This window comes from Frankia sp. Allo2 (assembly GCF_000733325.1).
Taxonomy (GTDB): domain Bacteria; phylum Actinomycetota; class Actinomycetes; order Frankiales; family Frankiaceae; genus Frankia; species Frankia casuarinae.
Map to the genome: position 1 here is coordinate 1 of NZ_JPHT01000027.1, position 57,671 is coordinate 57,671.

49 protein-coding genes and 6 pseudogenes (1 of these 55 running past the window's edge) are annotated in these 57,671 nt (G+C 68.7%); 31 read left to right on the plus strand and 24 right to left on the minus strand.

Annotated features, from left to right (window positions below):
• Positions 1-273: 273 nt before the first annotated feature.
• The 6 genes and pseudogenes from ALLO2_RS16685 to ALLO2_RS16705 all read left to right on the plus strand — a co-directional run.
• A pseudogene (locus tag ALLO2_RS16685) lies at positions 274-684 on the plus strand (MFS transporter); the annotation flags it as partial.
• Positions 685-785: 101 nt separating this feature from the next.
• A complete protein-coding gene (locus ALLO2_RS16690; RefSeq protein WP_035733306.1) occupies positions 786-2,219 on the plus strand; it encodes an HNH endonuclease signature motif containing protein in 1,434 nt (477 codons plus the stop codon).
• Between the two features lie 230 nt (positions 2,220-2,449).
• Positions 2,450-2,860, plus strand: coding sequence for a PaaI family thioesterase (locus tag ALLO2_RS16695; RefSeq protein ID WP_035733308.1), 411 nt, complete (start codon positions 2,450-2,452; stop codon positions 2,858-2,860).
• Positions 2,861-2,985: 125 nt separating this feature from the next.
• Positions 2,986-3,096 (plus strand): annotated as a pseudogene (locus ALLO2_RS27375) (TetR/AcrR family transcriptional regulator); the annotation flags it as partial.
• A gap of 184 nt (positions 3,097-3,280) precedes the next feature.
• Entirely contained in the window at positions 3,281-3,601 is a 321-nt protein-coding gene (locus tag ALLO2_RS27380; RefSeq protein ID WP_063579163.1) for a hypothetical protein, read from the plus strand.
• 258 nt (positions 3,602-3,859) lie between these two features.
• On the plus strand, positions 3,860-4,087 hold the full coding sequence (locus ALLO2_RS16705) for a hypothetical protein (RefSeq protein ID WP_023841463.1): 228 nt from the start codon (positions 3,860-3,862) through the stop codon (positions 4,085-4,087).
• A gap of 291 nt (positions 4,088-4,378) precedes the next feature.
• Here ALLO2_RS16705 and ALLO2_RS16710 read toward each other — a convergent pair whose 3' ends face one another.
• Positions 4,379-5,329, minus strand: a complete 951-nt coding sequence (locus ALLO2_RS16710) for a class I SAM-dependent methyltransferase (protein WP_035733350.1) — start codon at positions 5,327-5,329, stop codon at positions 4,379-4,381.
• 474 nt (positions 5,330-5,803) lie between these two features.
• Here ALLO2_RS16710 and ALLO2_RS16715 point away from each other — a divergent pair, with 474 nt between their 5' ends.
• The 6 genes from ALLO2_RS16715 (at position 5,804) to ALLO2_RS26525 (ending at position 10,862) form a co-directional block, all read left to right on the plus strand.
• Positions 5,804-6,175 (plus strand): hypothetical protein, encoded by a 372-nt coding sequence (locus ALLO2_RS16715; RefSeq protein WP_023841461.1) that lies wholly within the window; start codon positions 5,804-5,806, stop codon positions 6,173-6,175.
• A gap of 207 nt (positions 6,176-6,382) precedes the next feature.
• Complete coding sequence (locus ALLO2_RS16720; protein WP_369808173.1) at positions 6,383-6,925, plus strand: DUF1360 domain-containing protein; 543 nt, start codon at positions 6,383-6,385, stop codon at positions 6,923-6,925.
• A gap of 542 nt (positions 6,926-7,467) precedes the next feature.
• Positions 7,468-7,722 carry a hypothetical protein gene (locus ALLO2_RS16725; RefSeq protein WP_011436631.1) on the plus strand — a complete coding sequence of 85 codons (255 nt, stop codon included), beginning with the start codon at positions 7,468-7,470 and terminating at the stop codon, positions 7,720-7,722.
• A 297-nt stretch (positions 7,723-8,019) separates the two neighbouring features.
• Entirely contained in the window at positions 8,020-8,793 is a 774-nt protein-coding gene (uppS, locus tag ALLO2_RS16730; protein ID WP_023841459.1) for a polyprenyl diphosphate synthase, read from the plus strand.
• A 140-nt stretch (positions 8,794-8,933) separates the two neighbouring features.
• A protein-coding gene (locus ALLO2_RS16740; protein ID WP_157493439.1) for an IS3 family transposase occupies positions 8,934-10,114 on the plus strand; the annotation gives its coding sequence in 2 pieces (ribosomal slippage) (positions 8,934-9,198 and positions 9,198-10,114; 1,182 coding nt in all).
• A 175-nt stretch (positions 10,115-10,289) separates the two neighbouring features.
• A complete protein-coding gene (locus ALLO2_RS26525) occupies positions 10,290-10,862 on the plus strand; it encodes a hypothetical protein (protein WP_011436629.1) in 573 nt (190 codons plus the stop codon).
• Between the two features lie 257 nt (positions 10,863-11,119).
• Here the strand turns inward: ALLO2_RS26525 and ALLO2_RS16750 are convergent, their stop codons facing one another.
• Positions 11,120-12,388 (minus strand): lipase, encoded by a 1,269-nt coding sequence (locus tag ALLO2_RS16750; RefSeq protein ID WP_232235144.1) that lies wholly within the window; start codon positions 12,386-12,388, stop codon positions 11,120-11,122.
• 412 nt (positions 12,389-12,800) lie between these two features.
• Here ALLO2_RS16750 and ALLO2_RS16755 point away from each other — a divergent pair, with 412 nt between their 5' ends.
• Positions 12,801-13,031 (plus strand): hypothetical protein, encoded by a 231-nt coding sequence (locus ALLO2_RS16755; RefSeq protein WP_023841454.1) that lies wholly within the window; start codon positions 12,801-12,803, stop codon positions 13,029-13,031.
• Between the two features lie 1,871 nt (positions 13,032-14,902).
• On the opposite strand, the pseudogene ALLO2_RS16765 reads toward ALLO2_RS16755, so the two are convergent.
• Both ALLO2_RS16765 and ALLO2_RS25795 read right to left on the minus strand, forming a co-directional pair.
• Positions 14,903-15,901: pseudogene (locus ALLO2_RS16765) on the minus strand (molybdopterin dinucleotide binding domain-containing protein); the annotation flags it as partial.
• 68 nt (positions 15,902-15,969) lie between these two features.
• Positions 15,970-16,182, minus strand: a complete 213-nt coding sequence (locus ALLO2_RS25795) for a hypothetical protein (protein ID WP_157493442.1) — start codon at positions 16,180-16,182, stop codon at positions 15,970-15,972.
• A gap of 181 nt (positions 16,183-16,363) precedes the next feature.
• On the opposite strand from ALLO2_RS25795, the gene ALLO2_RS16775 reads away from it, so the two are divergent.
• A complete protein-coding gene (locus ALLO2_RS16775) occupies positions 16,364-16,930 on the plus strand; it encodes a YceI family protein (protein WP_023841451.1) in 567 nt (188 codons plus the stop codon).
• A 122-nt stretch (positions 16,931-17,052) separates the two neighbouring features.
• Here the strand turns inward: ALLO2_RS16775 and ALLO2_RS16780 are convergent, their stop codons facing one another.
• Complete coding sequence (locus ALLO2_RS16780; protein WP_035733319.1) at positions 17,053-17,409, minus strand: helix-turn-helix domain-containing protein; 357 nt, start codon at positions 17,407-17,409, stop codon at positions 17,053-17,055.
• Positions 17,410-17,803: 394 nt separating this feature from the next.
• Here ALLO2_RS16780 and ALLO2_RS16785 point away from each other — a divergent pair, with 394 nt between their 5' ends.
• The 3 genes from ALLO2_RS16785 (at position 17,804) to ALLO2_RS16795 (ending at position 22,306) form a co-directional block, all read left to right on the plus strand.
• Positions 17,804-19,381 (plus strand): N,N-dimethylformamidase beta subunit family domain-containing protein, encoded by a 1,578-nt coding sequence (locus ALLO2_RS16785; protein WP_232235146.1) that lies wholly within the window; start codon positions 17,804-17,806, stop codon positions 19,379-19,381.
• A gap of 218 nt (positions 19,382-19,599) precedes the next feature.
• Positions 19,600-20,190: a hypothetical protein gene (locus tag ALLO2_RS16790; protein WP_232235147.1), complete on the plus strand. Its 591-nt coding sequence runs from the start codon at positions 19,600-19,602 to the stop codon at positions 20,188-20,190.
• A 187-nt stretch (positions 20,191-20,377) separates the two neighbouring features.
• Positions 20,378-22,306 (plus strand): DUF2142 domain-containing protein, encoded by a 1,929-nt coding sequence (locus tag ALLO2_RS16795; RefSeq protein WP_232235148.1) that lies wholly within the window; start codon positions 20,378-20,380, stop codon positions 22,304-22,306.
• A 342-nt stretch (positions 22,307-22,648) separates the two neighbouring features.
• Here ALLO2_RS16795 and ALLO2_RS16800 read toward each other — a convergent pair whose 3' ends face one another.
• Complete coding sequence (locus tag ALLO2_RS16800) at positions 22,649-24,868, minus strand: NADP-dependent isocitrate dehydrogenase (RefSeq protein WP_035733324.1); 2,220 nt, start codon at positions 24,866-24,868, stop codon at positions 22,649-22,651.
• Positions 24,869-25,327: 459 nt separating this feature from the next.
• Complete coding sequence (locus tag ALLO2_RS16805; protein ID WP_035733326.1) at positions 25,328-25,744, minus strand: hypothetical protein; 417 nt, start codon at positions 25,742-25,744, stop codon at positions 25,328-25,330.
• A 336-nt stretch (positions 25,745-26,080) separates the two neighbouring features.
• Between ALLO2_RS16805 and ALLO2_RS16810 the strand changes: the two genes are divergently transcribed.
• A complete protein-coding gene (locus ALLO2_RS16810; protein WP_011436617.1) occupies positions 26,081-26,926 on the plus strand; it encodes an isocitrate lyase/phosphoenolpyruvate mutase family protein in 846 nt (281 codons plus the stop codon).
• A 512-nt stretch (positions 26,927-27,438) separates the two neighbouring features.
• Positions 27,439-28,698 carry an epoxide hydrolase family protein gene (locus tag ALLO2_RS16820; protein WP_035733329.1) on the plus strand — a complete coding sequence of 420 codons (1,260 nt, stop codon included), beginning with the start codon at positions 27,439-27,441 and terminating at the stop codon, positions 28,696-28,698.
• Between the two features lie 187 nt (positions 28,699-28,885).
• Here the strand turns inward: ALLO2_RS16820 and ALLO2_RS16825 are convergent, their stop codons facing one another.
• The 7 genes and pseudogenes from ALLO2_RS16825 to ALLO2_RS16850 all read right to left on the minus strand — a co-directional run bounded on the left by ALLO2_RS16825 (position 28,886) and on the right by ALLO2_RS16850 (position 34,292).
• Complete coding sequence (locus ALLO2_RS16825) at positions 28,886-29,098, minus strand: hypothetical protein (RefSeq protein ID WP_011436614.1); 213 nt, start codon at positions 29,096-29,098, stop codon at positions 28,886-28,888.
• Positions 29,099-29,266: 168 nt separating this feature from the next.
• Complete coding sequence (gene ltrA, locus ALLO2_RS16830; RefSeq protein ID WP_232235149.1) at positions 29,267-30,583, minus strand: group II intron reverse transcriptase/maturase; 1,317 nt, start codon at positions 30,581-30,583, stop codon at positions 29,267-29,269.
• Positions 30,584-31,257: 674 nt separating this feature from the next.
• Entirely contained in the window at positions 31,258-31,380 is a 123-nt protein-coding gene (locus ALLO2_RS27830; protein ID WP_255361210.1) for a hypothetical protein, read from the minus strand.
• Positions 31,381-31,411: 31 nt separating this feature from the next.
• A pseudogene (locus tag ALLO2_RS16835) lies at positions 31,412-32,886 on the minus strand (ISKra4 family transposase).
• A 143-nt stretch (positions 32,887-33,029) separates the two neighbouring features.
• Positions 33,030-33,494: a transposase gene (locus tag ALLO2_RS24720; RefSeq protein WP_083718609.1), complete on the minus strand. Its 465-nt coding sequence runs from the start codon at positions 33,492-33,494 to the stop codon at positions 33,030-33,032.
• A 155-nt stretch (positions 33,495-33,649) separates the two neighbouring features.
• Positions 33,650-33,991 carry a DUF86 domain-containing protein gene (locus tag ALLO2_RS16845; protein WP_011436609.1) on the minus strand — a complete coding sequence of 114 codons (342 nt, stop codon included), beginning with the start codon at positions 33,989-33,991 and terminating at the stop codon, positions 33,650-33,652.
• Positions 33,981-34,292, minus strand: coding sequence for a nucleotidyltransferase family protein (locus ALLO2_RS16850; protein WP_035733361.1), 312 nt, complete (start codon positions 34,290-34,292; stop codon positions 33,981-33,983). The genes ALLO2_RS16845 and ALLO2_RS16850 overlap by 11 nt, the downstream gene beginning before the upstream one ends.
• Before the next feature lie 397 nt (positions 34,293-34,689).
• Here ALLO2_RS16850 and pip point away from each other — a divergent pair, with 397 nt between their 5' ends.
• The 3 genes from pip (at position 34,690) to ALLO2_RS28325 (ending at position 36,304) form a co-directional block, all read left to right on the plus strand.
• Positions 34,690-35,655 (plus strand): prolyl aminopeptidase, encoded by a 966-nt coding sequence (gene pip, locus ALLO2_RS16855; protein WP_011436607.1) that lies wholly within the window; start codon positions 34,690-34,692, stop codon positions 35,653-35,655.
• A 76-nt stretch (positions 35,656-35,731) separates the two neighbouring features.
• A complete protein-coding gene (locus ALLO2_RS16860; protein WP_232235150.1) occupies positions 35,732-35,932 on the plus strand; it encodes a flavodoxin in 201 nt (66 codons plus the stop codon).
• A gap of 138 nt (positions 35,933-36,070) precedes the next feature.
• Positions 36,071-36,304 (plus strand): Rpn family recombination-promoting nuclease/putative transposase, encoded by a 234-nt coding sequence (locus ALLO2_RS28325; RefSeq protein WP_023842202.1) that lies wholly within the window; start codon positions 36,071-36,073, stop codon positions 36,302-36,304.
• Here the strand turns inward: ALLO2_RS28325 and ALLO2_RS16865 are convergent.
• Positions 36,230-37,804, minus strand: a complete 1,575-nt coding sequence (locus ALLO2_RS16865) for a sulfatase (RefSeq protein ID WP_084588470.1) — start codon at positions 37,802-37,804, stop codon at positions 36,230-36,232. The two genes, ALLO2_RS28325 and ALLO2_RS16865, sit on opposite strands and share 75 nt — an antisense overlap.
• Before the next feature lie 1,323 nt (positions 37,805-39,127).
• Positions 39,128-39,253, minus strand: coding sequence for a hypothetical protein (locus tag ALLO2_RS27835; RefSeq protein ID WP_255361211.1), 126 nt, complete (start codon positions 39,251-39,253; stop codon positions 39,128-39,130).
• Between the two features lie 203 nt (positions 39,254-39,456).
• Here ALLO2_RS27835 and ALLO2_RS23480 point away from each other — a divergent pair.
• Positions 39,457-39,981, plus strand: a pseudogene (locus ALLO2_RS23480) (MarR family winged helix-turn-helix transcriptional regulator).
• Between the two features lie 113 nt (positions 39,982-40,094).
• On the opposite strand, the gene ALLO2_RS26530 reads toward ALLO2_RS23480, so the two are convergent.
• Together ALLO2_RS26530 and ALLO2_RS16885 are read right to left on the minus strand one after the other, a co-directional pair.
• The gene (locus tag ALLO2_RS26530) at positions 40,095-40,397 is read right to left on the minus strand and encodes a hypothetical protein (protein WP_160172406.1); all 303 of its coding nucleotides are present in this window, start codon (positions 40,395-40,397) and stop codon (positions 40,095-40,097) included.
• Positions 40,398-40,560: 163 nt separating this feature from the next.
• The gene (locus ALLO2_RS16885) at positions 40,561-40,893 is read right to left on the minus strand and encodes a nucleotidyltransferase family protein (protein WP_232235151.1); all 333 of its coding nucleotides are present in this window, start codon (positions 40,891-40,893) and stop codon (positions 40,561-40,563) included.
• A gap of 861 nt (positions 40,894-41,754) precedes the next feature.
• Between ALLO2_RS16885 and ALLO2_RS16895 the strand changes: the two genes are divergently transcribed.
• A complete protein-coding gene (locus ALLO2_RS16895; protein WP_023841439.1) occupies positions 41,755-42,993 on the plus strand; it encodes an IS4 family transposase in 1,239 nt (412 codons plus the stop codon).
• A gap of 244 nt (positions 42,994-43,237) precedes the next feature.
• On the opposite strand, the gene ALLO2_RS16900 is transcribed toward ALLO2_RS16895, so the two are convergent.
• Positions 43,238-43,726 (minus strand): hypothetical protein, encoded by a 489-nt coding sequence (locus tag ALLO2_RS16900; RefSeq protein WP_011436599.1) that lies wholly within the window; start codon positions 43,724-43,726, stop codon positions 43,238-43,240.
• Between the two features lie 4 nt (positions 43,727-43,730).
• The gene (locus ALLO2_RS24725) at positions 43,731-44,651 is read right to left on the minus strand and encodes a ParA family protein (protein ID WP_011436598.1); all 921 of its coding nucleotides are present in this window, start codon (positions 44,649-44,651) and stop codon (positions 43,731-43,733) included.
• A gap of 435 nt (positions 44,652-45,086) precedes the next feature.
• On the opposite strand from ALLO2_RS24725, the gene ALLO2_RS16905 reads away from it, so the two are divergent.
• The 4 genes from ALLO2_RS16905 to ALLO2_RS16925 all read left to right on the plus strand — a co-directional run bounded on the left by ALLO2_RS16905 (position 45,087) and on the right by ALLO2_RS16925 (position 49,326).
• Entirely contained in the window at positions 45,087-46,211 is a 1,125-nt protein-coding gene (locus ALLO2_RS16905) for a DUF262 domain-containing protein (RefSeq protein WP_232235152.1), read from the plus strand.
• A 1-nt stretch (position 46,212) separates the two neighbouring features.
• A complete protein-coding gene (locus ALLO2_RS16910; RefSeq protein ID WP_011436596.1) occupies positions 46,213-46,725 on the plus strand; it encodes a HEPN domain-containing protein in 513 nt (170 codons plus the stop codon).
• 747 nt (positions 46,726-47,472) lie between these two features.
• Positions 47,473-48,054 carry a TetR/AcrR family transcriptional regulator gene (locus tag ALLO2_RS23485; protein ID WP_051868895.1) on the plus strand — a complete coding sequence of 194 codons (582 nt, stop codon included), beginning with the start codon at positions 47,473-47,475 and terminating at the stop codon, positions 48,052-48,054.
• 504 nt (positions 48,055-48,558) lie between these two features.
• Positions 48,559-49,326 (plus strand): hypothetical protein, encoded by a 768-nt coding sequence (locus tag ALLO2_RS16925; RefSeq protein WP_011436593.1) that lies wholly within the window; start codon positions 48,559-48,561, stop codon positions 49,324-49,326.
• 296 nt (positions 49,327-49,622) lie between these two features.
• Here the strand turns inward: ALLO2_RS16925 and ALLO2_RS28330 are convergent.
• The 3 genes and pseudogenes from ALLO2_RS28330 to ALLO2_RS16935 all read right to left on the minus strand — a co-directional run.
• A pseudogene (locus ALLO2_RS28330) lies at positions 49,623-49,774 on the minus strand (IS6 family transposase); the annotation flags it as partial.
• An 86-nt stretch (positions 49,775-49,860) separates the two neighbouring features.
• Positions 49,861-51,486: a chaperonin GroEL gene (gene groL / locus ALLO2_RS16930; protein ID WP_035733339.1), complete on the minus strand. Its 1,626-nt coding sequence runs from the start codon at positions 51,484-51,486 to the stop codon at positions 49,861-49,863.
• Positions 51,487-51,697: 211 nt separating this feature from the next.
• Positions 51,698-52,207, minus strand: coding sequence for an Hsp20/alpha crystallin family protein (locus ALLO2_RS16935; protein WP_011436591.1), 510 nt, complete (start codon positions 52,205-52,207; stop codon positions 51,698-51,700).
• A gap of 539 nt (positions 52,208-52,746) precedes the next feature.
• Between ALLO2_RS16935 and dnaK the strand changes: the two genes are divergently transcribed.
• The 3 genes from dnaK to ALLO2_RS16950 all read left to right on the plus strand — a co-directional run bounded on the left by dnaK (position 52,747) and on the right by ALLO2_RS16950 (position 56,399).
• Positions 52,747-54,687 (plus strand): molecular chaperone DnaK, encoded by a 1,941-nt coding sequence (gene dnaK, locus ALLO2_RS16940; protein WP_035733340.1) that lies wholly within the window; start codon positions 52,747-52,749, stop codon positions 54,685-54,687.
• A gap of 101 nt (positions 54,688-54,788) precedes the next feature.
• Positions 54,789-55,385 (plus strand): nucleotide exchange factor GrpE, encoded by a 597-nt coding sequence (locus ALLO2_RS16945; protein ID WP_369808174.1) that lies wholly within the window; start codon positions 54,789-54,791, stop codon positions 55,383-55,385.
• A 6-nt stretch (positions 55,386-55,391) separates the two neighbouring features.
• Positions 55,392-56,399 (plus strand): DnaJ C-terminal domain-containing protein, encoded by a 1,008-nt coding sequence (locus ALLO2_RS16950; protein ID WP_035733342.1) that lies wholly within the window; start codon positions 55,392-55,394, stop codon positions 56,397-56,399.
• A gap of 234 nt (positions 56,400-56,633) precedes the next feature.
• Here ALLO2_RS16950 and meaB read toward each other — a convergent pair whose 3' ends face one another.
• A protein-coding gene (gene meaB / locus ALLO2_RS16955; RefSeq protein WP_232235153.1) for a methylmalonyl Co-A mutase-associated GTPase MeaB crosses the window boundary here: on the minus strand, positions 56,634-57,671 show its 3' portion. 12 nt of this gene lie beyond the right edge of the window; only the last 1,038 of its 1,050 coding nucleotides appear in the window; the start codon falls outside the window, past its right edge; the stop codon is at positions 56,634-56,636.

Here is a 57,671-nt window from a genome sequence, read left to right on the forward strand (position 1 = left end):
GCCTTGCCGCTCAGAACCGAGCCGCCCTGGCGCGTAGCTATGCCACGTGGCGCCTGACCTGACCACGACCTGTATGGCCATGATGATCCCGTGATCTCGGGTTCGAGGTCAGTGCATCTGAGCCCCAGCCGGCGGGGTTGACTCCAAACCCTCCGTCGGCTGGCCCTTGGGACCCCGGCGAAGCCCCGAGCATGCGGGCCTCGCTGGGGTCCCCTGCCACATCTGGGGTCATCGCAACTTTTCTCTACCCTGTAGATCAGGCGTTGCTACGACGTACTACTTGCGTACCTGATCGCCTTCAGAAGTCTGCTGCTGGCCGGACGGCTTAGCGACCTCATCAGCCGGCGGCGCATGTTCTTGTCCGGCACCGCGGTGTTCACCGCGGCCTCGGCTCTCGCGGGAGCGGCCGGCAGCCCCGCGATGCTGATCCTCGCGCGTTTCCTGCAGGGGATCGGCGGCGCGATGGCCGCCGCCGTCAGCCTGGGCATCCTGGGGACACTGTTCGCCGAGCCCGGGCAGCGGGCCAGGGCGATCGCCGTCTTCAGCTTCACCGGTGCCGCCGGTGCCTCGATCGGCCAGGTGCTCGGCGGCGTCCTCACCGACACCGCAAGCTGGCGCTGGATCTTCATCAACGTGCCGATCGGGGTCGCGACGCTCGCGGTCGCCCTGCCGGCGCTGCCGGCCACAACGAAACGGCCTTCCTGCCCGCTCGGCAACCACAGCACCGAGTAACGGTAATCGAACATAGGTTCGACATCCGAGGTGGGGTGATCTACGCTTGATCCATGACCGCCACCGATCCCGCCACCGATCCCGCCACCGATCCCGCCACCGGGCAGCATCGGGTGCTGTCCGGGTTGGTGGGGGTGGCCGGGCAGGTGGGTGGCCTGGTAGAGGCGCCGGTGTGGTCGTTGTCGGACGCCGAGTTGTACGGCGCCCTGGACGACTGTTCGGTGGAGCTGGCCCGCCTTGCCGCGGTGCGGCTCGCGCTGGCGCGGGAGGCTCATGGGCGGAACCTGGCCGCGCGGGAGGGCGCGGCCGGTACGGCAGCGTTGCTGCGGGAACGGCTGCGGATGCGTCCCGTTGACGCCCGGCGTCTGCTTGATCTCGCGATTGCCGTGGATGGCCCGCTGGCCGCGACCGGCGCTGCCCTGACCGCCGGTGTGATCACTGTAGAGCAAGCATGGGAGATCCACCTGGCGCTGCGTTCTCTGCCGCGTGGCCTCGGCGCCGAGGTGTATACCGCCGCGGAGGCTTCGCTGCTGGAGCTGGCCTGGATGTTCGACCCCGCGGAGCTGGCCCGTCTCGGCCGGCACCTGCGCGAACAGCTCACCCAGATCGATACCAGCCCCGGCGGCGACGGGCCCACCGACACCGGTCACCACAACGACCCGGACAGCCAGAGCGATGCGGGCGACCAGAGCGATGCGGGCGACCGGGACGGTAGGCCGGGTCCCGGTAGTGATCCTGCCGACCGGCGGGGTCTGTGGTTGACCGACCTGCCGGGCGGGACCACGCGGATCAGCGGCACCCTTGATGCCGAAGCCGCCGCCCTGCTGCGTTCGGCGTTGGATCCGCTGGCCGGNCCCCGCCCCGGCGATGACGGCACCGCCGATCCGCGTTCCCCGGCGCGGCGGCGTGCCGACGCCTTCGTCGAGCTGTTCCACCGCGTGCTCGGTGCCGGCGTTCTGCCCGTGACCGGTGGGGTGCGCCCGCATCTGACGGTGACCGTGCCGTGGGCGGCGCTGCTCGGCCACGGCGGGCCTCCGGCCTCGACCGGCTGGGGTCAGCCGCTGCCGGCCGGTGTGCTGCGCCGCCTGGCCTGTGACGCCTCGGTCGGCCGGGTGCTGTTCGATGCGGCCAGCGTTCCGTTGGATGTCGGTCGTGCCTACCGGAGCGCACCGGCGGATCTGCGTCGCGCCGTCATCGCCCGCGATGTCTGCTGCGCATATCCGGGATGTGACCGCCCGTCGTCGTGGTGTGAAATTCACCATGTTCGTCATTGGATAGACGGCGGAGAAACCTCGCTCGACAATCTGGTCTTGCTGTGCGGATATCATCACCGGTTCGTGCACCACCAGGGTTGGACCGTCCGGCTCGNCCCCGNCCGCCGGCCCGAGTTCCTTCCTCCACCCTGGATCGACCTGGCACNAAANCCCCGCCGCAACCCCTATTCACGACATACCGCCGACCTCCTACACACCGCGCCAGGCGGATAACCATCGCTTCGCCCTGGATTCAGGCGAGCAGCGAGACGAAAGCAGTGGCTCAGCCGACCGCAGCCGGCCACGGCCCAGATCATCAGTCCGCAGTCCGCCATCGAGACCACTGCCAATCGTGTCGTCACCCCTCCGCCACCCGCGCCCAGTCCCTGACGACCCACGAACCTCCCAAGGCCCACACTGCTTGGTAGGCACCCCGCCGGCAGGCACACCTTCCTGGAGAGCCGATGACGCCCGACATCGCCGTGGCCCGCGGGCTACTCGCAGCCCAGCCCTTCAGTCGACTGCTCGGCGCCCGGCTCAGTCGCTTCGAGGCGGGGGNGGCCGAGCTGACCATCCCGCTCGGAGATCATCTACGCCAGCAGCACGGCGCCGCGCACGGCGGGGCGCTGAGCTATGCCGCCGACACTGCCCTCACCTTCGCCGCCGGCAGCGTCGCGGGGGACGCCGTCCTGACCTCCGAGATGAAGATCAACTATCTCCGGGGGGCGCGGGGCGACGAGCTCATCGCCCGTGCCGAGGTCGTCCACGCCGGCTCCACTCTGGTTACCGTGCGCTGCGAGGTCTTCGACCGCGGCGGAGACAGGGACGGGGAACGGCTCTGCGCCGTCGCGCTCGGCACCGTCGCGCGCCGCTGACCACCAGCACACCCCTCGTGACGACCAAGCTTCCGTACGACCAAGCTTCGTAGGCTCGAAGGGGCGTACGGCCGAGCCCCCCGGAGGTGCACACGGCCAGCAGCGTGGCGACGGCGGACCGGCCGATGCGCTCGCACGCGCGCCGCAACCGCGAGCGGATCCTCGAGGTGGCCCGGGGCGCCTTCGCCGGCAGCGACAGGGACATCTCCCTCAACGAGGTCGCCAGGCAGGCGGAGGTCGGGATCGGCACGCTCTTCCGGCACTTTCCCAACCGGGACGCGCTGCTCGAGGCGCTGCCGCACGACCGGACCGCCGCGCTACTCGACGAGGTGGACCGGCTGCTGGACGCCCCGGACGCGGGCGCGGCGCTGTTCGGTTGGCTCGACAAACTGATTGCGCACATCGCGACCTACCGGGGGGGTGGCCGCCAGGCTGCTCACCATGGTGCGCGACGAGGAGACGGGGCTGCACGCGTCCTGCTACTCCCTCGAGCAGGCGACGCTGGCATTCCTCGTCCGGGCCCAGCGGGCCGGCGACGTCCGGTCGGACGTGCGGGTCGAGGAGGTGATCTCTCTCGTGACCGCCATCGGCTGGATCCGGGAACAGGCGCCGGAGCGGGCGGACCACGCTCGACCCCTGCTCTCGATCATGACCGATGGCCTGCGGGTTCAGTCCCGGCCGACGACCGATGACACCCCGGGATCTTATAAAACGGAGCACCACCCCGGTACGGGATCATAGACGACGGATCACGACGGATCACGACGGATCACGACGGATCACGACGGATCACGACGGATCACGACGGATCACCCGGGGGAGGCGGTGCCATGGGCGGCGCGGGCGTGATCGTGGATCGTGTCGAGCGGGCTGTCGATCTTCTGCGGTTGGTCGCTCGTGCTCGGGCCACGGACGGACAGACGGGTAAGAGCGGCCCGTGCGGGAACTGGTACTCCGAAGGATGTGTATCCGCAGACCCCGATGAAGGGAGCCGATCAGATGACCACGACAGCCGAGACCGGGAACGTCACCGGCACGAAGGACGCCCAGTACGACCTGCTGTGGTTCACGGAGCGGTGTCTGAGCAACGCGCTGCGGCTGGAGACCTACATCGGCGACGCCGAGCGCGACGACGACCAGGAGCTGGCTAGCTTGTTCCGCCGGGCGCAGAACGAAAGCCGCAAGGGCGCCGAGGAGGGCAAGCAATTGCTGCGCAACCGGCTCTGACCCGGCCCCTCTCACCTCCTCCGGTGGCTCCGGTTCCCCCGGTGCCCGGCCGCGGAGACGACCGACCGGCGTACGGTCCGCAGTGTCTTGCCGGTCGGTCGCCACGATCGCCGAGTGCGGTCTCGCAGGTTTCCCCACACGGGTGCCCTGGACATCATCCCCGGTCAACCCCAACCGAAACCCACGATGGCGCTACATACTGTAAGTAGGTCAGGTGACGGGCGGATCAGGGTGACTGGCGGATCGGTTCGCGTGAGCGGAGCGCGCGAGGTGGCGCCAGACCAGGGCGGGTCAGACCGTGTCGAAGTCGGCCACGAGGAGGTCGGCTACGACGACGTGGCCGTTGCGCAGCGATTGGCGGTGCCGAACCGGCACCGCCAATCGCCGGGCGAGCGTGAGCAGGTCGTCGTCGCGGCGGACGGTGAAGCCGTGGGCGGCGAGCATCCGACGCATCGCGGCGGGGGTCCATGCCGAGCGGTTGGGTTCGCGGGCCATGGGATCGGGGCGCCGTGACACAATAGTCAGCACCCGTGCCGCCAGCCGGCCGAGAAGCGCCGAGAGCGCCGGCGCGTGGTAATGAACGATCAGGCGGCTTCCCGGGGTCGAGCGCCCCGCCACGACCCGGGTCGTGGCGGCGACTTGGCCACGGGTGAGGTAGGGTACGACACCCTCCCAGATCCAGACCGTCGGCACCGTCGGCCGATGCCCCACCGACGTCAGGGCCGCGTCGAGGTCGTCACGGCTGAAGTCCACCGGCGCAAAGCGCGGTGCCGTTCCCGGCGGCCCCGCGNCCCCGAGCCGATCCGCGTCCCCGAGCCGGTCGAGCTTGTCCCGCTGGGACGCCGGATGATCGACCTCGAATACGGCGACGCCGGCGAGCTCCGGCATCCGCCAGGGCCGTCCGTCCAGGCCCGCGCCGAGAACCACCAGTTGCTCCGCCCGCCGCACCTCCCGATCGCCGTCGGCCCCACCGACGGCCTCCCGGAGGGCCTCGTCGATGGCGACGGTACGCGGCACCATCACCTCACCGCAGGCCCGCACCATCTCAAACTCAAGCCGCGCCCCCCACCCCCGCGGCGGGACACCACCGCGCACCCACTCGACAACGCCCCGTTCGTCGGCGCGCAGAAACATCATCGCTGTCGGATCGTCGAACCGGTCGACAGCGATGCGCCCGTGCGCGACGGCCCGCCCCTGGCACACCAGCACCGCGGTCCGGCTCGCACCCCCGTGACCGCCCATGGGCCGATGTCCCCGCACTCTTCCACGATTGCATGCCACTACCGCAGGGGCACCCACAGGCAAGAAGGTGATCATCGGCCCGTCGCGCTCGCCATCGGCGGCCATGCCCGGGTGAGCGTGCTGGAAGCCGTGCACATCCACCTCGGCCTCCACCTCGGCCTCCACCTCGGCCTCGAGGTCCCCGTCCCGCGCGCCCCACAACCGCAGGCCGTTCACCGAAAGTGTCGATGGTTGCGGTGAAGCAGGCGGCAGCGTGAATCGCGTGCACGACAACGCTGCCTCCGTACCCACTACAGTAGGCCGTCCATTGCCAATACACCCTGGTCACAGGGGGCGCGCCAGCATGCCCACCGAAGAGACCCACACCGGGTCCGGATGGCAGGATCACTCCAGGAGACCGTCGGCGTTCTCCCACCGTTACATTCGTCGTTCCCGTCCCGCGCACCGTCTCCCCGGAAAGGGGCCAACACCCTGATGGCCGAGCAGTCCCCCCGTCGCAGCATCGAGTCCTGGGCGCACGACCTGCCCGTGAGCTTCGTGGAATGCCGCACCATGGGACACCGCTGGCAGCCCCACAGCGCCACCTGGGACCGTGAGGCCCGCGCCTACCACGTCATCCACGCCTGCGACCGCTGCCGCACCCAGCGCAAAGCCTGGTGGACCCGCAACGGCGAGGTCACCGCCGCCGGCTACACCTATCCCGAGGGCTACCTCACCCGCGACGTCGGCTATGTCGGAGCCGACGGCCGCGGTGTCCTGCGCACCGAGTACCTCACCCGCATGTTCAACACGACCACCCGGCGTGCCAACGCGAACGGCCACGGGGACGCGGCACCGGAGTCCTGAACGAGACCCGGCCGACAACCCCGAAAGCTGCGACAAACTCGTCCAGGCCGGCCGACGAGAGCATGACCCCANCCNCCCGCCGCACGGACCCGGGCGGCGGACCCGGTGGCCTCCACCGGGTCCGCCACTGGCGGCGGCCGGCGGGGCGTGTCGCGGGGCATGTTCCACCTGGTTACCGTCGGAGACGGTGGGCAGGCATCCGACATGATGCGTGCCCCGAAAACCGGTGTCCTGGCCCGCCTGACCAACACGGCGCGCCAGGAACAGAGCGAGTACGCGGGCAACGAGCCCCGCCCGCTGCGCAGCTATCTTGCCACCCTGTCGGCGTATGGCGGGTTGTGCGCGGCTCTCGGGCTGATCGGCCGGGTGTCCGGTGCGGTCCTGCCCGAGCGGTTCGCGGTCTCCGACCTGGTTCTCGTCACGATCGCCACGCACAAGCTGAGCCGCATTCTCACCAAGGACCCGGTGACGAGCCCGCTGCGCGCCCCCTTCACCCGCTTCCGCGGCACCGCGGGACCGGCGGAACTCGCCGAGGAGGTCCGCGAGCATCCCCCGGCCCGGCACAGCGTGGGTGAGCTACTCACTTGCCCGTTCTGCACCGCGCAGTGGATGGCCACCGGCTTCGTCTTCGGCCTGGTCGTCGCGCCTCGGCCGACGCGGCTCGCCGCATCCGTCTTCACGGTGGTCACCGGCTCCGACCTACTTCAACTCGTCTACGCGAACGCGCAACAACGGGCCACCAGGGGCTGACCATTCCCGCCCGGGTGGTGGGTGTTGCACCCAGATCACGGGAACTGGCGGCGCAGTGATGATGTGTGACGTGCGTACGCGCATGCGCACGCCCGTACATCTGCGCGTGCATACTCCAGAAGAATTGGGTCCGGTCCCATCGTGAGAGCCGGCTGCACGTGCAGACGTTTGAACCCCGCGGTGCCCGGCGAGAGACCAAGGGCCATGGCGGACAACCTGCGCGAACTCCCTCGCTGGACCGCCGACCGCGAAGGCCTGGAACGGGTCCGAAGAACTCAAATCATCAAAGCATCGCCGAACGGCGGTCCGTGTGTCACGTCTCAGCCGGCGCTCGTGTTGAAATAGGCACGGAAGAGGGGCCCGAGGCGCCAAGCTGTTCATCTGGAGCGCCGTGGCGAGAGTATGGACAGAAACTTACCGAATGTCACCGTAAGACGCAGAGGCGGCACCGATAGTGATACCGATGGTTCTCGCCGGTCGACCTTCGTCCGCCATGGCCGCCGTGGGTGGCTCCGGACAAGCTGCGTGAAGAGGGGTGCGTGATGGAGTCCTCGGCTGACCAGTCGAGCTGGTCGGACGTGTGGTCGCATATTCCGGCCGCGAATCCGCAGCAATCCGGCCCGCTATGGGCGTTGGCGGTCCTCATCGGGCCGGATCGGGCGGTGGAAGGTGTCGTCGGATTCTTCGTGACACCGGCCGAGGCGAACCGGCACGCCCGGGCGGGGGGCTACGAGAGCTGGCTGGTGATTCCGGCGCTGGACCTGCACGGGGCGGGTGGGCCGGTAGCGGTCCTGTGACCGGTGGACCGCCCGATCGCGGCGTCGGCCCGAGCCCCCGCGGAAGCCCTTCTTCGGGAGAGGGCACACTGGTATTCCGACGTACCACTCCTCCACTCCTCCGCTACCCCGCTACCCCCGCATGCGGCGATGCGACACCCACGGCACCGACGACAGATCGACCACAGGCCCATCGACCACAGGCCGGAAGCGGCCATGAACCCCTCTCCGACCATGGGCTCTCCCCGGACTCCTCCTCCCCCGGGTGCCCCGCGATCGCCGGGCGTCCCACAATCGAAGGTGTAATCGAAGGTGCAGATGACGGCCGGCCCCCTCTACGCGCTCTATACCCGTCGCCTGCGTCGGCAGGTCATGGCGGGTCCACTGCCTGCGCACGTCGGGCTGGTCATGGACGGCAACCGCCGCTGGGCCCGCGAGATGGGCATGGCGAATCCGAGCCTCGGCCACAAGTACGGCGCCGAGCACGCCGAGGACGTCCTGTCCTGGTGCGAGCTTGTCGGCATCAAACACGTCACCGTGTTCGTCTGCTCGACGGAGAACCTGCAGCAGCGCGGGGACGCCGAGGTCGCCTTCCTCATGCAGGTGATCGAGCAGGTGGTGGCCGACCGGCTCGGGCGGCCGGACGCCCGCTGGCAGGTCCATCTCGCGGGCATGCTGGACACGCTGCCGGACAGCACGGCCCGTGTCCTCAAGGAGGCCGTGGAGACAACCCGCAGCGTCACGACCGGCGCCCACGTCACCCTCGCCGTCGGGTACGGGGGTCGCCAGGAGGTCATCGAGGCCCTGCGCGAGCTGCTGCACGAGCGGGCCGAGGCCGGGGACTCGCTGACCGACGTCGCGTCGACGCTGACCGTGGACGACATCGCCCAGCACCTCTACACCGCCGGCCAGCCCGACCCCGATCTGGTGATCCGCACCAGCGGGGAACAGCGGCTGTCCAACTTCTTGCTCTGGCAGAGCGCCTACTCGGAGCTGTATTTCTGCGAGGCGTACTGGCCGGCGTTCCGTGAGATCGACTTCCTGCGCGCCCTGCGCAGCTTCGCCGCCAGGGAGCGACGCCACGGCGCCTGATCCACCGTCTGGCCCGCCCATGAGCAGCCCCCGGCCCGTCTCCTGAACCGCCCTTGAGCCACTCCTGAGCCACTGAGGTGGTTCCCGATCTTCGGACAGTGATCCCTGTAGGATGACTGGTCCGTAGACGGAGGATGTTGATGAGTCAGCAGCGTAGGCGGTTTACGCCTGAGTACAAGGACGAGGCGGTGAAACTCGTCATCGATTCGGGCCGGCCGGTAGTCGCGGTCGCGAAGGATCTCGGCATAAACGAGGGCACTCTGGGCACCTGGGTAGCTGCGTGGCGACGTGCCCATGACAACAGTGAGGACGAGCCGCTGTCGATGTCGGAACGCGCCCGGCTCCGAGAGCTGGAGAAGGAGAACCGGGAACTCCGGATGGAGCGCGAGTTCCTCTCAAAAGCCGCGGCCTTCTTCGCGCAGCGCCATCAGTGATCGACAAGTACATGCTGATCGCCGCGGAGAAGGCCAACTATCCCGTGCGGAAAATGTGTTCCTGGCTGGAGGTGTCCGCGTCCGGATTCTACGACTGGCAGCGCCGACCGGCGTCGCCGCGTTCCCGTCGTCACGCAACGCTGGAAACACGGATACGGGCGTTGTTCGCCGCGTCCCGGCAGACGTACGGCGCCCGGCGGATCGCCGCCGCCCTGCGGGCCTCGGGCACGCCGGCGTCGGTGCGCCTGGTCCGCCGCGTCATGCGCCGCGCCGGCCTGCGTGCCTGCCAGCCCAGGTCCTACCGGCGCACCACCCTGCCCGGGCAGGCCCCGGCGCCGACCGACAGGGTCCGCCGTGACTTCACCGCGACTCGCCCCGGGGAGAAGCTCGTCGGGGACATCACCTACATCCGCACCGGTGAGGGATGGCTGTACCTGGCGACCGTCATCGACTGCTATTCCAGAAAAGTCATAGGCTGGTCGATGGCGGAGCACATGCGCGCCGATCTGATCATCGACGCTTTCGCGATGGCCGCGACCCGGACCCGACTGGCGCCAGGAGCGGTTTTCCACTCGGATCGCGGCTCGCAATATCTTTCCGACGCCTATCAGAGGACTCTTCAGCGCCACCAGGTCCTCCCGTCCGCCGGCGCCACCGGAGTGTGCTGGGACAACTCCCTCGCCGAATCCTTCTTCGGAACCCTNAAAAACGAGCTCGTCCACCGGGAGATCTNCCCGACCCGCCGCGCCGCCCGCACCGCGATCACCGACTACATCGAGATCTTCTACAACCGGCAGCGGCTCCACTCCACCCTGCACTACCAAACCCCCGACCAGGTCGAAAACCTTTACCACACAACCATCGCAACCATTGCGGACGCCGCATAAGCCGGATAGGATCCTACTACGCAGGTGTCCGAGAAACGGGGCTCACCTCACCACTCCTGAGCCCGCCCCCTGGACGGCGGACTGCGCGCGTCGGGTTTCCGCTTCCCGTTGCCCGATCATTTCTTCCTTCGCCCGGCCCCTCCCCCCTTCGTTCCTCCTTTCCTCCTTTCCTCTCGTGAGCGGAGCTGGTATCCCGCCGGGCAGGAAGATCGTTCAGGCGGTCAACGCCGGCCATGGGCCACCTATGGGCTTCAGGGATGTGTCGAGCACCCAGCGCATCGTCGTCGTCCGACGGCTGGTCACCCGCCCGGTCGGCCGCATCCTGCCCGCGGAAACGCCCAGTGGTGCCATTACCGCAAGTAAGTGCTTATTGCGCCATCAGCGAACTACCATCGAGTCTCCGTCGCTCTGGTGCAAGCCTGTCGCCTGTCGGGACCTGAGGTCAGACATAAACGGAGCATCAATGGCATCCGCCACCAGCGTCCACAAGGGTTGGAAGATCTTCTTCACCAGAGAGGAGACCGAGATGGTCGCTAACGGCGTCGACATAGCTGCGATAGTTTCGGCCGTCATACCCGAGCCGGCCACCGCCACGGTGGCGTCAGTGGCCCCGCGAATCCTCGCTTTTTATGCGAATCGCGCTCTCAAAATCAACAAGAGGCTCGGACTCGAGGTCAATATGCCCAGCCCCAATTTCCCCGTCCGCACCGAAACCATCGGGCCCCCGGTGTGGCCTTTCCGAATCTAGCCATGATCAAAAATGGCGGTCGGAACGTCGTCAACACCGTTGATTATCTTGTCTGCACNCCCAAGAGGCGCCGAGATACCTGACCGCCGCTGGCGATGAACCGACCATCGCCGGCGATGGGACCGGCGGTAGTCGGGACGCGGGNGGNATGCCACAACCACCCGCGCCCCGACCGTCCGGCCCAGCCCGCGCCGGGATCAGGCCCGCGCCGGGATCAGGCCGGAGAGCATGGATCGTCCTGGTCCGNCAACTCGCCGCTACTGCTGCACCTGTTGCCGGAACCAGCGGACGACCGCGGCCGTACCGGCCTTGTTGGAGTCGAGATGACCGACGTTGGGTCCCAGGTTGATGATCGGGGCGTCGGCGCCACGTGCCAGGAACGCGGCCTGGCAATGCTCGCTGTTGGCCCGCGGAACCTGATGGTCGGCGCCGCCGACGAAGAGCCGGACCGGCGCCCTCGGGTTCCAGTTCGAACAGGTATGGTCCGCCGCCCACAGCCCCACGGCCAGCCCGTCCCAGGGGTTGCGGAGCAGGTCGAAGCCGTGCGGGGTGAGCAGCTTGCCGGTGGTCGCCGGCAGGCCGGCGAGGATCTGCTCCCCGGTGTGCTTGCCGTCGAAGAGCGTCGCGACCTTCGGATCCTGGAACACCTCCGCGGGCGAGCGGTACAGGTGGTACAGGCGGTTCCAGGAGACGAGGAAGAAGGNNNTGTAGCCGACACCGAAGGGCCATGCGACCTGCCCGTTCAGCCATGCCGGCAGCTCCACGGAACGCAGGTCATAGGCTCCGCTGACGGGCGCCAGGGCACCGAGCCGGAACGACGGGTCGGCGCCGGCCCACAGTGCCTTCCCCAGTCCCGTGGCCGCCGAAGCGCCCTGGGAGAACCCGGTGACCAGCACATCCCGTTTGAACTTCCGGCCTTCACGCGCGGCGACGGTGCGCGCCGCACGGAGCAGGTCCAGCGACGCGCTGGTTTCCGAGGGGACATCCAACCACGGATGGTCACCCGGCCCGACGCCGTAGCCCAGGTAGTCGGGGGCGACCGCAGCGAACCCGGCGGCGGCGTAGGTGAGGGCCGGGGCCTGCCCCCAGGAGTTGGCCTCCAGATCGGTCGCGGTCGACGGGGCGTCCGCGCGGTTGATCTCGGTGCCGTGGGCGTAGGAGACGACCTGCAGCCAGCGGTCCTCGGTGCGCGGCAGCGCCACCAGGCCGCTGGCGGTCGTCCGACGTCCACGGGGGTCGATCGTGTAGTACACGACCCGGTAGGTCCGCACCCCCGACCGGATCACCTCCGGATCGGCGTCGAACCCGGTACTGGCCAGGACNGCCCGCACATACTCCGCCGACAGGACCCGTAGCCGTTTGACGGAGACCACATCCCCGCGGTAGGAGGATGTGTGGTGCCAAGCCGTGGTCGGCCCGGTGGCCGCGGCGGGGTCGATGAGGGCGCTGGTCGTCGCCGCGGTCGTCGCGGCGAGGACGAGCCCGATGACGGTCCGGCGCCGCCGGGAGCGCCGTCCCCTCCTCACGATGTCCTGCTGCCCGTGACCTACCAGCCGCGCGTGACGTCTCCGCGGCGCGTGGCCTCCTTCCTGGCCTTCTTCCTGGACATGACCCGTTTCCCGCGCGTGACCCGTTTCCCGCATGTGACCTCCTTCCCGCACGCGGCCCATTTCCCGCGCGTGGCCGATTTCTCGCATGTGACGCCCCAGTGGCACATGACTTCTTTTCTGCACGTGGCCTCTTTCCTGCATGTGGCTTCCTTCCCGCGTGTGCATTGCGATGCCGGTGACGCTAGAAGTGGGCCTGTCGCCACGCCGGTGATCCTAAAAGTGGGCCTGTCCAGGATGAATGCGGTCAGCGGGTCGAGCCGGGCGGGGAAAACCACCGCGCACGGGATTCGGACGGCTCACCGGCTCTCGCCGGATCACCCTCCCTATAATGTCTTCGGACAGACCATCTACGCGAGGGGTTATCATCCGGCACACGCTAACGCCACTCGGCGACGGCCGGACCGCGGTCGTCCACCGGTTGGAGATCGCCGGCCCGGGAGTCGACGAGGTGGGCCCGGAGCTGGGTCCACAGATCAGCGAGGATTTCCCGGCGGCGATGGCGGACCTGTTCGCCGCCGCCCGGCTGCGCGGTGCCGCGCAAGGGGTCTCCGGGTCGTGACCCGGTTCGTGGGAAGCCCGGCGAGCAGTCCGGCCTCTATCGGCAGTCGATCCCCGGAAAGGGTCGCCGCGGCGACACCCGCGCCCCACCGCCGAGGGAGGCCGCGGGAAAGTGCTCCGGTGGTTGTTACCATGCTCCCCATGGGCTTCGGGAAAATCACGGCGTTTATCCCCTTGGAGGGAAATCTATAATGCTAGTGATGAAATCGGTCACGATTGCCCCGATCCGACCTCCGCCAGCTCCCCCGGGATGCGGGAAACCGCCCCGGAAACCGCGGAGCAGACGCAGCAGAACGAGCTGATCGGGCCGGCCGCCCGGCTGGCGACCTGGGTGTTCGTCGGCTGTTATCTGGTCTGCACCGTTCCGGTCTCCCCAACGGCCAGGGTGGGCATCCCGACCACAAAGATCCAGGTTTTTCTCTATTCCTTTCTCGCGGTGCTCTCCCTGGTCTCGCGCCGCAACGGTGCCACCTTCGTCCACAGCGCGCTGCGCAGCCTGTCGGCCGTACTTTTCATCGCGGCGGTCATGTGCTTTTACTCCCTTGCCCCGATGGGCCCGATGGGCCCGATGGGCCCGGACGGCGCGGCCGAATACCTCGCGGCAAGCCTGCGGTTCGGCGTCTTCTACGCCTCGATCGCCGTCTTTGCGGCATTCTTCTTCGATCGCCGCCACCTCGAACACGTCTTCTGGCGGATGTCATTGGGCTGCGTGTGGATCGCCTTGGCCGGCTATGCCGTCGCCGCCGTCCTACCGGCGCCGGTGTGGGTAGACGCCGGCTCCGGCGGCACGCCCCGGCTGCGCGGGCTGCTGGCCGAGCCCTCGTCCTGGGCCCCGGTCATCTCCGTGCTGATCCTGCTGGCGGTCCGGCGCAGGTCGTGGCGAAACCTGGCACTCGTCGTCCTCGCCGGTCTGCTGACCAAATCNCCCACGGTCCTGCTCACCGCCGCTATCAGCCTGATCTTCTGTTATCTCAACGGGATTCGAGCGGTGGCTGCCCGGGGCCGCCGGACGATCGTCCTCGCCGCCGTCCTGCCACTGACCGTCGTCGGGATCGGCCGGATCGACCCGACCGGCTACCTGGCCAGCAACAACGGCCTGACGGTCGCGTTCGGCCGGCTCGTCGCCGGACTCGATGCGCTGGGCGATGACACGGCACCCGCCACCGCCAACGGCCGTTACACGAGCGCGCGGATCGTCATGGCCGAGGCTCGGCAGAACGGTCATCCGAACATCGGCTACGGCCCGAACTCGAACTCCGTCTATCTCGCCCAGAAATACGGTGACGACCGGAACTACGCGGCCAACTCCCTCTACGTGACCTGGCTGTTCGACTTCGGTCGGATCGGCGCGTACGCTTTGTTGGCAGCGATCTTCCTGGTCCTGCTGCGGCTGGTCAAACGGCCGGCATCGGCCGCCCTCTTCATACCCTTCCTGGTCGCTTCCCTCATCAACTCCGCGCAGGGTTTCGAACTGTTCAAGTTCGCCTTCGTCCCCGTCCTGCTCTNCCTGTTCGGCTGGGAGCGCCGCATCCNCCCCGGCAACCGCCGTCAAGAACCCGATCTCGCACGACGCAGACCAGCCACCCCCGCAGGCGCCGCGGACGCTCTGCCCCGGCGGGGGGCTTCCGCCGGCAGATCGACGCCGGCGACGGCCTGATCCAGCCGCCGGAACACACCCCTGCGCCGGGGCTTCGAGTGGGCGCATCTGACACCCTCGCGTCCNGGATCGACCGATACGCCCAGCCGGGCGACCCATTGGACCCGCCCACAGGCCGGACCGGGCACAGGAGCGACCAGATGATCATATGGACCCGCCCCCACCGTGGCTGACCGGCCGTTGGATACCTCCGACTCGCCCGTGCCGGCCCGGTCTCAGCCTGCCTCCAGGCGGATGATCAGGGATTTCGAGGTGGGGGTGTTGCTGCGGGCGGCGGTGCTGTCGAGGGGGACCAGGACGTTGGTCTCCGGGAAGTAGGCGGCGGCGCAGCCGCGGGCGGTCGGGTAGGCCACGACGCGAAAGTTCTCCGCGCGCCGGTCCATCCCGTCCGTCCAGACCCCAACGAGGTCGACGTGGGTGCCGTCGGCGATACCGAGGTCGTCGAGGTCGTCCGGGTGGACGAACACGACGCGCCGGCCGCGGCGCACCCCGCGGTACCGGTCGTCCATGCCGTAGATCGTCGTGTTGTACTGGTCGTGGGAGCGGACGGTCTGCAACAGCAGGTGTCCCGGCGGGACCCGCAGCACCTCACAGGTGTTGACCGTCAGCGCGGCCCGCCCGCTCGGCGTCGGGAACGTCCGGCTGTCCCGCGGCGGGNGCGGGNGCGGGAATCCCCCCAGCTCGGCCAGGCCCGCCTCGTAATCGGTGAACCCGGGGACGACCCGGGCGATGTGGGCGCGGATCCGCCGGTAGTCCCCGGCGAGCCCCACCCGGTCCGCTGTCCCCGATTCGGCCACCTCCGGCTGGCCGGCCAGGGTGGCCGCCGCGACGCCGCAGACGATCGCCACCTCCGAGCGCAGCCCCGGGCCGGCCGGCGCCAGGCCGCCGCGGGAGGCGTGCACCATCCCCATCGAGTCCTCGACGCTGACCTGCTGCGGTCCGGCGGCCTGCACGTCGATCTCCGTACGGCCCAGCGCCGGCAGGATCAACGCCGCCCGGCCCGTCACCACATGCGACCGGTTCAGCGTCGTCGACACCTGGACCGTCAGCCGGCACGACCGCATCGCCGCCTCCGTCACCGCGGTGTCCGGGCTCGCGGCCACGAAGTTCCCGCCCATGCCGAGGAACACCCTCACCCGGCCGTCGCGCATCGCCCGGATCGTCCCCACCGCATCGAACCCGTGGCGGCGCGGCGGGGTGAAGGCGAACTCGGCCACCGACCGCTCCCCCACCGGCGGATCCGGCCACGCGCACCCCGGACAGTCAAACCCGTGATCCTGGTTCACCAGCCGCAACGTCCGCACCCCCGGGCCGGCCCCATCCGCTCCCACGACCGCGCCACCGCATGCCCCATCCCCGCCAGCCCCGCCGCCGCCGACGCCGGCTCCTCCACCCGCAGGTCGGCGTCCTCGTCACCGCCGGCCCCGGCACGCACCCCGGCCCCGGCACGCACCCCGGCCGCCGCTTCGAAAGCCTCACTCCGCCTACGCGACATGACTGACACCCCCATGAGGACAGGCACCGGCACCGGCATTGAACCGGTACCAACATTGAACCGACAGCGGGCCAGGGCCCCGCTACCCCTTGTCTTTCGTTAGCCGCTAATGTTTTGTAGGGGTACCGTTGCAGCCGCAACGGCCACCGCCCCATTAGTCGATCATCGACCTGGAGGTCCCGTGACCGCGCCATCCCCGTCCGACGTCGCTCCGCTGCCTCTGGCCGCCGGCACCTGGACGCTCGACCCCGCGCACTCGGGCGTGAACTTCCAGATTCGCCATCTCGGCGTCACCAACGTCCGCGGGCGCTTCGACACGTTCTCCGCGACGCTGTCGGTCGGCGACACCCTGGAGTCGGTGTCCGTCGGCGCCGAGATCGACCTGGCCTCGATCAACACCAACCAGCCCGACCGGGACGCGCACCTGCGTTCCGCCGACTTCTTCGACCTCGCGTCCCATCCGTCCATCACGTTCACCTCGACGTCCGTCACGGGCAGCGACGAGGAGTACGAACTCGCCGGCGATCTCTCGATCAACGGCGTGACCAGACCCGTCACCCTGGCGGTCGAGTTCTACGGGGTCGACACTCACCCCGTAGATGGCCGCGTCCGGTCCGGCTTCGCCGCGACGACCGAGATCCGCCGCGGCGACTATGGCATCACCTTCAACCTGCCGCTCGGTGCCGGCAGGCTCGCCCTCTCCGACAAGGTCAAGATCGAGCTCGACCTGCAGTTCATCGCCCCCTGATCAACCCGGCTCCCCAACCGGTCCCGCGCCGTCGCGAGCCCGCGCCCCGAGATCATCCGGGCTCGCGACGGAGGCCGCGGGCACCTCCACCGGCCCGGCAAGCCCCGGTCAGCAAGCCCCGGTCAGGGGGTCCTGGGACACGGCGGCTCCCCGCGCGCGACGAGATGCTCCTGCGCCCACACCTCCAGCTCGTGCAGCGCCGTGCGCAGCCCCTCGCCCCGCCGGGTGAGCCGATAACGCGTCGCCACCGGCGGCCCCTCGAGAACCTCACGCTCCACGAGGCCGGCCTGGACGAGTTCGGTGAGGCGGCCCGACAGCATCCGCTCGCTCACCCCCGGCACCAGCTTCGCTATCTCGGAGAACCTCGCCGGGCCAGCCATCAGCGTACTGATGATCAGACCGCTCCACCGCTTCCCCAGCAGCGCGAAGACCGGAGTCAGCGCCTGACAGCTCACGCCGTCCTCCGGCCTCGCAACCATCCGGTCATAGTAGGTGCCCGACGCATCACGGGTGCCTCGGCGCAGCGCAGGTCACGACGCAGCGCAGGTCACGACGCAGCGCAGGTCACGACGCAGGACAGGGTCACGACGCAGGACAGGGTCACAGCGCGCTGGGCGGGTCCCCCGGGCCTGCGGCTACGGTTGACCCGCCACATCCTCGCACTGAGCCATCAGGTCGATCGGATAGCGATCCGGCACGGGAGCGAGGTGAAGATCGGGTAGGGACGGGGGCGGCTTGCGATCGCAGATTGCGTCGGGACTGCGGGTTACGTGGTGGTCGCGGCAGGACAGGCGCCCGACCGGCGGCCGCATCGTCCCCTCCGGCATCGTCCGGTCGGGCATCGTCCGGTCGGGCGCCGTGCGATCCCGTCCCGTGTCACCCCGTGTCGCGTTGACGGCCGTCGCGCTGGTCGGCCTGATCGGGCTGGTCGGCACCGGTTGTGACGGCTCATCGCCCGCGGCGGGTAACCGGCCGTCGGCCGGTACCGACGCGTCGGGCGGGTCCGGGAGACCCACGGAGCCGGACACGCCCGCCGGGTTCGACGTCAAGGCCGAAAACGCCCGGCCCGGCGCCGACTGCGGGCTGGCCCGGCTCGGCGAGGGCCACGCGGTCGAGGGCTGGCTGGACCGGGTCGGCGTCGACCCCGGTCAGCCCGTACGGTTGTTCGCCTCCACCACGGCGAGCCGGCTCGCCGTCTCGGTGTTCCGGATCGGCTGGTACGGCGGCCACACCTGCCGGCTCATCACCCGGCGGGAGGAGCTGCCCGGCCGGGTCCAGCCGTCGGCGGCGATGAACGCGACGACGAACACCGTGTCGGCCGCGTCGTGGGCCCCGACCGTGACCTTCGACACGGCGACGTGGCCGCCGGGCGACTACCTGTTCCGCCTCGACAGCAGCAACGGATTCCAGTCGTACGTGCCGTTGACGGTGCGCAGCCCGTCCGCGCAGGGCAGGATCGTGATCCTCAACTCGGTCACCACCTGGCAGGCGTACAACGCCTGGGGAGGCTACAGCCTTTACCACGGGCTGCGGGGTTTCGCCGACCGCGCCCGCGTCGTCTCGTTCGACCGGCCCTACGGCTACGGCGACGGTGCCGCGGACTTCACCGGGAACGAGGCGCCCCTGGTGACGCTGGCAGAGCGGCTCGGCCTGCCGCTCGCCTATGCCACCGACATCGACCTGCATGCCGAGCCGCGGCTGTTCGACGGTGCCCGCGCGGTGATCTCGCTGGGGCACGACGAGTACTACTCGCCGCGGATGCGGGCGACGCTGACCGCCGCCCGGGACGCCGGGGCGAACATCGCCTTCCTCGGCGCCAACGCCGTATACCGCCGGATCCGGCTCGCGCCCACGCCCCATGGGCCCGACCGGCTGGAAACGGGCTACAAGGTCGCCAACGAGGACCCCCTGTACGGGCGGGACAACAGCCAGATCACCGCGAACTGGCCGTCGCCGCCGAACGCCGACCCGGAGAGCTCGCTCACCGGCGGCATGTACCAGTGCAACCCGGTGCACGCCGATCTGGTGGTGACCAACCCCGGTCACTGGCTGCTGGCCGGCACGGGGCTGGCGGCGGGCAGCCGGATCCCGGGCATGATCGGGTCCGAATATGATCGCGTCGATCCCAACCGGCCGACGCCACAGATGATCGAAGTGCTGGCCCACTCGCCGGTGGCCTGCCACGGTCAGGCCGACTACTCCGACGTCAGCTACTACACGGCGCCGTCCGGGGCCGGTGTCTTCGACGCCGGCACCAGCGCGTGGGTGTGCGCCCTGCTCGATGTCTGCGGGCCGGGCGCCCATGGGGAGCCGGTGCAGCGGTTCGTCACCCAGGTCACCACCACCCTGCTGCAGGCCTTCGCCGCGGGGCCGGCCGGGCGGGTCCACCCCGCGGCCCGGTCCGTCCCGGCCGAGGCCCGCAGCACGCCGGTCACCGGCAGCGAACGCTGACCCGAAACCCCGTTGTGCCGCCGTCTGCCTGCCTGCCCACCTGCCCGTCTGCCTGCCTGCCCGTCTGCCTGCCTGCCCACCTGCCCGTTTGCCCCATCCGCTCCGATCCAGGGCCTACTCGTCTAGAGTCACCCATCGCACGCGTAACGCCGTAGATCGTTCGCCGGACATCCGCGATGCCGGCGAACGCTGTCGAAAGTAGGTAGTGGATGTCTTCGATGATCGCCAGACCGGCGGGCCGCGCATCACGATGGGGAATCGTCCTGCTGGTGGCGCTGCTCCCGGCCGTGCTGCTCGGGGCGTGCAACTCCTCGAACGGCGGCTCCAAGACCGTGCAGGGCGCCACGGCATCCAGCTCGACGGGCACCGACGACGACTCCGAGTACAGCGGTGCCTGCCCGACGGGCGGCAACAGCAGGGCCTTCGCCAAGACGCGGTTCGCGGTGCACGCGGGCCTCGCGCTCGGGGCCTTCCACCGGTACATCTACAAGCCGGCGAAGAACGGCGGCTTCCGATCCGGAGCCCCGAAACGGAAACGTACCTACGCCAAGGCCGCGGTCGCCGGCGTGTTCACCGTCCACGAACTCAAGGTCGCCAAGAAGTTCGCCCTGGCCAACCCGTCACTGTGCAACGCGGTGCAGTCAATCAGCGACAAGTTCAACACCCTCACCGGGAAGTTGAAGAACGGCACCGCGACGGATGCCGACATCAACTCCGAGGAGAACCTCTTCACCGCTTTCCAGCAGACCGCCGGACAGGCCGGTTTCGGCTTCACGGAGAAGAACGTCACGGTGCCCGGCGCCGGCTGAGTTCCGCTCCGCCCCGCCGCCCCGCCGCCCCGCCGCCTCGCCGTTCCGCCCGGCGGGCCCTGGTGGCGACCCGCGGACGATCGGCCCGGTCCCGCCAATCCGCCAATCATGCAGTGGAGTTAGATAAGCGTGACAGGGTGCGATGGGGCGAGGGAACCATCGGACGTCGGGGCGCGACGGGGGAGTCATGGCCGGTGGACCGGAGTGCCGTTCGGCGACGGACCGTCCCGGCAGTGCCGCGCATCACCGGAGTGGCCGAAGTAGCTGGCCGGGCTGGCGGGGCCGGCCGGGCTGGCCGGGCCGGCGGGGCCGGCCGGGCTGGCCGGGCCGGCGGGGCCGGCTGCGGGGGACGGGCCACCGGGCCCCGGGTGCGTCCCGGCTGCCTCCCCGGCTTCTCGTCGCGGGGTTCCTCCTGCTCGTCGCGGCCTGGGTCGCCACCAACCCGCCGGGGTTCGGCCCCGACGAGCCCGCCCACTTCGTGAAGGCGGTCGGCGCGGGCACCGGACAATGGACGGGAACACCCGGCAGGCTGGCACATCCGTCGTTCGGCAACGGACCGGGCCGCGCCGAACGGATCGACTGGATCAATCGCAACAGCCGCGTCTTCGCCCTGCCCGCCGGGCTCAACCCTGGCGCGGCGGGGTTGCCCTGCGACCTCTTCCGCGACTGGGTGTCCGTCGCGTGCCTCGACCGTCCGCGCCCCCGGCCGCCGGCGACGCGGGCCCTCAGTTACGTGGGCACCTATGAGCCCTATCTCTACGCGGTCGAGGGTGCCGTGATGATCCACACGCACACGGCGGACGGCGCGCTCTACGCCGGGCGGGCGACCTCGGCTGCCATCGTGGTGANGCTGTTGACGATCATTATCTTCGCCTCCTGGGATTCCCGCGCCGGACTGCTCTCGGTCGGCGGCGTGCTGCTGGCGGTCTCGCCGATGGCGTTGTTCCTGGGTTCCGTCCTCGGCACGAACGGGATGGAGATCGCGGGCGCGACCGCGTTGTTCACCCTGGCGCTGCGACTCGGTCGACCGGGCGCGCCGCCGAGGTGGATCTGGCCCGCCCTCGGCCTCGTCGCCGCGCTGGTGGCGTTGTCCCGGCCGTCCGGTCCCCTGTGGGTGCTGCTCNCCCCGATGATCGCCGCCGGTCTCGCGGCCCCCCGCGCGCGGGCGCGGGCCGTCGATGCGGTACCCGCCGTCGAGCAGCCCCGGCCGGTCGAGCGGCCCCGGTCAACAGAAGGGACCCAGCCAACGGAGGGGCCCCGGCGGCACCGGCTGGTCGGGTGGCTCTCGGTTCCGTGGATCGCCCTCGCCGTGGCCGGGGTCGTCGCGACCGCGGTCTGGGAGAGGCGCGTGCAGCCACACCCGGGGATACGCCGTGAGCTCGCGGAGCAGGGGCTGCGGCAGCTGTCGTCCGACGCGCCCGCCTGGGCACGGCAGTGGGTCGGGGTGTTCGGCTGGGCGAGCCTGCGGATGCCCTCGTTCGCCTACTGGACGTGGGGCGCGTGCCTGCTGGTCCTGCTCGGTGCGGCGTTCGTCGTGGGAACCTGGCGGCAGCGGATCCGCCTCGGCGCGGTGCTGATCGGCGTGGTGGCGGTGGCGGTGGTGCTCGACGTGCTGGTCCTGCGGCAGACGCGCTTCCCGGTTTACGGGCGGTACCTGCTGCCGATCGCGGTGCTGGTACCCCTGGCGGCCGGGGAGATCCTGACCCGGCGGGCCGCGCGTATCCCCGCGACCCTGCGCCGGGCGGGGCCCGCCGTCGCCGTCATGGCGGTGGTCGCGGTGCATGCCGTCGGCCTGTGGACGGACTGGCAGCGCAGCGCCGTGGGCAGCTATGGACCGGCCTGGTTCCTGGGCTCGTCGCAGTGGAATCCTCCGGGTGGCTGGGTCCCCTGGATGGCCCTGGCGGGAGCCGGTGCCTGCTGCCTGCTCGCCGCCGCGGCGGCCGGGCTGTGGCGGCCGGGCCGCGGCGTTCGCCCGCATCGCCCGGCGGCGGGGACGCGTCAGATCAGGGCCCGGCCGGTCCGGGTCACGAGATGTCCAGGACCTTCAGCGGCGCCGGCAGGACCGCATCGGCGACCCGCCGCTCCGCCGGCGACAGGCCCGGCAACCGGGACCTGATCAACNCCAGCGCGTCGTCATCACCGACCAGCCCGAAACCCTGCTCAATATCACTGACTGGCCCGGAAAATCGCTCAACTACCCGGCTGACGCTAGGCGCCGCCCATGAACCTCAACAGACATGTTGATGACGGAATAACAATCCATATGCCGGTTCATCGTTGGAGCGAAGTTCCGCCGCGGCAGATGGAGGCCATTGCGCTACACGGAGTCACGGCATGGCCGCTGCCGACGACGGGAGGGCCCCGGGTCCGGGTCCGGACCCGGAGGCCGGGGCCCTCCTCTCATCGCGTTATCGCGTGGGATCCCCCTCCTTGGCGTGGGACCCTCGCTCGGGTCTCGTCAGCCGAGGCTGGCGATGGCCTCGTTGAAGATCTTCGACGGACGCATGACGGCCGCGGCCTTGACGGGGTCGGGCTGGTAGTACCCCCCGATGTCGGCAGGCGAGCCCTGGACCGCGATCAGTTCGTCGACGATCGCCTTCTCCTGGTCGGCGAGCGTCTTGGCGAGACCGGCGAACGCCTCCGCGAGACGGGGGTCGCCGATCTGCGCGGCCAGCTCCTGCGCCCAGTAGAGCGCCAGGTAGAAATGGCTGCCGCGGTTGTCGAGGCCACCCAGCCGGCGGCTGGGCGACTTGTCCTCGTTGAGGAAGGTGGNGGTCGCGCGGTCGAGGGTGTCGGCGAGCACCTGGGCACGCGCGTTGCCCGTCGTCCGCGCGAACTGCTCGAAGCTGGCCGCGAGCGCCAGGAACTCGCCCAGGCTGTCCCAGCGCAGGTAGTTCTCCCTGAGCAGCTGCTGGACGTGCTTGGGCGCGGAGCCGCCGGCGCCGGTCTCGAACAGGCCGCCACCGTTCATGAGCGGGACGATCGAGAGCATCTTGGCACTCGTGCCGAGCTCCAGGATCGGGAACAGGTCGGTCAGATAGTCACGCAGCACGTTGCCGGTGACTGAGATCGTGTTCTCGCCGCGGCGGATCCGCTCCAGTGAGAACGCGATCGCGTCGACCGGAGCCTTGATCTCGATCCGCAGCCCGGAGGTGTCGTGCCCGGGCAGATACGCCCGGACCTTCTCGATCAGCCTCGCGTCGTGGGCGCGGTTCTCGTCGAGCCAGAACACCGCCGGGTCACCGGTGGCGCGGGCGCGCGCGACGGCGAGCTTCACCCAGTCCCGGATCGGCGCGTCCTTGGTCTGGCAGGCGCGAAAGATGTCGCCGGCGGCGACCGCCTGCTCCAGCACCACGGTGCCGGCCTGGTCGACGATCCGCACCGTGCCCGTGGTGGGGATCTCGAAGGTCTTGTCGTGGCTGCCGTACTCCTCGGCCTTCTGCGCCATCAGGCCGACGTTGGCCACCGAGCCCATCGTCGCGGGGTCGTAGGCGCCGTGCGCCCGGCAGTCGTCGATGGCGACCTGGTAGATGCCGGCGTAGCTCGAGTCGGGCAGGACCGCCAGGGTGTCCGCCTCCCGGCCGTCCGGGCCCCACATGTGGCCGGAGGTACGGATCATGGCCGGCATGGAGGCGTCGACGATGACGTCGCTGGGCACGTGCAGGTTGGTGATGCCGCGGTCGGAGTCGACCATTGCCAGGGCGGGGCCCTCGGCGAGCTCCGCGGCGAAGGAGGCCTTGATCTGCGCGCCCTCGGGCAGCGATTCCAGGCCCTTGAGGATACCGCCGAGCCCGTCGTTCGGGGACAGGCCGGCCGCGGCGAGCGTCGCGCCGTGGGTGGCGAACGTCTTCGGGAAGAAGGCCCGTACCACGTGGCCGAAGATGATCGGGTCGGAGACCTTCATCATCGTGGCCTTCAGGTGCACCGAAAACAGCACGCCCTCGGCCTTGGCCCGGGCGATCTGCGCGGTGAGGAACTCGCGCAGCGCGGCCACCCGCAGGACGGCCGCGTCCACTACCTCGCCCGCCAGCACCGGCAGGGACGGGAGCAGGACGGTGGTGCTGCCGTCGTCACCCGCAAGCTCGATGCGCAGCGTGCCGGCCGCGGCGATGATCGTGGACTTCTCGGTGGAGCGGAAGTCGCCGGCGCCCATCGTGGCGACGTTCGTCTTCGAGTCGGGTGTCCACGCGCCCATCCGGTGCGGGTGGGTCCGGGCGTAGTTCTTCACCGAGGCCGGGGCGCGGCGGTCGGAGTTGCCCTCGCGCAGCACCGGGTTGACGGCGCTGCCCTTCACCTTGTCATAACGGGCGCGGATCTCCCGCTCCTCGTCGGTCTTCGGGTCGTCCGGGTAGTCCGGCAGCGCATAGCCCCGCTTCTGCAGCTCGACGATCGCCGCCTTCAGCTGCGGAATCGAAGCCGAGATGTTCGGCAGCTTGATGATGTTCGCCTCGGGCGTCCTGGCCAGCTCACCGAGCTCGGCGAGCGCGTCCTCGATGCGCTGGGCCTCCTCGAGATCCTCGGGGAAACTGGCGATGATCCGCCCCGCCAGGGAGATGTCGCGGCTGTCGACACTAACCCCGGCCGTCGCGGCGTACGCCTGGACCACGGGCAGGAACGAGTACGTCGCCAGGGCCGGAGCCTCGTCAGTGTGTGTATAGATGATGGTCGAGTCAGTCACCGATACTCCGCTTCGCGTCTGTTTCATCTGGGTATCAAGGTATGCCCTGAACGCCCGCTCCACCGGGGTCCTCGCCGGGCCGGGGCTGTCGGCAGCGGCACCCCACCGACCAGCATGATCGCCATATCGGGTCTCCTCGCGCGCGGGGCTCGGTGACGCTCCGGACAACCCGGGCACGCGGTCGCCGACCGGTTCCGGACGGCCCGGCTCGCCGTCCACGGGGCCAACCTAGGAGCCAACTTCGGGGCCAACTTCGGGGCCAACCTCTCCAAACGCAACGCGACCATCTCCTCCGGACTCGCCGCGGTGGGGGCCGATGTAGCTTATTTCTTCGGCGATCGCGGCTGCCACCTCCGGATCAGTCGCCGGCCACCGGGTGCGGGTGGGACGGCGCGGGCAGGTGTCGGGCAGGTGTCGCGCAGGTGTCAGGTCCGGGCAGATGTCGGATCCGGGCAGATGTCAGCTACTGCCACCCGCGGTGGCGGACACGACGCGGAGCAGGACGGTCAGGCGGTCCCAGGCGACGAGGGTGGCATCGTCACGCTCCTGGGTGGGCGGTGCCGCGGCGAGAAGCTGCACGGTTTTCACCGCCGCATACAGGTACAGCGGTCGGGGCCGCCAGGCGATCAGCTGCGGGTACGTCTCGTCCAGCGCCCGGTGGACGAGGTACCGGGCCGGGGCGTCAGGTCGATGCTGCCCGGAATCCAGCTGGTGGAGGATGGCGGCGGCAGCATCGACCTCGTCCGCGTCCGGTATCCAGGCGTAGGTCCGCAGGGCGGTCTCCGCTTCGTTGAGCGCCTCGCCCGCGGCTGCTATCGGGTCTCCGTCGCCGTGGGGCACGGGCGGCGGGGCCCAGTCATCGTCGTCGTCGGTCATAGAACCACCGTCCCTCACCGCGGGCGTCCCGGGCTGGCGACTGACGTCCTCCCCGCTCTGAAAGGTGGGCATCCCGACTCCTACGCACCCACCAAAGGGGGCGTGGTGGTGAGGTTCGCGGTTCGTCGGCACAGCCGATGCCATGCCTCCCCGCGCGTTCACCGCACGTCCTGCGGCAATATTCTGGGCGGCGCGTTGATGTCGGCGTTGCGCCGAAACCCGCAGGCGACACCTGCGAAGATGACGCTACCCGCGACGCATCACCGGCCGTCGACCAGCGCGTAGAACTCATCTATCCACGCCGGTGCCCCAACTGCCCCCAGGAAAGTTGATGTGATGGACGACAACACGACCGCGCAACATCGCAAAGCGGTGATATTCCGTGAGCTACACGAGCAGGCCAGTCCGTTTGTCATGGCAAATGCCTGGGACGCCGGAACCGCGCGCCTGCTGACGCAGGCCGGCTTTGTCGCCATCGGAACCACAAGTGCCGGGCTGGCCTTCAGCCACGGTGTGGCCGACGGCGCGAACCTGATCGACCGCACGCTGACTTTTGCCAACGTCCGTGCGATCGCCGCCGCAACCCCGCTACCGGTCTCCGCCGACCTCGAGAGCTGCTTCGCGCAGACACCCAGGGACGTCGAGAAGACCGTTCTGCTGGCCGCCGAGGCTGGAGCCGTCGGGGGGTCCATCGAGGACGCCACCGGAATACCGCAGGCGCCGATCCTGGCCTTGGATGACGCCGTCGCACGAGTCGGCCACGCGGTCGCCGCCGCGCGAAGCCTGCCCTTCCCCTTCGTCATCACGGCACGCGCCGAAAACTTTCTCTACGGCCACCCCGATCTCGAAGATACGATACGTCGCCTTCAGGCGTACGCGGCGGCCGGCGCCGATGTGCTTTACGCCCCGGGCCTGCTGGGCCCGGACTCCATCCGCGAGGTCTGTAAGCGGGTCCAGGGCCCGGTGAACGTCCTGGTGGGCCCGCCCCCGTTCCCGTCGGTGACCGAACTGGGCCTGCTCGGTGTCCGCCGCATCAGTTTCGGCTCCCTCCTGCCGCGTATCGCTCTCGCGGCCGTGCTGCGCGCGGCCCGGGAGATCCACGAAGAAGGTACGTTCTCATGCGCCGCCGAGGCGACACCCTATGCGCAGGCCAATCAGATGATGTCCTCGGAGGTGCGGTAGCGCGGGCAGAGGCGGCCGCTCTTCACGGCCGTACGGGTCCGGCGACAGGACCACCGGACCGTGCCGGCAGCACCACCGTCAGCGGTCCCCGGCCCATCGGCGGTCCGCTTCGTCCCATTCCTCGTTGCGCCTGTCCAACCCCTGCCGCCAGTTCTCGGCGTCCGAGGCACTGCCGTAGGGACCCAGGCGCCGATGACCGGGCGCATCCGGCGGGTTCTCCGCGCGTCCGTGGTCGAGACACCACCACCAGCCGGACGGGTTCCAGGCCGAACTGTCCACGGACCCGGACCCGGAACGGGAATGGGCCCGGCGGCGCGCCGCCATCCCTCGTAGCCATGTCCACATAGCCATCTCCTACCCGGGTCACGCCCGCCCGATCCCCACGCGGCGATGTCGTTCCGGCCGAGCCGGACTCACCCGATACGTCGACCGGCTCACCGGTTACGTCGACCGGCGGTAGGAAGACGATGATGCGAAGACGATGATGACGAGACGACAACAAGGAGACGACGATGAGCCACGAAACCACGCCGTCGCACGCCGTCGAGACCCGGCCGTTCCCACTGAAGCCGACGCCGATTCACGTGCCCGACGACGTGCTCGCCGACCTCCAGCGGCGCCTGGAGTTGACTCGCTGGCCGCTCGATGCGGGCAACGAGGACTGGTATTACGGCGTGAACCGCGCCTACCTGCAAGAACTTGTCGACTACTGGCGCACCGGCTACGACTGGCGCAAGTCCGAAGCCGCCATCAACGCCTACGAGCACTACCAGGTCGAGGTCGAAGGCGTGCCGGTGCACTTCATGCGCAAGGCCGGAGTCGGCCCCGATCCGACCCCCCTGATCCTCACCCATGGCTGGCCCTGGACGTTCTGGCACTGGTCCAGGGTCATCGATCCGCTGGCCGACCCCGGCGCGTACGGCGGCGATCCCACCGAAGCATTCGATGTGATCATCCCCTCGTTTCCCGGCTTCGGGTTCTCCGTACCGCTGCCGAACAACCCGGACCTGAACTTCTGGAAGGTCGCCGACCTCTGGCACACCCTCATGACTCAGACCCTCGGCTACGACAGGTACGCCGCCGCCGGCTGCGACGTCGGAGCCCTGGTTACCGGCCAGCTTGGGCACAAGTACGCCGACNAGCTGTACGCCATCCACATTGGCTCCGGCCTGAAGCTCACCCTGTTCAACGGCGACCGGGCCTGGGACCTCAGCGGCGGCCGGCCCATCCCCGANGGCCTTCCTGACGACATCCACGCCCAGATCGTCGCCGTGGAGAGGCGCTTCGCCGTCCACCTCGCCGCGCACGTGCTCGCCCCGAGCACGCTCGCCTACGGGCTGTCCGACTCCCCGGCCGGGATGCTCGCCTGGATACTCGAACGCTGGGTGAAGTGGAGCGACAACGGCGGCGACATCGAGACCGTCTTCACCAAAGACGACCTGCTCACCCATGCCATGATCTTCTGGGTGACCAACGCGATCGGTACCTCGATCCGCACCTACGCCAACAACAACCGCTACCCGTGGACCCCGTCCCACGACCGGCAGCCAGCCATCGAGGCGCCCACCGGCATCACCTTCGTCGGCTATGAAAACCCACCCGGCGTCAGTACCGACCAGCGGGTTCAGAACTTCCTCGACTCCGACCGCGCCGCCTGGTACAACCACGTCAACCTCAACGCCCACGACCACGGCGGCCACTTCATTCCCTGGGAAATCCCCGCTCAATGGGTCGACGACCTGCGGCGTACCTTCCGCGGCCGCCGCTACTGATCTTTAATTCGTGATGTCGCTGGATCATGGTGTTGTGGGTCATGATGGTCGCGGCCGATGCCGGGATCGTGGCCACCGACCCTTCGGCGCCGGCCGGCGAACCTGTAGGGCCCCACGCCAGACATCTTCCGGTCCTCATCCGCACCGCTCTGCCCGACCACGGCCGGATACCCGGGCCGGCCGGTCATCACGAGGCGAGCTGGCCCACGGTGATTCCGATGGCTTCGTAGGTGGCGGCGGCTCGCTGGTCGAGACTCATCAGAGTCGCCTGATGTTCGGCCGCGGTGAAGGCGATCAGGGCGTCGTAGGCCGGGCCGCCCAGGATAAGGAAAGGTCGGTTCGCTGGTTGGTGCGTACCGTCGGTGTCCAGGGAAGTCGGGTGATGCGATCGGTTTTGCACGGCCGGTGTAGGGTAGGCGACTGGCGCGGTGGCATCTCGCTTTAGGCGCGTGGTCCGGTACCTTTGTCCGCGCGGTTTCCCGCCCGTTTCTCATCCCGGCCGTCCATAGCATGCTCCGTCTCCAGCCGCCCCCCGTCAATCCGTGCATGTGGTTCTCCCACACACGGCTTACCGACGCCGTTCACCGCCGGCATTCGGTCTCTCCCGCCAGAGCTTTCCGGCCCTGGGAGTGACGACAATCCCAGACAGGCTGACCAGGCCGAGGTCCACCGGCCGGGAGCGTATCAGCACCCGCCAGCCGAAGCCCATGCTGCGCCGGTGTCTGGCCCGAACAAACCGAGCCAGCCGTACCTGCGCGAACCGCCTGATCATAGCAAGGCGCCGTGCCGAATATCCGTAGCGGAAATATCCGGCCCAGCCACGCAGGAACAGGTTCAGTTCCCGCACGACCGCCTCTGGCTTAAGCAGCAGCCTGGACCGTCCCGTAATCTCCCGAATCCGATCCCGAGCATGCTGCATGGCCCTGTCCGAGGGCCAGCGCGCAAGAAACGCCACCCTCCGTCTGCCCCGGTCACCCCGCGACAGCACCAGGCGGTGATGGAAGCCCAGGAACTCAAGACCATCCCCTCCCACCTGTAGGTGAACGATACGGGTCTTGGCTGCCTTGGTCTCCAGCCCCAGATCAGCGAGCAACCGGACCAGACAATCCATCGCCCGCACCGCCTGATCCTCCGACCAGCACATCACGACGATATCGTCCGCGAACCGGACCATCATCCCGTCCCCGTCGTCCCATTCCCGGTCAAGCCGGTTCAGGTAGACGTTACAGAGTAATGGGGACAGCGGCCCGCCCTGGGACATTCCGCTGACCGGCCTCCGGACCTCGCCGTCGCGCATCACGCCGGCACGCAGGACAGCACGCACCAACCTGAGCATCGCCTGGTCGCAGACCCGTTCCTCGATCGTCTGCATCAACCCTTCGAACGGGATCGCCGTAAAGCAATCAGCGATATCCGTCTCCACCACCCACCGACGGCCCTTCCCGCACGCATCCACCAGCACTTGCAGTGCGTCATGAGCCGAGCGCCGCGGGCGGAACCCGAACGAGCACCCGGCCATGTCCGCCTCGAAGACCGGCTCGAGCACGATCTTCACGGCGGTCTGCACCACACGGTCGCGGNCGGCAGGGATCGACAGCGGCCGGGACGCACCCTTGTCCCCCGGCTTGGGAATTTCTACCCGGCGCACAGGCAAAGGACGGTACCCCCCTTCCCGCAATTCGCCGCCCAGCTCGTCGAGAAGACGGGACACCCCGTACTCCTCGACCTGGGCAATGGTGGTCCGGTCAATGCCCGGCGCGCCCCTGTTGGCGCGCACCAGTGCCCACGCACGCTCCAGGACGTCCCCACGGTGGACCTTGTCCGAGAGCGCATGGAACCTCCGCCCGGGATCGGCCTTGGCCGCCCGGTACAGCGTGTGCTGCAAGACACGGACCGGATCCACTCGGGATCCCGAAGCGGCGGGAATAGCAGCAATGGCACTCACCNAGCCCCTCCTTCCAACTCCACGCGTCGACGAAGCAGCGGCCCTTCCCTCACCGCCGGTTATGTTGTCCGGCCGGCTCGAACGGTAATATGGCCGCCTCCGACGCCCACCCGGCCCGCCACCCACTTCCCGGGATCTCCGGTTATAGGGCACGGTTCTCCGGCAGCTTTCCGTAGACTGCCGGGCNGGGGAGGNCCNCCCCAGTNCCCACCGCCACTGTCAGCACGTTCCGCGCCCCATACGCCGGGGAGTTCCTCACGGCTGCAATTCCAGGATCTTCGCCGCTTCCGTGGCCTTCGCCCCGATAGTGAGAGGCTCGGCACTCCCTTTCCCACCCCGGAGGGCAGGATCCTCACGACGCCGCAGGCTTCGCTTTATGCTACGGACCGCGCTCTCGCTCCCCCTCTCACAGGGCCTTTGACGCTGGGCTTCGACCCCGCCCGTTTCCAGACGAAGCCGCCAGCCTGCTACCGGGCCTCCTGGCAGCTACCCGGACCGGACTTTCACCGGCAAGCGACGGTGAGCTTACGAACAGCAGGATCCACCGCTACCTCACGGCTTCACCTCCCGTCCCGCTGGGCGCACACTAAGGAGAACGAAAGTAGCTGGACCGGCTACCAGCGGATGTAGGCGAGGTGGGGGTCACCGAAGAAGCCGATGACAAGCGCAGAGTTCTCCTGGAGCCTGCGAAGTGCGGTGAGGGCGTTGGAGTAAAGATCCGAGACCGATGTAATCATTTTTGGGTGCAGTTCTTGTGAAGTGAGTTGATCAGGGCGGTATGCGGTTGTCGGCGTACTGGTTGCGGTGGTTGCGGTGCTGTTCCTGTGCGATGTGGTACTTCCAGTAGTCGTCGAAGTCGCCGTTGGTGACCAGGGCGCGGAGCAGGAGCACGGATTCGGCGCCGTCGAGTCCCCATCGGGCACCGGTGATGTCCATCCGGTCCTTGACGAGGTGGCGGCAGGCTCCCTCGATGACACNGGTCGCGATCGGCCAGCCGCCCACCAGGGCGGTGGCGTAGTCAAGCCAGGGTGCCTTGGCGTCGAGGTAGTCGGCGCAGGTGTCGGCGCCCTTGCGTTCGGCCTGGTTGTAGNCGTTGTAGGTGGCGCGGCGGCGGATGCCGGTGGCGACCTGGCCCGCCCGGCCTTCCAGTACCTTGCGGGCCTTGTCGGTGACCCAGGCCTCGGCGTCGGGGTCCCCGGTGGTGAAAAACGACCAGGCGGCCTTCCACAGGTATTCCAGGACGTGGATGAGATCGACGACGATGTGGACGACGACGCCGCGGTGGGCCGCCTCGGCGGTGACGGCGTCGAGCTGGGTGTTGTTGCCGTCGACGAGCACGATCCAGGTCCGGGCGTGGGTCGGGTCGCGCCGTTCGGCCTCGTCGAACCCGGCCGCCACCACCGTGGCGATGTCGTCGACGACCGAGGCCGTCACCCACTTTCCGGTGGCCTTCGGCCCGTCGGGCCCGGTCACCCCGGGCGGGGGCAGCACGTCAGCCGGGGTACGCACGACCGGGACGACGTCGTGGACCGCGGCCAACTCCGCCATCCGTTTCCGCCCGTTCTTCTCCCCGGGCGACAGCCGTGTCGCCAGCTTCCGCCCCGCGGCGGCCGCCTTCGCGGTGGCCGGGCGCAGCCCCTCCGGCCGCATCACCACACCTTTCCCGTCGAACTGCAACACCAACAGCAGCCCGTCGGGCACCGGCCCGCACACCGGGGCCGTGTAGAAACCGGCCACGTCGACCGCCACCGACCGGGCCAGCTCGACAAGCTGGCGCTTACCGACCCTCACCCCGGTCGCCCGGGCGACCGCGGCGACCGCGGCGTCGAACGACCCCCGCGCGGCCTCCANCGCCACCAGCCGGCGCAGCCCGTGCGAGTGCAGCCCCACCGGCAGGTTCAACNCCCCGTCCGCCGGGTGCAGGTTGGCCGCCCCGGCGCCCGATAGGCCAGCCTGCTCACCGCCNCCCGGCCGAACNCCGTCGACAGCGCCCGCCGATGCGCCTTCTCCACCCGGGTACGGACCACCCCGTCCACCCCCGCCGGCGGTTCGGCCAGCCGCACCTCCCGCGCCGACCGCAGATCAAGATGGTCCTGGAACAGCGACCGCAGCAGCTCCCGGCCCCGGCCCTCCAACCACNNNTCNNNNCCCTCATGGGTCAGGCCCGCGGTCTCCGCCCCCGCAAGCCCCGCCCGCAACGCCCCGTACAGCTCGTCCGACCCGGCGAACGCACCCGCCGACACCCTCTCCGAGCCAACCTCATACCCTGACACCCAGGCTCCTTGCTCACGTCACGTTCTGGCTTCGACACCCGCGAACGTAGTGGCAAGGAGCCCTTTCACGATCAACCCAAACCCAGGGAACCGAGATCATCCAGCCAACGATCTCACTCTGAAGGATCTACACCCATCATTTTTCGGCCGATCTGTGCGGTCTTCACGTTGTTCCAGACCCACTCGTCCGGGTTGGTGTCGGGGGCATAAGGCGAGAGAAAGAAAATCCGGAGCCTACCGTCTGTTCCTGCGACGAACCGACGGACAGCCTTCGAATCGTGGTAACTGACGTTGTCGACGATGAGGAAGACCTTTCCACCGTCGTCTTGGAGCAGCTTCCGGCAGAATTCTATGAAGACCTTGGAGTCGACGGACCCGCCCTGCTGGAGCATGAAATGAAGCTTTCCCTGGGCGCTGACCGCGGAGAGCATGAGAACCGATTTCCGGTCTCCCGTTCGGCTGATCACCGGGGTTTCACCGACGGGAGCCCCCAGGACGCCCTCGACACCGCCTGCACCATCCACCTCCCCGCCGAACCCAGCTGAATCACTGCACCCCCAAAGGACTTCCAGGCTCAACCACTTAGCGAGGGTGCTGCGACCAGAGGCTGGCGTAAGCCGGGGTGCTTGTACGGACACACAAAGTGAGTATCTGGGTCGCAGCTGACCCCAAGACCGGCCTCCGCAGCAGCGGCCGCTTCACCTGGCGGTGGGCCNACCTCGGTGCAGCCGGGTCAGTCTTCCGCCAGCATTCTGCGGACCACTTGTTCGAGCTCGGGGAGTTTCTCCTGGAGTACCTGCCAGACGAGGGCGTCGTCGACGGTGGCGTAGCCGTGGATGAGGATGTTCCGGAAAGCGACTATTCGAGGGAGCTCGGGGATCGCGGCGGCGAGGTCGGGGGCGACCTTGGAGAGTTGGTTGAGGGCCTCTCCGATGATCTCGAACTCGCGTTCGACGGCGGCGCGGAGCATCGCGTTCGCCTGATAGTCGGCGAAGGTCTGGCCGTGGGCAAAATCCCGGACGAGTTCGGCCGCGTTCGCGGCATCCCAGAGGTACTTGCGTGGGTCAGGCGGCATACAGGGGCTGCCTGGTGCGCATGACCTGGTCGCGGAAGTAGGGGTTGCGGATGGCGGTGACGCTGACTACGTCGACGGCGCGGCCCAGCAGGCGCTCGAGCCCCTCCTTGAGGGCGAAGTAGGTGCCGTAGTAGTCGAATCCGTCGCGGCCGGCGTCGAACTCGACGAGGACGTCGACGTCGCTGCTGTCGAGGTCAAACGCATCGCTGGTCGCGGAGCCGAAGAGGTCGAGGCGGCGGATGCCGAGCCGACGGCAGAGTCCCTGGATCTCCGCCCGCCTAGCCTCGATCAACGGATGCATGCCCACCTCCTCCGGGGACATTGTGCCCGACCCTACGCCGCACCGAGTGGACCCACGGCCTCGACCGGAAGCGGGGTCTGCCCGATTCGTACGGTATCGCGCCAGGCGACGAGAGCGATGGTTGAGGTCTGTGGGTCAGCCGGGAGCGTGTACCCTTCCGGTGATCGCGGTTCAGGTCCTCAAACAGGCCGACGTTGCCGCGTCAGTCGGGAAGGGTATGCCCGTGCTGACGGTAGTCGCAGCCGGTTGCGGAAGACGGTGACTCGGCGGCACCCTCGCCGATCGAAGATCGTGTGCGAGAGCGCGCGACGGATGCTGGNCGACGCGCTGGAGGCCGAGGCCGACGCGTACCTGGCGGAGTTGGCCGGCGAGCGCGATGCATCGGAGGGAGCATCAGATGGGGCAGCCGTACCGGCCTATCGAGCCATACGCGCACGGCTTCCTCGATGTAGGCGAGGACAACCAGATCTATTGGGAAACCAGCGGCAACCCAGACGGCAAGCCGGCGTTGTGGGTGCACGGAGGTCCCGGCAGCGGCGGGCGCCGCGGCAGCCGCAGGATGTTTGATCCGGACGTCTACCGGATCATCCTGTTCGACCAGCGTGGCTGCGGCCAGAGCCGACCGCACGCCAGCGACGCGACCGTCAGCCTGGAACACAACACCACCCGGCACCTGATCGCCGACATGGAGAGGCTCCGCGAACATCTCGGCATCGACCGGTGGCTCTTTTACGGCAGCTCATGGGGCTCGACGCTGATACTCGCCTACGCCGAGCGCTACCCTGAACGGGTCTCCGAGATCATCATCGTCGGAGTCACCATGACCCGGCCCGAAGAAATCGACTGGCTCTACCGCGGCGTCGGGCGCCTGCTGCCAGCCGCCTGGGAAGCGTTCCGCGACGCCGTGCCGAAGGACGACTGGGACGGCAGTCTCGTTGCTGCCTACAACCGGCTGTTGGGCAGCCCCGACGAGGCGATAAGAATCACCGCGGCGCGGGCCTGGTGCGCCTGGGAAGACGCCGTCATCGCGCACGAAGCGCTTGGGGCGCCAGGCCAGTACAGCAGCAAACCCGACGATGCGCTCGTGGCCTTCGTCCGCATCTGCACGCACTACTTTGCAAACAACGCCTGGCTGGAGGACGGGCAGTTGCTACGCGACGCTCACCGGCTGGCCGGGATTCCCTCGGTGTTGATCCACGGCCGACTTGACCTTGCCAGCCCGCTCAAGACCGCCTGGGATCTCGCCAAGGCATGGCCCGACGCGGAACTGAAGATCATCGACAATGCAGGCCACACGGGCAGCCCCGCGACCCAGAACGCCATCATCGAGGCGACCGAACGGTTCAGCACGAACGGACACTGACCCGAGGAGGTGGCCCGTGACGGTTCACCGACCCCTACCTTGGCGAGGGTGCTGCGACCAGATCTATTACCCGGTCTTGGAAGCGACTGTGGGTCGTCCGTACGCCCTTTACGTCCATGGGAACAGCGACACGACCGGCGCGGTCCGTGGCGTCGAGGCGATCGCGACCGGGCTGAAGTGGAAGCGCCTGCGCGAGCCCCTGTCGATCGTCGGTGAGGCGGATGCCGGGGCACGAGAGGCCTGCTCGGAGTTGGGGGCACGGTCGCCGCCAGCCTGATGCCGTAGCTGACCGGCCTGGTCGAGCGTTCCGTTTCAGCCGCGGGTGGTCGTGAGGAGCGACGGGGCAGTGGTCAGGGCCGGTGCTTGACTGTCGTGGTGGAGTGGGTGCTCCGGTGGGTATCGGTAGGGTGTTGTCATGTCGTGTTCGTCCCCGCCTCATGACGCGGTGTGCCGCCGGATCCTGGGGACGCCGTCGAACGCGGCGTCGCAGTTGCGTGCGGTGCTGCCGTCGGGCTTGCTGGCCAGGCTCGACTTCGCCCAGCCGGGACGAGATCCAGGTCGGGAGTGGCCGTTGTCATATCGGCAGACCGGCGGCGGCGCAGGCGGCCTGGGTGTGGCAGTTTCCGAGGCCGGCAAGGACCGTGTGTAGTTCGGCGCGCTGCGCCCCGGTGAGCGCGCCCGCGACGTTGTTGATCTCGTAGGGGTCTTTCGTGATGTCGTAGTACTCGATCTCGTGTTTGGAGTCGTTGTACTCCACGTAGACCGCTTCGACTGGCCCGTCGAAGTGCGCGAGGTGTGGCGCTGAGATCCGGATCGCCTCGTAGGTCGTCGGGTTGCTGCCGCCGGGTTCGTGGTCGGGGTCGGCGGGGTCGCTCGCCTGGCCGAAGTGTTCGACGAGCGCGATCGTGCGCCAGGATGGCGGCTCCGTCGCGGGGCGCAGCAGCGGGACGAGACTGCGCCCGTCAACGGGCCTGGCCGGGGTGGCGCCGGCGAGGTCGGTGAAGGTGGGGTAAAGGTCGACGTTCTGAGCGACCTGGGAGATCACCCGGCCGTGGGGGACGCCGGGCCCGGTGACGATCAGGGGCACGCGGATGTCGGTGTCGAAGGCGGTCTGCTTGCCTCTGACGAGGCGGTGCTGGCCGAGGTGGTAGCCGTTGTCGGAGCTGAAGACGAAGTAGGTGTTGTCGAGCAGGTGCTCGGCGGCGAGCGTCGCCTCCGTGTCGCCTACCAGTTTGTCGACGGACTCGACGGCCTGGGCACGCTCGCGGTAGGCCTGGTCCAGGTTCGTGAGCACTGACGGGGCGAGAGGGGCGCGTTGGCCGAGCCAGGCCGGTGCGTCGGTGTTGTTGGTGTTGAAGGACGGGTCGCGTGGCTCGGTCAGGCCGGGGAAGTCGTCCGCGTTGCGCGGCGCCGGTGTGTACGGCTGGTGGGGGGCGTAGGTAGCCACCTCCAGGGCGAACGGCTTCCCGGCCGAGCGTCGGATGAACGCCTGGGCGTCGGCGTTGAGCACGTCCACGCCGTAGTTGTCCTGGCCGGCGTAGTGGCGCACGACGCCGTTGTCGTTCTGGTCGAAGTTGAGCTCCGCGTAGCCGGTGGTGTTGCTGACGTGCCAGTCGGACCAGCCGCGCGGGACGGGTCCGGTGGTCGGGGTGATGGTGGGGTCGCCGTAGCCATTGAGGTACTTGCCGAGCATCGAGGTCTGGTATCCCGCCGCCTGCAGCGCGACGGCGAAGGTCCTGCCGGCGAGGCCCTCCTGTTGGAACTTCCCGTAGCCGCCGTCAGGGGACAGGTTGGTCTCGACCTTGGTGTCGTGAGGGAGGAGGCCGGTGAAGATCGACGACCGGGACGGGCAGCACAGCGAGTCGGTCACGAAGTAGTGGTCGAACGTCTCGCCCTGCCTTTCCAGGGCGGTGATGTGCGGCGCGATCTGGTCGGTGACCNGGTTCCAGGACAGGTCGTCCGTGAGGATGAAGACGATGTTCGGGCGGGCCGCGCTCGCCGTTGTGGCCGGCGCGGCCGAACCGCCGCAGGCGCCCGCCGCCAGCGCCAGCGAGGCCGTGGCCGTGGCCGTGGCCGCCACCAGCCGCCGCCGAGAGCGGGGACGGCGTCGGGAAGCGGAGTCGTGGTGCTCTCGTCGCCACAGTTTCATGATCGTTCTCCGTTCATGCTGGCGTCGACGGCGGTCAGCGGCGCGCTTGCGGCCCAGGCGGTCCCGTCGGCGGGATAGAAATTGGCGTCATAGCCGGCGAAGTAGATACGGCCGGCGTCGAAGGGCGACCGCTTGATGGTTCTGATCGCAACGAACGCCTGCCCGGACCTGATCGGCTTGCCGACCGGGCCGGCAGGGGTGAAGTCAGGCCCGTCCAGGGCGCGTAGCACGTAGGACGGCGTGCCGCCCGTGTCGGTTCTGACGGCGAAGACGGCCTGGGCGTCGAAAGTCGCCGCGCGCGATGCCGTCGGGCCGCACGTCCTGCTCGGCGGGCAACCGCCGGCGTAGGCATGCTCGACGCCGAAGAACTGGCGGGAGGCCCCGTCGGCGTCGATCGTCTCGAAGTTGTTGTAGGCGGCGATCACGTAGTCGATCGAGCCGTTGCCGGTCGCCGGCACCGTCGTCCCCTGCTCCGCCAGCAGTTGGCGCAACGCGGGACCCGGGTCGAATTCCAGCGCCGGCGACAGACCGGCCGCGGCCTGCCCGGGCCCGGGTGCAGGGCCGCCGACCTGTCCCGCGGGTAGGTGGTCGAACCGGAAGGCATCACCATCGCCCTCGGTGGAGGTCAGCAGTGCTGGCGCGCCGTCGTGGGTGACACAGGTCAGCCCCCGCAGCCCACTGTTGCGGGCGCCTACCGGTGGCTCCTGATAGACGGCGGCCCAGCGGGCGGTTCCCGGCTGGACTGCCCCGTCGTTGCGGCGATAGAGCGTCGTGTTGATCGTGACGTAGAGCGCGCCGCCACAGTCGGCGAACCCGGTCACCTTCTGGGTCTTCAGCCCGGGTGAGTTGGGAGGCGGGGCCGTCAGCTCCGATACCGGGTCGAACACCAGCGTGTGCCGGATCGGCGACCACGTCGCGCGCAGGATCCCGGTTGGTTCGGCGCCGGCGTACACGGACCACACGCCAGCCGACTCGTGCGCGCCGAACGACCGCACGGCCGCGGCCGTTGACGGCAGGACGAACGCGTCGTCCGGCGCGAACGAGCCGGCCCCGTCGAGCAGCCACTGGATCTCCGAACGCCCGTTCACGACCGCCTGCGTGACGAGCAGCGAGTGCCCGGCTCCCAGGCCCTGGTCGGCCGGGATGGGGAACGAGTCCAGGGCCTGCACGCGAAGCGACCCTGTCTGCTCGAACACCCGCCAGGGAGCGTCCGCCGCGTCTTTGACCAGGATCTGGCCAGCGGCGGGAGCGCCCGGGNACTCCCACTGGTCGGTCGCCGCGAACAGGCGACCGCCCTGGCTGGCCAGTGCCATGACCTCGGTGTCATGCGACACCGCCGAGCCACTGGCAGTCGTCAACGGCTCCCGGGTAGCCGTCACCGCCCACGAGGGGCCGGTCCGGGCCGACGAGGTCGCGCTCCCCGCCGGCGGCGAGCCGCTCACGGAACACGCAGCGAGTAGACCGGCGGCGAGCACCGCGTACGCCGCGGGCCAGCCGAACCTGACTGAGAAAGCACCTTTCCGACGCATAGGCCTGAGCATCGACGACGCGACGCAAATCGGCAACCATGGTTGTCAATCGACCCGGCGTAGGCGCGGACAGGTACTGACCTATAGTCACAACCATGGTTGACAGTTGGGGGTGGGGTCGCTATGGGTGACGATGCCTCGGCCACGCCTGATGCCGCCGCTGGTCCGGCGAATCGGAGCGCCCTCGGCGGCTTGCTGCGCCGGGCATGGGTCGGCTACCAGAACCGCCTCGACGAGCAACTCGCCGCGGCCGGGTTCGAGCGCCAATTCCCGGACGGTCGGGTACTCCGCTTCTGCGCCGGATCGTCGGGCGCGACGGTCGCACAGATAGGACGGCATCTCGGCATCACCCGCCAGGGCGCAGCCAAGATCGTGAATCGCCTGGTCACGTCGGACTACCTGGAGGTCTCACCCTCCGAGACCAGCGGCCGCGAGAACACCGTGCGGCTCNCCCTGCACGGCCAGGCCTNCCNCNCCNCCCNCCGCGCCGCGGCCCGCCGCATCGAGGACGATCTACGCACGGCTCTCGGCCCCGAGGCGTTCGACAGTCTCACCCGACTGCTGGCTGCCCTCGGTGCCGGCAGCGACGAACGACTGACCGGCTATCTGCGCCGCCGGACGACTCTGGCGGACGTACTAGAACTCTGATCTGTTCCGATCATCCCGGCTCAACTCGACGGCCACGGCGTGACGCTGCCGACAGCCTCTGGGAGATACGCCTCAACGCTCTCGGCGCCTATGTGCTGGGGGCTCGCCGACCGCTACGTGGCCGAAGCCGCGCCGGACGACGACACCACCCCGGTGGTCAACGCCGTAGTGATCAACCAGGCGTGCGGGTTAATGGGGACGCCGTCACGTGGCCATCGGTCGGCGGCCATCACGAACGCCTCCTGCACGGCTTCCTCAGCGAGGTAGGGATCTACCATGAGCTGTCGCGGGGGCGGTAGCTGGCAAGCCGCGAGCCGGTGGCTGCACGTCGGCGGCCCGCAACCCGCCGACCACACTCGAACCGCCTGCTGGCCGACCGCCTTCGTGTGTCCGCGCTGCTCCTCCAAGTCCAGCATGGTCGCTGCCCCGTCTGTCGGGGCCTGCTCCTGCACGCCGACCGTGAGCCGCAGAGCCCCGAAGAGTGGGAACAGTGGCTCGCGGCGACCCGCACGGCGACCCGCAAGCGCGCGCTGATCGCCTGGGGCGCGGGCACACCGGACNAACGTGTCGCANCCCGCCTCATACACGCCCGCTGCCACCGCCGCACCCTCGGCGAGGGCACCAGGGCAGCGCTTCTGCCCACCCGCAAGCCCACAGGGCTCGCTTGAGCCNGTTGCCTGGAAAGCGGGCACGGCCCAGCAGGCATTCGAGTCCCTCTTTGAGGGCGAAGTAGGTGCCGTAGTAGTCGAATCCGTCGCGGCCGGCGTCGAACTCGACGAGGACGTCGACGTCGCTGCTGTCGAGGTCGAACGCATCGCTGGTCGCGGAGCCGAAGAGGTCGAGGCGGCGGATGCCGAGCCGACGGCAGAGTCCCTGGATCTCCGCTTGCCTGGTCTCGATCAGCGGATGCATGCCCACCTCCTCTGGGAAGATTGTGCCCGACCCCGCGGCCGGTACGCCTCATCGGGATGCCCGAAAAATGCCTCGGAGGGGCCGAGGTGCGACCTGGCCTGCCAGAGCCGGGGCACGTCAGCCGTGACACTGACCTGGATCTCGGCGGGGCTGTTGGCGAGCACCACTCGGGCGGTGGCGAGCCCGCCGACGGCGCGCGTTGCCGTCGTTACGGCGGGAGTCACGCGGCGGACCTGGTCTCGATGCGAGGCTGTGCGGTGCGCGGTGGACCCTGCTCTCACATCTTGGGTGCTGTCCGCCGATTACCTGACCTCTGCCTGTGGAATGGCAGGCAGTGTGGGCGGCCGACATATCGGGCCAGCGGCGGCTGGTAGTCCCCATCATGATCATCGACCCGCGCGGTCTCGACCTCGGCCTGGCCGGCACCCGCGCCTGGATCGACCTCCACGACCTGTCCGCCGCCGACGTCGCCNCCGCCCGCGCCCGGCTGCTCGATGGGCTGAACGCGGCGCGGACCGGCCGGGCTAAACCCGCCGGCCGGGTGCTCTTCTCCGGCGCTCGCTCCGTCGCCCGGGTAAGGGGGGATCAACCGAAACTTGGAGGACCAGTCGACCCAATAGCGCTGCTTTAAGGTGATCGTCGTGGTTCGAGGCAGTGAAGTTCGATGCGGCGGGTGACGGTGACCACGGCGGGTTCGCCGAGTTTTCGGGCAGGGAAGTCGCCGGTTTTCTTGGTTTTGCGGGGACTGGCGCGGTCGGGGCGGTCCCGGACGAACGTCGCGGGTTGCGAGATCTCGGGGAGGAAGGTGGCCAGGGCCCAATGGCCGTAGGTTAAGTGATCGTCGTGGGGTAGGCTTGGCTGGTGGGGCATGACGGGAGTGAGGGGCTGTCGCCGGAGGGCTGGTTGCCGGACCGGGTGACGGTGGGTGTGTTGACGCGGGTGTACCCACCGGAGCTGGTGGACCGGGTGTTGGCGGTGACCGACACCGCGGAGGTTCGCCGCCGGCTGTTGCCGTCGTGGCTGGTGGTGTACTTCGTGTTGGCGTTGTGGCTGTTCCGGGGCCGGAACTGTGGCTATGTGCAGGTGCTGGCCCGGTTGACCAGCGGGCTGCACTTCCAGCGCCGGGCGGCTGTGTTGGCCGCGGGTGGGGCGGGTGGGGCGGGTTGGTCGCTGCCGGCAAGCCCGTCGCTGGGCGAGGCGCGGGCACGGATCGGGTCGGATCCGGTGCGGATGCTGTTCGAGCACGCCGCGGGGCCGGTCGGTGTCGAGGGCCAGGCCGGGGTGTTCCTGCACGGCCTGCGGCTGGTGCAGATCGACGGGTCGACCTGCGATCTGCCGGACACGCAGGCCAACCGGGCGTTCTTCCCCGGGCCGTCGAACGCCGGTGGGCCGGCGCCGTTCCCGAAGGTTCGCTGGGTCATCGCCGCCGAGGCCGCCACCGGTGCCCTGCTGGGGGCGTCGTTCGGCCCGTGGAACACCGGCGAGCCGGCGCTGGCCCGTGACCTGCTGGGGCAGCTGGGCCCGGGCATGCTCACGTTGGCGGACCGTAACTTCCTGTCCCACCGGCTCGCCGGCGAGGTCCTGGCGACCGGGGCGCACCTGCTGTGGCGGGCGAAGGCGACCTTCACGCTGGCCCCGGTCCACGTCCTCGACGATGGCAGCTACCTCGCCGAGCTGACACCTCCCCGCGGAAGCGAGGGACCACCACTGACGATGCGGGTGATCGAGTACACCGTGCACTCCACCACCGCCGGCGGCGACGAGAGCAGCTCAGAGCTGTTCTGTCTGGTCACCGACCTGCTCGACCCCGAGGAATGGTCCATGCTCGACCTGGCCCGCGCCTACCCGACCAGGTGGGGATGCGAGACCGTGATCGGCCACCACAAGACCGATCTCGGTGAAGGCCGACCCGTCCTGCGCAGCAAGGACCCCGAAGGCGTCGCCCAGGAGATGTGGGCCCTGTTCGCCGTCCACCAGGCACTCGCCCGCCTCATCGGCGTCGCTGCCGACACCACCGGCACCCCACCCGACAGGATCAGTTTCCGTCGGGCCCTCACCGCCGCGTCCGATTCCATCGGGACCGCGGCTTTCCCCCCCTGAACAGGCACTCCTCGCGTTCCTCCTTGAGATCTGCGACCCGCGCCTGGCCATCCGTGACCGCCCCGACCGCACCGCACCCCGCAAGACCCGCCGGCACAGCGACTACCCCCGCCGCACAACCGACGATCCACCCACCCGGCGCGTCACCCGCCGTCTCGAACTTCACTGCCTCGATTTCCGGTGACCAACCCTCCCTCAAACCTCCAAGGGATCACTTAACCTACGGCCATTGGGCGTTGGCCAATCACAAGGACGTGACCCGCCTGCCGATACCATCCTGGTCGAGGCGGACTCCCACCGCGGAGTTGACGATCATGTCAATCATTTCGTCACGTCGGCGCCCCAGACTCACCCGAACTCCGAGATCTCGGCCGATCCGCTGGAGGATCTGCTTGTTCCTGGCGATCCCCTCAAGGAACATGTGCGCCTCCTCGCGGCTACCCATCTCATCGAGGCGTTGGCGTACGGACGCGGAGTCAGGTTGACCAGCCACGACTGTCGATCCGTCCTTGATCGTGCCGACCCTCCCCCGCGGCACGCTTTCGGGCGCCGGCGGACTGGTGGTCCGTTCCCCGACTACGTCGGCGCCGAGGACCGGCCGGTCAGGCGCTCGCTGCACCGTGAGGACGAGCCGGCCAGCAGCTAGCTCAACCACGGTCTGATCATCGAAACTCCGGATGAGCGCCGAGACCCTCTCCAGCACTGCGAGGACGGCCGTCATGCCTTCAGCCATCAGCTCACGGTCCAATCCTGCTCTCGAATTCGTCAACTAAAGCACGGATTTCTGTTGCTATGTCGGGACGTAGTCCGAACACCGCTGGCAGGAGCCTGTCGACACCCGTCTGGAAATCCAGGCTCTCGCGCATCATCGCAGTAAATGTAGGGAAGAGGCGGCGAACCTCGTCGATAACCCGCTGGCTCGAGGGGGTGGGTCCGGGCCCCCCACCCCCATGCCTTACTCGAGTGAACACAACACCTAGAAAGGCAGGCGCCAGGTCTTCCACTCGGTTCTCGCCGGAGGGAGACCATCCAAGGATCTCGAAGTTATTCTTCTTGAAGTCGGTAAGTCTTTCGGTCAGATGACGGATACCGAAGGTAGCCAGCCTCTCCGGCTGCGCAGGGACCAGAACCCCTTCGCTGGCCACGATCGCAGATCGAGTGAGTATCTCAAAATCCGGCCGGCAGTCGATAAGCACGTAGTCGAATCCCTCACGGCGGAGCAGCCGTAGGCCATCGGCCAGTCGCATCACTACTCGGCGGTGACGATCCTGATAGCGGCGTGAACTGGGGTCACCGAGTTCTACACCGAGCCTGGCAGCAACGCCCTCAAGCTTCGGGGCGGAAGCCACAATTGCAAGCTCACCGCCGTTTCTCCTGGTATGCGCCCGAACTTCCTGCGGCCAGGAGACGTACCGCATGAGGTCTGGCCCAGCCCCTCGACGACCAGCTGCCATGTACCAGTCCGCGACGGTTCGCCGGTCAATCTGTCGCTCGACGTCCGCCGGCCGATAGAAGGAGTGCGTCAGGCTGGCCTGAAAGTCCAGGTCGAGCAGGAGAACACGACGTCCTCGACGCGCAAGCTCCGCACCGACGTTGGCCGTCAGAGTCGTCTTCCCGACACCGCCCTTGGAGTTGACTACGGTAGCGACCTGCATCATCAAACCCCGCGGACCTTGGATGCGCGACGGCGTTCGGTCGGCCGCAACTGGACCAAGCCGCTTCCCCGCCGATCCCGTGAGATCACAACGGCAAATCACCCCCATCTCCACAGCATGCCATCCGCCTGCGCCACATTCAGGAGAACGCCACGAATCGCTCCTGTGGTCGCACCCGATGACCATTCTGGGCCAAGCCGCCCTGAGCAGATCTGACCAGCAGGTTCGAACCGAGCCGGCCTACGCGGCTCCGTCGGATCGACCCTGAGGTGCCACGACTTCGCCAGTGTGTCGATGGTGGTATCCTGTGCGACAGCTTGGCCACGTGGGCTGGTCGACTCGGCGAAGGCTCCCGCCACCCGCGCTGGACGGTCCCACTTGGCGGCCTGCCCTGAGTTCTTACTGACTCGGCACCATGTCGCACGGCTTTCCGAGGGGGTGACCGAGCTGGCTGAGCAAGCTGGCAACGACAGCGACTCCGAGGACCTGCGCGACGACGACAGGGCCGAGCTTCAGGAGGTGGACCCCGACCCTCCGCAGATCAGCTACAGCGGCACCGACTTCGACGTCGAGGGTCTGGTCCGTCGGCACGATCGGGGCGACATAATAGTGCCGTCCTTTGGCAATGATGATCCCGGCATCGAGACAGCCGGCTTCCAGCGCGAGTTCGTTTGGAAGCGTTCGCAGATGGACCGTTTCATCGAGTCCCTACTGCTCGGATNCCCCATTCCGGGTATATTCCTTGTCCAACAACAGGACCGCCGCTATCTCGTTCTTGATGGACAGCAGCGGATAAAGACCCTGAGCCTCTTCTATAATGGCAGCATCAACGGGCGCGAGTTCGCACTTCAGAACGTGGCCGCCAGATTCCAGGGGCTGACCTATCAAACTTTTTCACCCGAACAGCGTCGCACGCTCGACAATACCTTCATCCAGGCGACAATAGTCAAAACCGACGGCACCCGCGAGTCACTCGACGGCGTTTATCAGATCTTCGAGCGGCTGAACTCGGGCGGTACGCAGCTCACGCCGCACGAGATTCGCGTGGCGCTCTATGCAGGCGAGTTCATCAAGTTCCTCACCGCTCTGAACGAAAACCCGGCGTGGCGCGCTCTCTACGGGCCGCCATCACCACGGCTACGCGATCAGGAGATCGTGCTCAGATTCATCGCCCTCTACGTGTCACCGGGTAGCTATAAGCGCCCCCTCAAGAAATACCTGAACGATTTTGTTGGCGCTCACCGCCGACTGAACGAACTGGACGCCGAGTTGATCGAAAAACGATTCGACAGGGCAGCACAGCTTGTGTTGGAGGAGGCCGGAAGAAGCGCCATTCGCGGCCGGGGGCGTCAGCTCAATGCGGCTCTCACCGAGGCGCTTTTGGTAGGATTGGCCCGTAGGCTTGATGCCGGTAGCGAACCGACCGCAGCTGAGGTCAGCCGCGCCATCGACGCGCTCCTCAACGAACCCGACCTGGATTACGTGACCACGCGCGCAACGGCCGACGAGGAGAGTGTGCGGATGCGCCTGGCGCTGGCAACGAGAGCTTTCTCCCGCATCTGACATGAGCAGGCGAGAACGCGCCGAGACCTGGCCGCCGACTGAGACCAGAATTATTTTAGACCGCCTGTCCGAGCTAGCTGCACTGGTACAAGATCAGGCAAGAGTTGCGGATAATCAGGAGGTCGTTTCCTGGCTTGCGCGACTACTGGTGATCCGAAGCTGCGGATATCTGGAGCAGACCGTGGCGGGGACATTCCGCGCCTACACCAGCAGGCTGTCCTACGGCCACGTCAGGAACTTCTCGCTTGGCTGGTTGGAGCGGACGCAGAACCCGACGCCTGCGGCGCTCGAGACCCTGGCCGGGCGCTTCGACCAAGGCCTGCGCCAGGAGCTGAGCGCACTGCTCGACGCGGACGACGGTCGGCTGCGCCGCGAGCTGGCCACGTTAGTCGATCGGCGGAACAGGATCGCCCACGGCCTCAACGAAAGCGTCGGAGTCAGGAAAGCATTAGAGCTCCACAGAGTGGCCTGCGAGGCCGCCGACTGGTTCATTCTTCGCTTTGGGCCTTCCTGAGCCCCGGACGCGCAGTGCCGGAATTCGCCGAGCGGCGGCGGACATGCCAGTCTGATAGTGATGGTGGAGCGCGGTGCCTGCCCCGGGCCGGCGCACCCAGACTCGCCGGTGCCCAGTAGGTCCGCGTTCCCTTCCCAGAATGGTTCCCGAGATGTCGCGGGCGGCCGGGCGGGGCACCAGAACCTGCGGTGACTCTGACCTCCAGAATGTGCTCAACCGACCTTGGCGAGACNGGTCGGGTTGCGCCGGTCCCGCGGCGCGCCCGGGTGAGGGTACCCCTCCTCGCCGAGGTCACCGCGGCCCTTGTCGAGGTCACTGTGGGCGTAGCCCTCAGCCAGGATCCGCTGGGCCGACCCGTTGACAGGCCGTCCGGCCAACGTCCCCGATCGCCGGTCGAGACCGGCGCGCAGCAGGGCGATCAGCGCCCCGATGAGCAGCCCCCAGACCACGACCATGCTGAACGTCATCAGCAGCCAACTACCCCAACCCCAGTTGTACCCACCCCAGACCATCATCATGATCTCCTCCTCTCTCGTCCCGGCCTCCTACGGCGGGCCGTACCTCTACCTTCGGCCGGCGCGGCCGACGGGACGAGGGCTGTTCGTCCCGGACCGGTACGACGCCAGGCCCGTGCCGGACATGCCCTCGGAACCGCCTCCACCCGATCCAGGGGTCCGCGGCGGCGGGCCACTGTCAGGACCTCGCGCCAGGTAGAACCACCGTCTCGCGGCGGGNAGAAANGACGCTATGCGTCCCCNGGCGGNCACCCGCGAGCAGATCATCGCGGCGGCCGACACGATCGCTCGGCGCGACGGGCTCGACCATCTCACGGTCCGACCCCTGTGCGCGGAGCTCGGCGTTACGGCCCCCGCGATCTACCGACGCTTCCCCACCAAGAATCTCATCGTCGAGCGCGTCGTTGACGACGCGCTCGGCCGCATCGACCTTCCAGGCCCCGAGACCGGCGACTGGGCCGACCGCCTAGGGCGCTGCTTCACCAGCGCGCATGACGTTGCCGCCGCCTACCCGGGGCTCGCGGCACACATGGGTCGGCAGATGGCCGGCAGCCCCTCCGCGGTACGCAACGCGAGCTTCCTGCACGATCTGCTCATCGACGCCGGTATCGGACCGGAGGACGCGAACAGGATCATCTGCACGATGTTCGTCTACCTCTGGGGACACCTGCTGGCAGCCGAGGCCGTGGCCGATCTGCTCGGCTCGACCGGCACCCGGGACCAGTTCCTCTGGGGCCTCGACCACCTGCTCGGTTCCTTCCGTCGGCAGTTCGGCGGACCCGTGCCCGGCACCGGGAACACCCCGGAAGGCTGACCGCCGCGGTCGACCGAGTTGGACCGGTCAGCGAGCCTCTTTTCTCGCCCACACCGCCCGTCGAGCCGTCGATGGGGGCCTACCACGGGATGTTGCCGATCATGGTCCGGGCGCACGGCAAGATCACAATAGCAAGCGCAAACATCTTGCAAGCACACAGCAAGCAGTCCGGAATCCCCGGAGGAAAACCGGGTCGAAATGCCATTACGTGGTATCAAATTTACACATNAATTAGACNNAAATNTTCTNCCGAGACCGCCACTCTTTCGTTTCTTCGATCAGCTCACGAACAGCGTGGAGTTGCCATTTGACCCCGCCCAGCGTCATTCGTCCGCCTCTATCTGGCGTCCCTCATCCACCGTCGAGAAACCATGATGGATCGGTGATTGACATTCTGTATCGGCTACCGGAGGCTCCAGGCTGACTGCCGTGGGGAACGACGATCATCGCACCTTACGGCAAGACCGCAATCATGATCCATAAGACTCTCGGTAGAGGTGAATCATGGTCGATATTACCAGAATTCGGCGCCTGCTGCCAGCGCTCGTCGCGGCCCTGGCGCTGACGATAGTCTCGGCTCCGGCCGCTAACGCGGCGTCGGGCAACCCGGGTGTCGTGCCCCCGGGGGCACGCGTATTTGGGAAGAGCTATGGTGCCTGGTCGGCGGCATGGTGGCAGTACGCACTGGCGCAGCCAACCACCACGAACCCGCTGATTGACCCAACTGGCGCGTTGTGTAACGTGGGCCAATCTGGCTCGGTATTCTTCCTGGTCGGCGCCTTCGGTGGCGAAAAAGTCGTTCGAAACGATTGCACGGTACCCGCGGGCAAGGCACTCTTCTTTCCGCTCGTCAACGTCTTCGACGCCAACAACCCCGGGGAAAATCGCACGGCCCGGGAGCTGTGGCGCGAGATGGAGGCAGGCTTGTCGTTCGCCAACCTCCACGCCAGCGTCGATGGCATACCAGTAGGAAAGCTGCGAAGGTACCGGGCTTGCGCCGGACCCGTCCACCGGTGCGCGCATCCGTTCAGCATCACGCTCCCCGATGACAACATCTTCAATGCCCCGGCGGGCATCTACACGCCTGCCGTGGCTGACGGCATCTACCTACTCCTCAAGCCACTTGCGCCGGGCCGCCACACGATCACCTTCGGTGGAACCGGACGATCCGACATCACCGGCCCCTTCTCCGCAGATATCACCTACCATCTCACCGTCCGGCCAGGCCATCACCATGTTCACGATCGGTACGCGTCGAGTTCCGACAAGTAGCGGTCCAAACCCTCGAACTTGGTAGTTGCAGCGGGGCTGCCTCGCTCTGAATGATGCGTGACCTGGGCACGAGACCGCCGTGGTCACCTGGCTTTCTGGGTATTCGCGGGATTCGTGATGACCGCCGCCGCGCGTCGAGCACCGGTGGGCTTCCGCATGTTTCCGATGTCAACCTTCGAGATAGCCGACGTGTCGCCCCATAAAGGTGGCCTTCTGTACGGGACGAGGAAGATCTGATCGTCAACATCCCGTCACAGAGGGCCACCGCATGCTGACACCCAGGTGGAACACGATGATCAGACGGCGTGGGCGAACTCGGTGAAGGCAGTTGATAACTGCGGCAACGGGTCGGCATCGGTCCCGAGTTCGTGGTGGCCACGGCAGATGCTCTGGACGGGGGCGTGCCCGGCTCCGACGGTTGGACGGAGCGGAGGCGTTTCAGCCCGCGTCCTCTCACCGATGCCCTCCGGACAACCCGATCCGGCTGTACCAGTCACCGTCGGTCGGCTCCGATCAGCTCGCATTCCGATTTTTTCAGTACTCCAGGCCACCCCCACCAGCTGGCGCTGCCGCGGTTTCCTTTTCCTCTGGCTTTTCGGCAACGACGGCCTCGGTGGTGAGGAACAGCCCGGCGATGGATGCGGCATTCTGCAGGGCGGAGCGGGTGACCTTGGTCGGGTCGATGATCCCGGCCTCGAGCATGTTGACGTGCTCGCCGGTGGCGGCGTCCAGCCCCCACCCCGGTTGCAGGTTGCGGACCTTCTCGACCACGACGCCGCCTTCCAGGCCGGCATTGACCGCGATCTGCCGGAGCGGCTCGGTCAACGCGCGGCGCACCATCTCGGCCCCGGTCCGCTCGTCCTCAGCCACCTCCAGCCCGTCGAAGACAGCCCCCGAGGCCAGCAGCAGAGCCACCCCACCGCCGGGGACGATGCCCTCCTCAACGGCGGCCTTCGCGTTGCGGACCGCGTCCTCGATGCGGTGCTTACGCTCCTTGAGCTCGACCTCGGTGGCCGCGCCGGCTTTGATGACGGCCACGCCACCGGCGAGCCTGGCCAGCCGCTCCTGCAGCTTCTCGCGATCGTAGTCGGAGTCCGACTTCTCGATCTCGCTACGGATCTGGCTGACCCGACCGGCGATCCGGCCCGGGTCGCCGGCGCCCTCGATAATGGTCGTGTCATCCTTGGTAACGACAACCTTGCGGGCCCGGCCAAGCAGGTCGAGGTCGGCGTTCTCCAGCCTGAGACCAACCTCCTCACTGATCACCTGACTGCCCGTCAGAACGGCGATATCGCCGAGCNTGGCCTTGCGCCGCTCGCCGAAACCCGGCGCCTTCACGGCCACGGACCGGAACGTACCGCGGATCTTGTTGACGACCAGGGTCGCCAGGGCCTCCCCCTCAACGTTCTCGGCGATGACCAGCAGCGGCCTGCCGGCCTGCATGACCTTCTCCAACAGCGGGAGCAGGTCCTTGACCAGCGAAATCTTGATGTTGGCGACCAGGATGTAGGGGTCCTCCAGGACGCACTCCATCCGCTCCTGATCAGTGATGAAGTACGGCGAGATGTAGCCCTTGTCGAAACGCATACCTTCGGTGAGCTCCAGCTCGAGGCCGAAGGTGTTGCTCTCCTCGACGGTGATGACGCCGTCCCGGCCGACCTTGTCCATCGCCTCGGCGATGATCTGGCCGATCGCGGTGTCCCCGCCGGCCGAGATCGAGGCCGTTGAGGCGATCTGATCCTTGGTTTCCAGCTCCCTGGACAGATTGGCCAGTTCCCCACAGACCCGCTCGACAGCCAGCTCGATGCCACGTTTGAGGGCGATCGGGTTCGCGCCCGCGGCCACGTTCCGCAGGCCCTCATGGACCAGTGCCTCCGCCAGAACGGTCGCCGTCGTGGTGCCGTCGCCGGCCACCTCGTCGGTCTTCTTGGCGACCTCCTTGACCATCTCGGCACCGATCTTCTCATACGGATCTTCGAGCTCGATCTCCCTGGCTATGGAGACGCCGTCATTGGTGATGGCGGGAACGCCCCACTTCTTCTCCAGGACGACGTTGCGCCCCTTCGGACCGAGCGTCACCTTCACGGCGCCGGCCAGCTGGTTCATGCCACGTTCCAGCCCGCGCCGTGCTTCCTCCTCGTAAGCGATGATCTTTGGCATGATAGTTCCCCTGAAGCAGAACGCGACCGGACTCCGCAAACATCGCAGGCCCATCCTCGCGACATGCAAAACCTTAATTACAAATCGTCGGTATCGCCTGCTGGCGGGGCAAGCCGACCGGCTGGACAGGCCGGGTCTGCCGGGGTCCCGGTGGAGGGCGCGCTGGCGGGTCCGGGTACCAGGCGCGCTCAGTTGTATACCAGGCGCTCAGTCAGCTTTGGCCCTCGGGGCCGGTGCCTTGGCCCTCGGGGCCGGTGCTGATCTCGATGTGCTTGGGCTGGCTCCGCTTGGCCTTCGCCAGCCGGATGGTGAGTACTCCGTCGGCCAGGGTGGCGTGCACCGATTCCGGATCAATGTCACCCGGCACGGCGATGCGGTGCTCGAACCGGCCCACCGGGCGGCTACGGCGGCGCAGTACTCCCGTGCGTTCCCGCTCCTTGATTTCACCGGTGACGAACAGCTCGTTGTCACGCAGGTCCACGGAGATGTCCTCCCGGCGCACCCCGGGAAGATCGAGATCGATCACGAACGCGTCCTCGGTCTCCTCAATGTCGACCGGCTGCACCATGCCGCCCAGCAACCGCGCCGGACGGCCCTCGACGCCGCCTATGACGTCGCCGAGCAGATTGCCCATGCGGGTCCAGGCGTCCTCGATCTCCCGGAACGGATCCCACCGTGCCAGCGTTCCCAGGCCTTCTCCGCGTCGTACGGGTAGTGTCATGATCCTCACTCCTTCCGGCCAGGCCGGCCGGCTATCACCTTTGCGTCCAATTGACTATGCCTTGCCTCTACCCCTGCCTCGCCGGCCCGAAAACTGCGGGCCGCGGCCGAGAGACACCCGGCTGCAGCCGGCTGTNGGCCAGAAATCGGCTGTAGGGCCAGAAAGCGGCGCTGCCCGGTGCTGCCCGTCCTGCCGGGCTCAGGCCCCCGGTCCCTGTCCTGACCCGGCCCGATCCTGCCCCGGCCCGGCCCCGACCGGTGTGGCTCTGCCAGCTCTCCCGGTGCTCCAGCTCTCCCGGTGCTCCAGCTCTCCCGGTGCTCCAGCTCCCCTGGCAATCAGGACCTACTGGCGATCAAGGCCTTTTCGTGATCTCTTCCTTCGCCTGCCGACAAGCGATACTCCGTAGGCAATGCGTTTTGCTGGGCAAATCCTGGACAGGTTCCCTGCTGTGGGGCCGGTTTATCCGCGTGAAGCCTGCTCACGGCGTGGGAACGCCCGATTCGTCATATGTGTGAGGTTCGCTTCTGGAGGAGCATTCGATGGCGAAGGCAGTCGGCATTGATCTGGGGACGACCAATTCGGTGATCGCCGCCTGGGAGGGTGGCGAGCCGAGGGTCATCCCGAACGCGGAGGGTGCGCGGACGACACCGTCGGTGGTGGCGTTCACCGAGAGCGGTGAACGCCTGGTCGGGCAGCTGGCGCGACGGCAGGCGATCCTGAACCCGAAGGGCACGATCTACTCGGCCAAGCGGTTCATCGGCCGCCGCTATGACGAGGTGACCGAGGAGGCCAAAGCGGTCGCCTTCGACGTCGTCCCGGGCCCGGAGGGCGCCGCCCGGTTCAGAATCCGGGACAAGCTCTACGCGCCGGAGGAGATCAGCGCGCTGGTGCTGCGCAAGCTGGCCGACGACGCTGGGCGGAACCTGGGCGAGAAGGTCACCGAAGCGGTCATCACGGTGCCGGCCTACTTCAACGACGCGCAGCGCACCGCGACGAAGGACGCCGGCCGGATCGCCGGCCTGAACGTGCTGCGGATCATCAACGAGCCGACCGCCGCCGCATTGGCGTACGGGCTGGACAAGAAGGGCCACGAGACCGTCCTGGTCTTCGATCTCGGCGGCGGCACGTTCGACGTGAGCATCCTCGACGTCGGCGACGGGGTGGTCGAGGTCCGGGCCACNGCCGGGGACAGCCACCTGGGCGGGGACGACTTCGACCGCCGGCTGGTCGACTACCTCGCCGACGGGTTCCACCGGGAACAGGGCATCGACCTGCGCCGGGACCCCCAGGCACTGCAACGGCTGTTCGAGGCCGCGGAGAAGGCCAAGGTCGAACTGAGCGCGGTCACCCAGNCCCAGGTGAACCTGCCGTTCATCACCGCCGACGCCACCGGGCCGCGGCACCTGACCGCCACGGTCATGCGCTCCACCTTCGAACAGATCACCGCCGACCTGGTCGAACGGACCATGGGACCGGTCCGCCAGGCGATGGAGGACTCCAAGATCAGTGCCGACGACCTCGACGAGGTGATCCTCGTCGGCGGCGCCACCCGGATGCCCGCGGTGCAGGCACTGGTCCGGCGGCTGACCGGCGGCAAGGAACCGAACATGAGCGTCAACCCCGACGAGGTCGTCGCCCTGGGCGCGGCGATCCAGGCCGGGGTGCTCAAGGGCGAAGTCTCCGACGTGCTCCTGCTCGACGTCACCCCGCTCTCCCTCGGGGTGGAGACCCGCGGCGGCCTGATGACGAAAATCGTCGAACGCAACACCACGATCCCGGTGCGACGCTCCGAGGTGTTCTCCACCGCGGAGGACAACCAGCCGGCCGTGGACATCGTGGTACTGCAGGGCGAACGCGAACGCGCCGCCGACAACCGGGTACTCGGCCGCTTCCGCCTGGAAAACATCCGCCCGGCGCCCCGCGGCGAACCGCAGGTCGAGGTCACCTTCGACATCGACGCCAACGGCATCCTCAACGTCACCGCCCGCGACAAGGACACCGGAGCCCAGCAGTCGATCACGATCAGTGAGACCTCCAACCTCCCCAAGGAGGAGGTCGAACGGATGATCACCGAGGCGGAGCGTAACCGCACCACCGACCAGGCGCTACGCGCCGCAATCGACGCCCGCAACGAGCTGGACTCGGTCGCCTACCGCGTCGAACGGCTGCTGGCCGAACTCGGTGACGCCGCCCCGCCCCACGAGAAGGCCCGCGCCGACCTGCTGGTCGCCGACGCCCGCCAGGCCATCAAAGAGGAGGCTCCGGTGGACCGGGTCCGCGCCCTGACCTCGGATCTCCAACAGATCTACCACGGCCTGGCCGCCGCCCGAACCGGCCAGGCCGCCCCCACCGAGGGAACCGGCGGCAGCCCGACCGACACCGCCCCGGGCGGCCCACAGCCACCACCTGGCGGCGGCACCCCTGGCGGCGGCAGCCCTGACGGCGACGACGTGGTAGACGCCGAGTTCGACCGGGGCTGACCCATGCCAACCGAGACCGACCCATGATGGCGAACGACATGCCGCGCGAACAGCGCCCAGACCGGACCGGCCACGGCGCCGACCAGACCACCGACCAGACCGTGGACCGGAGTAGCGGAGAGGCCACCGCCCACGCCGGCCCCGTCGGCGCGGACGATCTCCCGACCGAGACGGTCCTGGACAGTGTGGCGCTCGCCATGCAGGTGGACAAGCTGACCGACCGGTGGCGGCGGGCCGCCGCCGACCTGGACAACCTGCGTAAACGGACCGTCCGGGAGCTGGAGCGGGATCGGGCGGCCGAACGGGCCCACGCGGCGGCCGCCTGGCTGCCGGTCCTCGACCATCTCGACCTCGCGCTCACCCACGCCGACGCCGACCCCACCTCGCTCGTGGCGGGTGTCCGGACGGTCCGGGACCAGGCCGTGGACGTGCTGGCCCGGCTCGGCTACCCGCGCCACGACGAGGTCGGGGTGCCGTTCGATCCGACCCGGCACGAGGCGCTGGCCGCCGTCGAGGAACCGAACGTCCCAGCCGGCACGGTGGTGGCCGTGATCCGCCCCGGCTACGGCGACACCGGACGGCAGCTACGCCCCGCCGGAGTCGCCGTCAGCCGCCCTCCGGGCGAACCGCCCGGCGGCGCCCGGCAACCAGGCGAGATCGGCCCGGACCCGGGCGGCACCGGCGGGCCCGCGGAGTGACCGGCCGTGGCCCAGGACTACTACCAGCTTCTCGGTGTCGGCCGGGGCGCGAGCGCCGAGGAGANCCAGCAGGCCTACCGCCGCCTCGCCCGCCGTTACCACCCCGACGTCAACCGCGGCCCGGAGGCGGAGGAGCGGTTCAAGGAGATCGGTGAGGCGTACCGCGTGCTGTCCGACCCGAAGACGCGGGCGCGCTACGACCGGTTCGGCGCGGACTTCCGGCGCATCCCCGAGGACTACGACGGACGGGTGACCGCCGGGCCGGACTTCGGCCAGGCCGGCCGGGGCTGGAGCCGCACCGGCCGGGTCCGGGCCGAACCGAGCTTCGGCGGCGCCGACTTCGCCGATGGCACCGACTTCGCAGACTTCGCCGACAGGGGTTTCGGACGCGCCGGCCCCGGTGGCGCGGGCCTCGGCGGGAGCATCTTCGGTGACCTGTTCGGTGATCTGTTCGGGGCCCACGGCGCGACCGGGCCGATCCCCGGCGCCGACCAGGAAGCCGAGCTCGAGCTGACCGTCGAGGAGGCCTACCGGGGCGGGCGGCGTCAGATCACCCTCGCCGGCCCCGGCGGGAGCCCACGCAGCTACCAGGTCACCATCCCGCGGGGGGTGGTCGAAGGCCAGCGCGTCCGGCTGGCCGGCCAAGGCGGCCGCGGCAGCAGGCACGGCCAGCCCGGCGACCTCTACCTACACGTGAAGATCGCGCCGCATCCGTATTACCGGCTGTCCGGACGAGACATCAACGTCCCGCTGCCGGTCACCCCCTGGGAGGCCGCCCTGGGCGCCCGGGTCCCGGTCACCACCCCCGGCGGCGAGATCAAGGTGCGCGTCCCGGCAGGATCGTCCAGCGGCCGGCGGCTGCGCCTACGCGGCGCCGGCCTACCCAACCCCACCGGCCCGCCCGGCGACCTGCACGCCGAGGTGCGCGTGGCGGTGCCGCCGGCCCTGACCGCCCGGGAACGCGCGCTGTTCGAGCAGCTGGCCGCCGTCTCGGCCTTCGACCCGAGAACGTGAACTCGCCCGACACCGCGTGCCCCGAGGTACGGGGGTGCCCCGAGGTACGGAGGCCGCCCCGAGGTTATGTCCCGTCATCCCGGGAAGGTACCGTCACGTGGACGCCAAGCCGAACACCATTTGCCCGACCTGCCATGGTCGATGCCGCACGGTGTCTCATGTGGCGGGCTTCCGGGCCGGTCAGGTCCGGACCGTGCTGGTGATCGACCCCTGCCGCTGCTGCCACGACCGCGGTTACCTGGTCGGTTTCACCGCACCGGTGTGACCGGCGGCCAGGCCAACGGCGGCCTGAGCGGCGAGTGCCTCGTCGAGGAGACGATCGGCCGCGGTGTGGGGGTCGAGTCCGCCGGCGACGACCTCGTCGGCGAGCTGGTCGATCGCGGCTCCGGGCCGCAGGTCCCCGATCCGCTCCCGCAGCCGGGCGAAGGCGATCCGCGAGATCTCGTCGACCGCGCGCCGACGCCGTCGGCGCTGCAGCTGCCCCGTGCGCAGCAGCCAGTCCCGATGGGCCTCGATCGATTCGACGAGCTCGGCCACCCCCTGCCCGGTGGCGGCGACCGTCCGCACGACCTGCGGACGCCGGTCGTCCTCCCCGCGGCCGGCACCGCCCATCCGGAGCATGGCGGTGAGCTCGTTGACCGTCCGGTCCGCACCCGGCCGGTCGGCCTTGTTGACCACCAGCACGTCGGCGATCTCCAGAACGCCCGCCTTGGCGGCCTGGACGCCGTCCCCCATCCCTGGGGCGACCAGGACGAGCGTGGTGTCCGCCAGGGCGGCGATGTCCACCTCGGCCTGTCCCACCCCGACGGTCTCGATCAGGACGACGTCGAACCCGACGGCGTCGAGAACCCGCAGGGCCTGGGGCGTGGCGGTCGACAGGCCGCCGAGACTTCCGCGCGTCGCCAGCGAGCGGATGAAGACGCCCGGATCGGTGGCGTGCTCGACCATCCGGATCCGGTCGCCGAGCAGCGCGCCGCCGGTGAACGGGGACGAGGGGTCGACGGCCAGCACGCCGACCCGCCGGCCCGCAGCCCGATAGGCGCCCACCAGCGCGGAGGTGGAGGTGGACTTGCCNACCCCCGGCGCCCCGGTGAGGCCGATCACCTGCGCGCCCCCGGTGCGAGGCATCAGCAGCTGCTCGGTTCGCTGCAGGTACGGCGAACCGTCCTCGACCATGGAGATGAGCCTCGCCACCGCGCGGCGGTTGCCCGCGACGGCGGCGGTGACGAGTTCGGTCACCGACTCGATCGACGAGCCCACCCGGGTACCATC

Bases quoted from the DNA above. Each gene is read 5' to 3' on its own strand.
- ALLO2_RS16705 (WP_023841463.1), top strand. From the start codon at position 3,860: ATGACCACGACAGCCGAGACCGGGAACGTCACCGGCACGAAGGACGCC.
- ALLO2_RS16715 (WP_023841461.1), top strand. From the start codon at position 5,804: ATGGCCGAGCAGTCCCCCCGTCGCAGCATCGAGTCCTGGGCGCACGAC.
- ALLO2_RS16720 (WP_369808173.1), top strand. From the start codon at position 6,383: ATGCGTGCCCCGAAAACCGGTGTCCTGGCCCGCCTGACCAACACGGCG.
- ALLO2_RS16725 (WP_011436631.1), top strand. From the start codon at position 7,468: ATGGAGTCCTCGGCTGACCAGTCGAGCTGGTCGGACGTGTGGTCGCAT.
- uppS (WP_023841459.1), top strand. From the start codon at position 8,020: ATGACGGCCGGCCCCCTCTACGCGCTCTATACCCGTCGCCTGCGTCGG.
- ALLO2_RS16755 (WP_023841454.1), top strand. From the start codon at position 12,801: ATGTCTTCGGACAGACCATCTACGCGAGGGGTTATCATCCGGCACACG.
- ALLO2_RS25795 (WP_157493442.1), bottom strand. From the start codon at position 16,182: ATGTCGCGTAGGCGGAGTGAGGCTTTCGAAGCGGCGGCCGGGGTGCGT.
- ALLO2_RS16780 (WP_035733319.1), bottom strand. From the start codon at position 17,409: ATGGTTGCGAGGCCGGAGGACGGCGTGAGCTGTCAGGCGCTGACTCCG.
- ALLO2_RS16790 (WP_232235147.1), top strand. From the start codon at position 19,600: ATGATCGCCAGACCGGCGGGCCGCGCATCACGATGGGGAATCGTCCTG.
- ALLO2_RS16805 (WP_035733326.1), bottom strand. From the start codon at position 25,744: ATGACCGACGACGACGATGACTGGGCCCCGCCGCCCGTGCCCCACGGC.
- ALLO2_RS16810 (WP_011436617.1), top strand. From the start codon at position 26,081: ATGGACGACAACACGACCGCGCAACATCGCAAAGCGGTGATATTCCGT.
- ALLO2_RS27830 (WP_255361210.1), bottom strand. From the start codon at position 31,380: ATGATTACATCGGTCTCGGATCTTTACTCCAACGCCCTCACCGCACTT.
- ALLO2_RS16845 (WP_011436609.1), bottom strand. From the start codon at position 33,991: ATGCCGCCTGACCCACGCAAGTACCTCTGGGATGCCGCGAACGCGGCC.
- ALLO2_RS16850 (WP_035733361.1), bottom strand. From the start codon at position 34,292: ATGCATCCGTTGATCGAGGCTAGGCGGGCGGAGATCCAGGGACTCTGC.
- pip (WP_011436607.1), top strand. From the start codon at position 34,690: ATGGGGCAGCCGTACCGGCCTATCGAGCCATACGCGCACGGCTTCCTC.
- ALLO2_RS28325 (WP_023842202.1), top strand. From the start codon at position 36,071: ATGTCGTGTTCGTCCCCGCCTCATGACGCGGTGTGCCGCCGGATCCTG.
- ALLO2_RS26530 (WP_160172406.1), bottom strand. From the start codon at position 40,397: ATGCTGGACTTGGAGGAGCAGCGCGGACACACGAAGGCGGTCGGCCAG.
- ALLO2_RS16900 (WP_011436599.1), bottom strand. From the start codon at position 43,726: ATGGCTGAAGGCATGACGGCCGTCCTCGCAGTGCTGGAGAGGGTCTCG.
- ALLO2_RS24725 (WP_011436598.1), bottom strand. From the start codon at position 44,651: ATGATGCAGGTCGCTACCGTAGTCAACTCCAAGGGCGGTGTCGGGAAG.
- ALLO2_RS16910 (WP_011436596.1), top strand. From the start codon at position 46,213: ATGAGCAGGCGAGAACGCGCCGAGACCTGGCCGCCGACTGAGACCAGA.
- ALLO2_RS16925 (WP_011436593.1), top strand. From the start codon at position 48,559: ATGGTCGATATTACCAGAATTCGGCGCCTGCTGCCAGCGCTCGTCGCG.
- ALLO2_RS16935 (WP_011436591.1), bottom strand. From the start codon at position 52,207: ATGACACTACCCGTACGACGCGGAGAAGGCCTGGGAACGCTGGCACGG.